A 57,671-nucleotide genomic window follows, 5' to 3' on the forward strand; every position below is an offset into this window, starting at 1 on the left:
TGGGCGGCACGGTCGTCTCCGTCGATGGCGGGGGACATCACGTCTACACGGTGCAGGAACCGGTCGGCCCGGTCGCGATCATCCTCCCGTGGAACTTCCCGATCATGACCGCGGCCTTCAAGCTCGCCCCGGCGCTCGCCGCGGGCTGCCCGGTGGTCGCCAAGCCCGCGGAGGACACCCCTCTCACGCTGCTGCGGCTCGGCGGCATCCTTCTCGAGGCCGGCGTTCCCGCCGGCACCGTGAGCATCCTCACCGGCGACGGCTCGGTCGGGGCGGCCCTGACCGCGCACCCGGGCATCGCGAAGATCACTTTCACCGGCTCCACCGAGGTCGGACGCCTGGTCGCGCACGCCGCCGCCGACGACTTCACGCGCGTCACGCTGGAGCTGGGCGGCAAGAGCCCGAACATCGTGTTCGAGGACGCCGACCTGGATGCCGCGGTCCTCACGGCCATGCGGGCGTCGTTCGGCCACTCGGGGCAGATGTGCACCGCGGGAAGCCGCCTGCTCGTGCAGCGTTCGATCCTCGCCGAGATGACCGAGCGGATGACGGCGGCGGTGGCCCGCGTGCCCGTGGGTGACGGCCTGGACGGCGGCATCACGGTGGGTCCCTTGGTGTCGGAGGAGCAGCGTGAGCGCGTGCTCGGCTACATCCGCGCCGGTGTCGACGAGGGCGCGACCCTCCTCGCGGGCGGCGGCGTGCGCGAGCCCGGCTTCTATGTCGAACCCACCCTCTTCGCCGGCGTGACCAACGACATGCGGATCGCGCGCGAGGAGATCTTCGGTCCGGTCGTCGGCATCATCCCGTTCGACGACGAGGCGGAGGCCATCCGCATTGCCAACGACACCGCGTACGGTCTCGCCGCCGGCGTGTGGACGCGCGACCTCGGGCGGGCGCACCGGATGGCGGCGGCGCTGGATGCCGGCACGGTGTGGGTGAACACCTACAACCTCTTCGATCCCGCTCTGTCGTTCGGGGGCACGGGGGAGTCCGGGCTCGGTCGCGACCTCGGCGAGGAGGGCCTGCGCGGCTTCCTCGAGTCCAAGAGCGTCGTCATCGCGATCCCGGAGGCGTAACCGCATGCTCACCGTGCACGGCGTCTCGGGGCCGATCGCCCCCGGGCAGCTCGGGGTCACGCTGCCGCACGAGCACGTCTACATCAACATGACGCGCACGACCCCACAGGACGGCTACCTCGCGGTCGAGGACGAGATGCTCGCCGAGCTCGCGCTGTTCCGCGCCGCGGGCGGTTCGACGATCATCGACCTGACAAATGGCGAGCTGAGCGACTATGCGGCACCCTTCGGCGAGAGCGACGACATGACGGAGCTGCAGCAGAACCGGCGGACCGGGTCGCGCTCGATCGCCAACGTGCGAGCCACCCGCCGGGCTGCCGAGACCAGCGGCGTGCAGGTCATCCTCGGGACCGGCCACTACTACGACACCTACCTCGACAAGGAATGGTTCGACCGCACCCCGACCAACACGCTCGCCGACTTCCTCGTCGCCGACCTCCTCGACGAGATCCCCGGCACCGGTGTACGCGCCGGGGTGATCGGCGAGATCGCGTCCGACCTGTCGCACATCACGGCGGCAGAGGAACGGTCGTTCCGCGCAGCCGCCCGTGCCGGACGCGAGACGGGTGCGCTCATCTCGACCCATGCGGCGTCGTTTCCCACGGGCCTGGCGCAGCTCGACATCCTCACCGAGGAGGGCGTCGACCCGTCTCGCGTCGTGATCGGCCACGCCGACACCGTGAAGAGCGTCGAGTACTCGCTCGAGCTGCTGCGCCGCGGAGCCTTCGTCGAGTTCGACTGCCTCATGACGTGCCGCGTCGGCGGTTCGCTCATCCGCCACCAGATCGACCGGCGCATCGATTACCTGCGCCGCCTCGTCGACGCCGGGTATGCCCACAGGGTCCTGCTGTCGCACGACGTCTGCCAGCGCTCGCACCTGCGCGCGTACGGTGGCCCGGGATACACCTTCCTCTTCGAGGAGTTCCGCCAGATCGCGGTCGAGTCCGGGATCGCCCCCGAGATCCTCGACGCCATCCACCGCGACAACCCGCGTCGCGCCGTCTTCGGAGAGTGACCGATGCCGATCCACACCGTTCTCGGACCCATCGACGCCGCCGACCTCGGCCGGACGTCGATGCACGAACACCTGCTCAGCGACCTGCGCATCTGGGCGAAGACGCCGACGGAGCTCCCGCCGGAGGGCGTGGAGATGGGCCCCGAGCTCATGGCCTACCTCCGGTGGAACTTCCTCTCGATCCCCGAGAACATCGTCCTCCACGATCCCGTCGTCGCCGCCGAGGAGCTGGCGCACGTCGTGACCGCCGGCGGGTCGGGGGTGCTGGAGCTCACCCTCGACGGCATGGGTCGACGCCTGCGCGAACTGCCCGAGATCTCGCGTCGCTCCGGAGTCCACGTCATGGTGGGCGCCGGCTTCTACGTCGAGCCGACGATGCCCGACGACGTCCGGACCGCCGACGTCGACACCCTCACCGACGTTCTGTTGACGCAGCTGCGCGAGGGCATCGACGACACCGGCATCCGTCCCGCCCTCCTCGGCGAGATCGGCACGAGCTATCCGGTGACGGATGCCGAGTGGCGTTCGCTCCGCGCGGCCGCCCGTGCCGGCAGCGAGACCGGCGCCGCCGTCTACACCCACCAGTCCTTCCGCGGCATGGCCGGGACGAAGGTGCTCGAGGTGCTCGTCGACGAGGGCATGTCGCCCGACCGCGTGATCATCGGCCACCTCGACGAATACTGGGACAAGGCGTACCACCGCGACGTCGCCCAGGCCGGTGCCGTGCTCGCCTACGACACCTTCGGGTCCGACTTCTACTACGGCAGCACGGACCTGCGGAACCCAACCGACGCCGAGCGACTCGAGATGGTCGAGTGGCTGCTGTCCGAGGGGTACGGCGGCCAGCTCGTCATCGCGCAGGACGTGTGGGCGCAGGCCAACCTCCGTCGCAACGGCGGCCGCGGCTACGACCACCTCTTCGCCCGCATCGGCCCCGCCATCGCCAAGATCGCGGGTGACCCCGCGGTCGCCGACCAGATCCTCATCCACACTCCCCGGCGGTTGCTGGACCGCCCCACGCTCTCGGAGGACTCATGACCGACACCGCACTCGAAACCGGCATCGGCCCTGCCCACCTGGTCGGCCGCACCGTCCTGATCGTCGTCGACATCCAGGGCGGCGCCGGCACCACCCCGCCCGAAGAGGGCGGCATCCCGGTGCTCATGGGCGGCCGCGCCGAGCGCCGCGTCCGCGTCCGTTCGCTCGTGGACCGCGCCCGCGAGGCGGATGTGCCCGTGGTGTGGATCCAGGAGGTGCACAAGCGTTCCCTCGTCGACATCGGGCGCGAACTCGACGGCGCGGAGGGGCCGCACTGCATCGAGGGCGACCCCGACACGGAGATCGCCGCCTGGCTCGACCCGCAGCCCGAGGAGTTCGTCATCCGCAAGCGCCGGTACTCGGCTTTCTTCGGCACCGAGCTCGAGATCGTGCTGAAGGCGTACAAGGCCGAGACGGTCGTGCTCGTGGGCGGCCTCACCGATGTCTGCATTCACTACACCGCGGTGGACGCGCATCAGCACGACTACCGCGTGCGCGTGGTCACCGACGCCGTCGCCGGGTCGACGCAGCGGGCGCACGACAACGCGCTCGAGGCCGTGCAGTACCTCCAGCGTGACGCCCTGGTGTCGGCGGCCGACGTCGAGGCCTCGTTCGAGCGGGTGCCCGCGTGACGAGCGCCCTCCCGCGGGAGGCGGCGTACGTCGTCGTCGGCGGCGGGACGGCGGGAAGCGTCGTGGCGGCACGCCTCGCCGAGGCGGGGCGCGAGGTGCTCGTGCTGGAGGCCGGACCGGACTTCGGGCCGGAGGGCGATCCGGCGTGGCCGGCGGACCTGCTCGACGCGACGCGGCTCGGCCGCTCGCACGACTGGGGGTACGACTCCGGCGACACGTACCCGTGGCGCGTCGGCTTCGAGCGCGCCCGCGCGATCGGCGGCTCGAGCGACGTCAACGGGTGCACGCAGACCTGGGGCCACCGCCGCGACTACGACGCGTGGGCCGAGGCCGGCCTCGTGGGATGGGCGGCGGACGACCTGCGCCCGCTCTTCGAGGAGGGCATGCGGCGCCTGCGCGTGCACCGTTTCACCGCGGACGAACTCACCCCGTGGCAGCACGCCTGGTACGACGCGGCGCCGGCGGTCGGGATGCCGCGCGTCGAGACGCTCAACGACCTCGACGAGGCCGCCGGCTTCGCGCCCGAAGACATGAACATCCAGGACGGCGTCCGCATCAATGCGGCGTTCGGCTATCTCGACCCGGTCCGGGCCCTTCCGAACCTGACGATCGTCGGCGAAGCGCTCGTCGACCGGGTGATCGTCGAGCACGGCCGCGCGACCGGCGTCGTGGTGCACCACCGCGGCGAGGTGGTCGAGGTGCGCGCGGGAACCGTCGTCCTCGCCGGCGGCGCGTACAACTCGCCGACCGTGCTCCTGCGTTCGGGTATCGGACCGTCCGCGCAGCTCGCCCCCCTCGGCATCCCGCTCGTCGCGCACCTCCCCGGCGTCGGCGAGAACCTCCACGACCAGCCGTTCCTCCTGATGAGCTGGGAGGGGTCGGATCGCATGCGCGTGGAGATGGATGCCGCCCGCGCGGGCGGCTGGGCCCCCGACGAGCAGGCGATGGGCAAGGCCGCCTCGAGCGTCGAGACCGAGGCATTCGACCTGCACTTCCTCCCGTACAGCCCCACCCACCGCGGCGACGAGAAGCGATGGAGCATCGGCACTTCGGCGCTCCTGCCGCGGTCGCGCGGATTCGTGCGGCTGCGCAGCACCGATCCCGAGGCGAAGCCGATCATCGACCACCGGTTCCTCACCGACCCCGAGGGGCTCGACGTCGCGATGCTGATGGACGGCGCGGAGATCCTGCGCGACCTCGCGGCCACGCCCGCACTCGCGCCCCTCGTGGGACGGGAGATCCACCCCGGCCCCGACACCTTCACGCGGGAGGCGCTCGCGGCCCACCTCTACGCGAACCCCGACAACTACTGGCATCCGGTCGGCACGTGCCGGATGGGCGTGGAGGGCGACCCGCTCGCGGTCGTCGACGCGCGCGGCCGGGTCCACGGCGTGGAGGGACTCCGCGTCGCCGACTGCGCGATCATGCCGCGCGTGCCGCGCGCGACCACCGCCATGCCCGCCATCGTGGTGGGCGAGAACATCGCCCGGATGCTGATCGAGGACGCCGCATGAGCCTGTCGCACCTGACCCGCCGCTCCGCATCCTCCCTCGCGGAGGCGATCAGACGGCGGGAGGTGTCGTCGGAGGAGGTCGTGCGTGCGCATCTCGAGCGGATCGACGAGATCAACCCCGCGGTCAACGCGGTGGTGTCCTATCGGCCCGAGGAGGCCATCGACCGCGCGCGCGAGCTCGACGCGCTCAGCGCCCGCGGCCTCTCGACGGGTCCCCTGCACGGGTTGCCGTTCGCGGTGAAGGACCTGATGGATGTCGCGGGCCTCCCGACCACGTCGGGCTCGCGCATCCACGTCGGGACTGTCGCGAAGTCGGACAGCGTCATCTCGGGTCGTATCCGCGACGCGGGGGGCGTGTTCGTCGGGAAGACGAACACCCCCGAGTTCGGGGTCGGTTCGCACACGTTCAACGACGTGTTCGGTATCACCCGCAATCCGTACGACCTCGCTCGCTCCGCCGGCGGCAGCAGCGGTGGTGCGGCCGCGGCCGTCAGCAGCGGCATGCTGCCGATGGCCGACGGGTCCGACCTCGGTGGCAGCATCCGCAACCCCGCGTCGTTCGGCAACCTCGTCGGGCTCCGGCCCACCGCGGGCCGCGTCGCCTCGGCCCGCCCCGGTAACGCGTGGGACCCCGGGTCGGTGCTGGGGCCGCTCGCGCGCAACGTCCGCGACGCCGCCCTGCTGATGTCGGTGATCTCGGCGCCGGAGCGTCGAGCGCCGCTGTCCATCGACGAGGATCCCGCGCTGTTCCTGTCGCTGCAGCCGCGACCGTTCGCCGGCGCGCGCGTGGCCTACAGTGCCGACCTCGGCGGGCTTCCGCTCGATCCGCAGGTGCGCGCGGCGACCGAGGCGGCCGCACGGCTCGCCGCCGACCTCGGCGCCGAGGTGATCCCGGTCGACCTCGACCTGTCCGAGGCCGACCTCGTGTTCGAGACGTTCCGCTCGCTGGAGTTCCTCGATGCCCACGGTGAGGAAGCGGCGGAGCACCCCGACCTGGTCAAGCAGACGCTGAAGGACGACATCGCGTGGGCCGGGGGGTTCACCGCCGAGACGCTCGTTCGCGCCGCCGGTGCCCGCACCCGACTGTTCCGCCGGTTCCAGGCGCTGTTCGAGGACGTCGACCTGCTGCTCGCCCCGTGCGTCCAGGTGCTGCCCTTCCCCGTCGAGTGGGAGTACCCGACCGAGATCGACGGCGTCGCGATGGACCGCTACTACTCGTGGCAGCGGTCCTGCAGCCGCATCACCGCCACGGCGATGCCGGCGCTGTCGCTGCCCTTCTCGTTCTCGACCGAGGGGCTGCCGATCGGCGTGCAGTTCGTCGGTCCCTACCGTGCCGACCGCACCCTCCTGGAGTTCGGTCTGACCTGGGAGGGCGCCGTCGCCGACACGATGGCCCGCCGCCCGCCTCTCTGACCCGACGTCCCCGCTGAGGAGCCCCGCATGACCCCGTCCCCCCGGAACGACACCACCACGCTGGTGATCGCGCCCGTACGCACGATGGACCCCGACCGCCCGCACGCGGAAGCGTTCGCGGTGCGGGCGGGGCGGATCGTCGCGGTCGGAGGCGTCGACGAGGTCAGCGCCGTCCTCCCCGCCGACCACGAGGTCGAGGAGCTCGACGGCGTCGTGCTCCCGGGTCTCATCGACGCTCACCTGCACATGCAGCGCGGCGGCCTCAAGGGAAGCGAACACGTCGACCCGGACGTCGACGTCGACGGGTACATCGAGACGATGGCGCGCACGTTCGACGATGAGGACTGGACCGGTGCCGAGCCTCCCACGCTCGATCAGCGGGTCGCGGGGCTCGACCTCGTCCAGCCGCTGTTCCACGCCCTCGGTTTCACCGGCATCGTCGACCCCGCCGTCACCCCGGACGAGATGCGCGGCTACCAGGAGGCGCACCGCCGCGGGCGGCTCACCATGCGCACCGTCGCGATGCCCTACCTCGAGATCGGGTCGCCGGACACCCCCGACGTCGACGCGGTCATCGCCCACCTCTCGGGCACCGGGGTCTCCACGGGCTTCGGCGACGACGTCCTCCGCCTCGGGCCGATCAAGGTGTACGCCGACGGTGAGGCGCTGAAGGGGCAGGCGCTGCTCGACGAGCCGTGGGATGCCAGCGGATACCGCGGCGAGCAGCGGATCCCGGATGCCGAGTACGCCCGTCTCGTCGCGTTCTGCGCCGCGAACGGCTGGGGCGTCGGCACGCACGCCGTCGGGGGCGCGGCGATCGGACTCGTCGCGCGGGAGTATGCCCGCGCCGGCGCCGCCGTACGGCAGAACCGGTACCAGGTGATCCACGGGTATCTCGAGCCGAGCGTCGAGACCATGCGTCTGGCGGGCGGCGTGGGGACCGTGGCATCCCTTCAGCCCTCGATCATCTGGCACAACGGCGTCGGTTTGCGGGAGAAGCTGGGGGAGCGCGCCGAGCGTGCGAACCCGATGCGCTCGTGGATCGACGCGGGCGCGGTGCTCGCCCTCGGGTCGGACGGGCCGTACTTCGCGTTCGATCCCCGCCACCTGATGTGGCAGGCGGTCACGCGGTTCGTCGCGAACTCTTCCGAGCCGCTCGACCCGTCGGAGGCCATCACGCTCGAGGAGGCGCTCGCCGGGTACACGACCGGTGCCGCGTACGCGAGTCTCGACGAGACCGAGCGGGGGATGATCCGCCCGGGCATGCTCGCGGACTGGGCGCTGTGGTCGGCGGACCCGGTGGATGCCGGTGTCGACGCGCTGCGCGGACTCCACGTCCGCCGGACGGTGGTGGGTGGCCGCACCGTGTACCGGGGCCACTCGTGATCGAGACGGTCCTCGGCCCCGTGCCCGCGGAGGGGTGGGGGCCGACCTCGACGAACGAACACCTCCTCACCGACTCGCGGGGCCTCGCGCGCCCGCTCCCGGACGGCACGTTCCTCGATGGCCCGCCTCGTCTGGAGGTCTGGGGCGACCTCCGGTGGAACTGGATGTCGATGCCCGACAACCTCACGCTCGACGACCCCGTCACGGCCGCCGAGGAGCTGGCATCCGCCGCCGCCGTCGGACTGGGTGCCGTGGTGGAGGCGACATCGTGGGGCATGGGCCCGCGTCACGCCGAGCTGCCCGAGATCTCGCGCCGCAGCGGGGTGCAGATCGTGGCCGCGTACGGCTCCTACATCGACAAGACGCTTCCGGCGTGGTGGCGGGAGCTGAGCGAGAGCGAGATGTTCGCGCTGTTCCGCACGGCACTGACGGATGCCGTGCCCGGGACGGCGTATCGCGCCGGGCTGCTGGGGCTTCTCGGCACCAGCGCCGAGATCACGGGGCCCGAGGCCCGGGCGCTGCGCGCGGCGGGTCGAGCCGCCGCCGAGGCCGGGGCGTCGGTGAGCATTCGTCTGGATGCCGCTGCCCGCCGCGGCCCGGAGGTCGCCGGCATCCTCACCGGGATGGGACTGGCGCCCGAGCGGATCCTCTTCTGCAACATCGACAAGGTGCTCGACCTCGCCTACGTGTCCGACATCGTCGACACCGGCGCCGTGGTGGAGTTCGCCTTCGGGAGCGACCATTCCTTCGGCGGCGGGATCCGCGATCACACCGACCGCGAGCGCCTCGACTTCCTCGGCGCCCTCGTCGCCGTGCGCCCCGACGCCGCGATCACACTCAGCACCTCGGTCTGGACCAAGGGACAGCTGACCCGCTACGGCGGCATGGGCTACGGTCACGTGCTCACGCGCATCGCCCCCCTTCTCGCGAGCGTGGGCGTCGACGACGCCCGTCTCGCCGACATGCTCGTCGCGCGCCCCGTCGCGCTCCTGGACAGGACGGAGACTCCTTCATGACCCCCACCGACCAGCCCCTGCACCGACGGAGCGCGCGCGAGCTCGCCGCCGGCATCCGGACCCGCGAATTCTCGGCCGAGGAGGTGATGCGTGCGCACCTCGCACGGATCGAGGAGCACAACGACGCGGTCGCCGCGATCGTCACGATGATCCCCGAGTCCGAGGCCATCGAGGCGGCGCGCGAGGCGGACCGGGCCGTCGCCCGCGGTGACGAGGTGGGGCTGCTCCACGGCCTGCCGACCGCGGTGAAGGACCTGCTCGACGTCGAGGGGCTGCCCACTCGCCACGGCTCGCGGATCCACGCCGATGCGGCACCCGCCCGTGCGGACGCGATGGTCGTGGGACGGATGCGTCGCGCGGGAGCGCTCATCATCGGCAAGACGAACACCCCCGAGGCGGGGTTGGGCACGCTGACCTTCAGCGCCATCGCCGACACGTGCCGCAACCCCTACGACCTCTCCCGGCACGCCGGAGGGTCGAGCGGCGGAGCCGCGGCCGCGGTTGCGACGGGGATGCTTCCGTTCGCGGACGGCTCCGACAGCGGCGGCAGCCTGCGCTACCCGGCGGCGTTCTGCAACGTCGTGGGCCTGCGCCCGACTCCCGGCCGCGTTGCGAGCGGACGGCTCGACAACGGCTGGACCGCGCACGGCGTCCTGGGCCCGATGGCGCGAACGAGCGACGACGTCGCGTACGCTCTCGCGGCCATGGCGGGTCCCGACCCGATGGCACCGCTCTCGATCGCGGAGGACCCCGCCGTCTTCGCGTCGCTGACGCCGCGGAGTCCGGCATCGGTCCGGATCGGCTGGAGCAGCGACGCGGGCGGCGTGCCGATCTCGCCCGAGGTCGCCGCCGTGCACGCGGCGACGCGGGCCGCGCTCGTGGCCGCGGGGTACGACATCGTCGACCTCGACCTCGACCTGGCGGATGCCGAGGCCGCGTGGGAGACCGTAGAGATGTACAACTTCTTCGCCTCGTACCGCGGCGAGGCGGCCGCACACCCGGACCGGATGCGGCCGGATCTGCTGCGCAACGTCCGACAGGGCGAGCGGATCACCGCGACCGAGCTCGCGGATGCGCTTCGCACCCGGACCGAGGTCTTCCGCAGGACCGAGCGGCTCTTCGCCGATGTCGACGTCCTGATCGCCCCGGCAACCCCCGTGGTCGCCCCGCCCGCCGAGGCCGAGTGGGTCGAGCGGGTCGGCGACACCGTCTACGATCGCTACTTCCGGTGGCAGATGTTGGCGAACCGCTTCACCGTGACCGCGCACCCCGTGGTCGTCACGCCCGCGGGTTTCCACGGGCACCTGCCGGTCGGGATGCAGGTCGTCGGTCGCCACCGCGGCGAGGCTGATCTACTCGCGATCAGCGCGGGGCTCGAGGCCGTCCTCGGCCTGACGGCCCGCACACCCGGGGAGTGAGCCACGTTTTACAACGTCGAAACATTCCCGGCACAAAACGAGGGATCCAATCCTGCAAAATTGGATCCAGTTACACCCGAGATATATCCATGATTCTCCACCCGGCCGCCGCGTCCCGAACGCAACCCGAATGCGTCGAGTCCGGCCCACCCTTTCGCACAGCACGAGGAGTAGTCCAGTCATGAAGATCCCGAACCGTTCCCGACGGCTCGCCGTCACCCTCGCGGGACTCGCCACGGTGAGCATCCTGGCCGCCGGTTGCGCCGGCTCGTCCGGCAGCGAGCCCGCCGCCTCGGACGGCACTGCCGCGCTGAGCGGGCAGGTCGTCTGGGCCGACTACGGTGGGCCGACGAACGAGAGCCGCCAGGTCGCGTACTTCGACAGCTTCATCGACGAGACCGGCGTCGACGTCGTCTCGACGAGCATCGAAGACGCCGTCTACAAGAGCGAGCTCAAGGGTGAGGACGGTGACTACGACATCTTCCAGGCCGGCATCTCCGACATTCTGCCCAGCCTCGACAACCTCGCCGAGGTCCCCGCGGACGCCCAGGGGAGCCTGCTGCCCGAGAATGTGCGGCCGTACTACATCGGCGGCTTCGTCTTCGGTGTCGCCCAGGGCTGGCTGACCTCGACGTACCCCGACGGTGGGCCGCAGGACTGGGCGGACTTCTTCGACACCACGAAGTTCCCCGGCAAGCGCGCATGGCCCGGTGACCCGGGTTCGTACGACTCGTCGTACGAGATCGCGCTGATCGCCGACGGTGTCAAGCCGGCCGACCTCTACCCGCTCGACCTGCCGCGCGCCGAGAAGAAGCTCGACACGATTCGCGACAGCCTGGTCTTCTACCAGTCCTACCCCGAGACCCAGCAGCTGCTGAGTAGCGGCAGCGTGGCCATCGCGGTCACCGTCACGGGACAGTTCCGTGCCCTGCAGAACGCGGGCCAGGATGTGACCGTGCAGTGGAACCAGGCGTTCGCTGTGCCTTCGGGCTTCGTTTCGCCGAAGTCCTCGAAGAACCCGGATGCCGTCGCGGCTCTCGCTTCGTGGATGAACGACCCGGCCCGTCAGGCCGTCTTCACCGAACGCACCGGCTACGGTCCCGTGAACCCGGCGGTGTTCGACGAGCTGTCGGACGACGTGAAGTCGCAGGTCGTGAACGCCCCCTCGCACACCAACCTCCTGGCCTACGGCGAGGAGTGGCGTGCCGAGAACGCGGACCTGCTGCTGAACTCCTACACGGCGTGGCTCGCGGGCTGAATTCCCGAGTCCTCATCCAGGGCGTCTCCCCTCTCGGGGAGGCGCCCTGCGTCGTTTCCGGGTCCGTTGTTACTCGCCCGAAACACAGCGCGTTTACAATCGGATCCACAAGAGCTAACTTTGGATCCAAGTCGACGGTCGTCCCGTCGACGGGGATCCTGCGGGGGAAACTCCCCCGCAATCTCGACCGAGGAGCATGAGCCCGTGAGTAGTGCGACCTTAGCCACGAGGATGCCGCGGGTGCGGCCCGCCGGCGGACTGCGCGGCGGGATCAGCCGGGCCGAGGTCCGCTGGCTCGTCTGGCCCCCGCTGGCCTTCTTCGCCATCGCCCTCGGCGTTCCGATGATCGCCCTGATCGCGATGTCGCTCGAGGGCGGCGGAGCCGCCTACCCCGGCGCCTTCGCGGTGCCGGCGTTCCTCGGCTCCCTCGGGCGCACCGTCGTGATCGCGGTGGTCACCATGGTGCTGACCATGATCCTCGGCGCCGCCTACGCGCTCGCGATCGTGACGTCGCCGACGTGGCTGCGCGTGGGCCTCCTGGCGGCCCTCATGCTCTCGCTCTGGACCTCGGTGATGGTGCGCTCGTTCGGCTGGGTCCTGCTGGAACTCCCCAAGGGCGCGATCCACTGGTTCCTCGGGATCATCGGTCTCGGCGACCAGCCGGTCGAGATCTACCAGACGGTGGCCGGGATGTACCCCGCCATGATCGCCGTCATGCTCCCCTTCGCGGTCCTTCCCGTCATGAGCGCCCTGCAGTCGATCGACAAGGAGCAGCTCAACGCGGCGACGATCTTCGGCGCGGGTCCGCTCCTGACCTTTCGAACGGTGACCTGGCCGCACATCGTGCCCTCGATCATCAGCGGTGGCGTCCTGGTCTTCGTCATGTCGCTCGGCTTCTACGTCACGCCGCTGCTGCTCGGCGGCCCCGCCAACATGACGGTCTCGGGCGTCATCAACGCGCAGATGAGCAAGGCCGACCGTCCCGATCTGGCGGCGGCCATGAGCATCCTGCTGGTCGGAGGAACGATGCTCATCTACCTCGTCGCGGACCGCCTGTTCAAGGTGAGCGAGAAGTGGGGCTGACATGACGACCACCGTTGCCCGGAGCCTCGGCGCGTGGCGGATCCCCGTGATCTTCGTCGCCCTGCTGGCCAGCTTGCTCCTGATCGTGCCGTTCCTCATCCTGGTGTCCACGTCGTGGACGCAGGGCGGCTTCATCCTGTTCCCACCCGATGGGTTCTCGCTGCAGTGGTACGCGAAGGTCCTCGGCGACCGCCGGTGGATGAACGCCTTCACGTTCTCGCTGTGGGAGAGCGCAGCGGCCACCCTCATCGCGACCGTTCTCGGTGCGGTGGGAGCCATCGGCCTGACCCGTGTGCGCCGTCGTGCCGCCCAGCGATGGATCCGCACCCTCTTCATCGTCCCGATCGCGCTCCCGCCGATCGCCTACGCGGTGGGCCTCTACGGTGCCGGATCCGAGCTGTCGTTCCTGCGCGGCTCGATCCTCACGCTCGTCCTCGGACACGCCCTGCTCGCGTTGCCGTACGTGTTCGTCATCGTCTCCGGTGGCGTCGCGCGCATCGACCCGGCGCTGCGGCCCGCGGCGTGGACCCTCGGGGCGCGCTGGCCCCTCGTGCTGTGGAAGATCGAGCTGCCGGCGTTGCTGCCGTACATCCTGTCGGGCGCCCTCTTCGCCTTCGTCGTCGTGTTCGACGAGGTCGTGCTGGCCGTCTTCCTGTTGCCCCCCGGCGTGCAGACGCTTCCGCTGAAGATGCTGAACGCCGCCTCGGAGGCGTTCTCACCGGAGCTCACGGCGGCGTCCACGCTCGTCTCCGTCCTCGCGATCGTGCTCCTCGCGGTCGTCCCCCTCGTCATCGGACGCGCATCGCGCCGGTCCGGAGCGCGCCGTGGGCGCGCCCGCACCGCGGCGATCCGCCCGGAAGGAGTCATCGAATGACCGTCGCCCTCTCCGTCACCGACGTCGAGGTCACCCTCGGCGCCAACCACGTGCTCAAAGGCGTCTCGCTCGACGTCCAGCCGGGCGAGTTCGTCACGCTCCTCGGCGCCAGCGGCAGTGGCAAGTCGACGCTGCTGAACGTCATCGCCGGCCTCCAGGCCGTCGATGCCGGTCACGTCGCGTTCGATGGACAGAACGTCGAACGCCTCGCGCCGCAGAAGCGGAACGTCGGCGTCGTCTTCCAGTCCTACGCGCTGTTCCCGCACCTGAGCATCGGCGACAACGTCGCGTTCCCGCTGCTGGCCGCCCGACGCCCCGCCAAGGAGCGGCGCGCCGTCGCCGAGGAGATGCTCGCGCTCGTGCAGCTCCCCGGCATGGCCGACCGCTCGCCCGCCTCCCTCTCGGGCGGACAGCGCCAGCGTGTCGCGTTGGCCCGCGCGCTCGCCGCGAACCCCGGCATCCTGCTTCTGGACGAGCCGATGGCCGCCCTCGACAAGCAGCTGCGCGAGCAGATGCAGGTGGAGATCACGCGAATCCAGCGCAAGGTCGGGATCACGACCGTCTCGGTCACGCACGACCAGACCGAGGCGCTGACGATGTCCGACCGTGTCGCGATCATGCACGAGGGGCGACTCGTGCAGGTCGCGACCCCCGAAGATCTGTACCGGCGCCCCGTGAACGCCTACGTCGCGAGCTTCCTGGGCGAGGCCAACCTCCTGCCGGTGTCGGACGGCGCGCTCGTCGACGACACGACGGGCCTGATCGTGGATGCCACGGCGGTCCTGCGCCCCGAAGACATGAGTGTCGTCGCGCCCGGCGAGAGCACTCCCGCCTGGTCTGTCGAGGGGACGGTGCGGCTCGTGAGCTTCCAGGGTTCGCGCTACCGCCTGGAGCTCGCGACACCGTACGGCCGCAAGGTCGTCGCCTCGCTCTCGCCCGCGACCGATCTGTCGGGTCTCGCGGCGGGGTCGCGCGTGCGCCTCGCGTGCCGCACCCCTGAGCGGGTCCACCTGATCGAGGCGGTCGCGACGGCAGCCATCCCGGTCCCGGTCTGAACCCGGATCCCGTTTCTTCCCGAGCCGCCGCGGCTCGCCCTTCCCCCTGCGAGGAGTGCCCATGATCATCGACGCCTACAACACGACGCAAGACGTCCGCGGCCGATCCGACTACCTCACCGGCGCCCGACCCGGTGAGGAACCGCCGGCGTACGTGCCCTTCGACCCGCAGCGCATCCTCTCGCGCATGGACGCCGCCGGCGTCGACATGGCGATGGTGTGCTCGCTCGCCCAGCGCATCGAGAACGACTTCATCATCGGGCTGCAGGACGCCCACCCCGACCGCTTCATCGGTTTCGGTCAGGTGATGCCGCAAGCGGACGACGCCGTCGAGGAGATCCAGCGACTGGCGGATGCCGGCATCCGAGGTCTCAAACTGCACCCCAGCATGCATGGCTATCACGTCGCCGACCACGGTCTGCTCGACCCGGTGTTCCGCGCGTGCGCCGCGAACGGCATGGCCGTCATCATCAACGCGCTCGATGACGCCTTCTGCGCGCCCTTCTCGATCGAGGAGATCGCGAAGGACCACCCCGACGTGCCGACGATCATCGCTCACATGGGTGCGGTCTGGAACGTCCCGGAGGCGATCATCGTCGCCGAGCGCCGCGAGAACGTCTACCTCGAGACCTCCGCCACCCTCATGGCCGACGTCAAGCGCGCCTACGCGCGGCTCGGACCGGAGAAGATCCTCATGGGCTCGGAATGGCCGGGCTCGGACTTCGACCTCGAGCGCATGAAGATCGCGAAGGCGATCCCGGATGCCGCCGACCGCGCGCTCGTCGAGGGCGGGAACTACGCGCGCATCATGCGCATTGCGGTGCCGGTGTGACCCATCGGCCGCCGCTCGGGCGTCCCGCGGAGATGTCCGATGCGGATGCCGAGCTGCTCGACGCTGCGCGGGCTCAGCTCGACGCCGTCTACCGCGAGGGGCGGCACGAGGTGGTCGCCGCGTTCCGGCTCGCCGACGGCCGGATCGTCACGGGCGTGCACGTCGACGGGTCTGCCCGGCGCTCGTCGGTGTGCGCCGAGGGGGTCGCTGCGGGGAACGTCATCGCGGCCGGCGGGACGGTGGTGGCCGGGGTGAGCGTGCTGCGCCGCCCGGGCGGCAGCGAGCACGTGATCGAACCGTGCGGCGTGTGCGCCGAACTGCTCACCGACTACTGGCCGGACGCACGCGTGTGGATCACCCGCGGCGACGACACGGTTGCGGTGGCGATGAGGGATCTGCTCCCCGCCAAGCGCTCCCGCCTCTGGTGATGGGCGCCGCCGCGGTCAGGCGGCGGGGTCCCGGGGCTCGACGGCATCCGGACGGGTCCGAGGGGACTCGTCGCGCGTGAAGATCGTCAGCACGGCGAGGGCGACGAGCTGCAGGCCCGCGACGAGCAGGAACGCCCACATCGATGAGGCCACGGCGATCACGGCACCGCCGATCACGGCGCCGCCGCCGTAGCCGATGCTGGTGAAGCTCGAGAAGAGGCCGACGCCGAGGGCCCGGTTCTCGGGGTGCAGGGCTCGCGTGGCGAGCATCGTGAGCGACGGATACAGCGGGGAGAACCCGACGCCGATGAGCGCCGCGCCCGCCGCGGCGACCCAGAAGTCCGCCGCTAGGGCGAGCGTCACCAGACCCGCCGTGAGCGCGACGAGCGAGATCGCCGTGGCCCGGAGCGGGCCGATCCGATCGGGGAGGTTCGCCAGGAACAGCCGCGCGACGATGACCGACACGGCGAACACGGCGAACACCGACGCAGCGCCGAGGAGACCGGTCGCCGGCACCCCGGCGCCGGAGAGATGGACGATGAGGAATCCGAGCATGAGGCCCTCGCCGCACCACGCCGCCGCCGCGACGACGCCGGGGGTCCACACGGCCTGGAAGGCCCGCCACAGCGCACGCAGACCGCGCGGGCGTGGCGACGCGTCCGGGGACGGGGCGGCCGGCGTCACCCGGGGGAGGAGAAGGATCAGCGCTCCCGTCGTCAGCTCGAGAGCGGCGCACAGCAGGAACACCGCGCGCGGGTCGGCCAGCGCGTCGACGGCCGTCCCGACCGGCGGACCCAGGGCGAGACCGATCCACACGCTGAGCCCGTAGATGCTCAGCGCCTTGCCCCGCTGCCCGGGGGGAGCGACCGTCACCAGCCAGGCCATCAGAAGGGTGACGGCCGCGGAGCTGCCGAATCCGAACAGGATGCGGCTCACGCTCGCACCCCACAGCGTCGGCACTGTGGCGAGCATCACGAGCGCCCCGGTGGCCACGACGCTGCCGATCACCGCGATGAGCCGATAACCGAGCCGGTCGCCGAGCACCCCCGCCACCGGCATCGACAGCATCGAGGCGACCGCGGCGAGCGAGATGATCGCGCCGGCGAGCCCGGTGCCGCCCCCGAGCACGTCGCCGACATAGACCGGGATGAGGGGAGTGCTCGCGGAGTTGGTGATGCCGCTCAGCGCCGAGGCGGTGAAGATCACCCAGAACGGCACGGTGCGGGTGATGTCCCGCGTGCCGTTCATGCGGTGGGGGCGTTCGGGGCGCACTCCAGGCTGAGCCACAATTCGAAGCAGTTGTTCCGCGACAGGCTCGTTGCGCCGATCGACGCGCGGCCGACGCTACCGGCATCCTCGCCGAAGACGTCGAGGAAGAGGTCGGTGGCTCCGTTGGAGACGAGGTGCAGGTCTTCGAAGCCGGGCGGGCACACGACGAAGCACAGCGCGCGGGACAGGCTCACCACGTTGTCGAGCGACCCGAGGGCGTAACGGATCATTCCGAGCGTGTGGACCGCGGTGAGGCGTGCGGCCGCATACCCCTCCTCGACCGTGACGTCGACTCCCACGACGCCGGGGTGGAGGCGGTCGCCCGCGCGGTTCTCGGGTGTGAGACCCGCCAGTTCGATTAGCGTGCCGATCCGGTGGAAGGGCTTCATCCGGCCATACCGGATGCCGAACGGCGGATCGCTGTAGTCGGGGATCTCGAGGCCGAGTTCGCGGACGCGTGCTTCCGGGGATGTCATGGCGCACCTCTCTTCGGTTGTATCCTATCTCACATAAAATGGATCCATTACGACGGGAGCTGTCATGGCGTGGTCCGCTGAGCAACGTGTCAAGGAACTGGGGCTGGTCATCCCGGACTACTCCGACCCGCCCTACGGCGAGCGCTACGCCACGATGAAGGCGTTCCACCACCTCGGTCGGACGCTCACGATCAGCGGCATCACTCCCGAGGACCGTCAGGGCAACAAGGTCTTCCCCGGCCGCGTCGGCGAGACGGTCACGCTCGAGCAGGGCTATGAGGCGGCGCGGTATGCGGCGATCAACGTGCTCGGTCTCATCCGCTTCGCCGTCGGCTCGCTCGACGAGGTGTCCGCCTTCATCCGGACGCTGACGTTCGTGTGCGTCGCGCCGGACTTCACCGACGTCAACCTCGTCACCAACGGCGCCGCTGACCTGTTCGTCGAGGTCTTCGGCGACCGCATCGGGCGCTCCACGTCCGCCGGCATCGGCGTCACCACCCTGTCCGGCAACAACGTGTTCGAGATGGTCACGGTCGTCGAGACCCGGCATCCGGCGCCGGAGGTCGACGATGAGGATTGACACCCACCTGCACCTGTACGCCGATGCGGCGCAGGGCCTGCACGACCTCACCGCCTACCCGATCGTCGAGTACGGCGAGAAGGATGACGTGGAGTTCGCCGGTATCGCGGGCACGGTCGCGGACGCCCTGGCGACGCTCGAGGCCGAGGGGTTCGACTACGCCGCCGTGCTCGGCAGCTTCGAGCTTCCTGACCTTCCCCACCCCCCTGGGGGAGCGGACTACTGGCCCGCCGTGCCGCCGCACGCCGACCTCCGTCATGAGCTCATCGCCTACAACCGGTGGCTCTGCGACGTGGGGGCGCAGCACCCGCGGCTGCTGCCGTTCCTCGCCGCCAACCCCGCCGTCATGACCTCCGCGGAGGTGTACGCGCACTTCGCCGAGCTGTTCGGCGACCACGGTGCGCGCGGCCTGAAGCTGCACCCGATCGCGATCCGCACGTTCCCCGACGACCCGGGTCTCGCCGGAGCGTACGACGCGTTGGAGGAGGCCGGTGCGCCTGTGGTCTTCCACGGCGGCCCCGACGTCCGCGGCTTCGGCTGGGCCGACCCGAAGCGCATCGCCGCGGTGGCAGGGGAGCGGCCGGGGCTCGCCGTCATCATGGCGCACCTGGGCGGGGCGGCCTGGCGCGACGTCGAGGCGCTCGCCGAGGCGCAGCCGACGCTGCGGTTCGACCTGTCCGAGATCGTGCACTGGATCGGGGCGCCGCTCGCACCCACGGCCGCGCAGGTCGTGGCGCTCGTCCGCGCCGTGGGTGTCGAGCGCGTCGTCCTCGGTTCGGACTTCCCCTGGTACACCCCGGGGGCGACGGCCGCCGTGGTCGAGGAATTGCCCGGGTTGTCGGAGGCCGAACGCGCCGCGATCATCGGCGAGAACGCCGCCCGGCTCCTGCGCCTGGGCTGAGCGGCGTTCGGACGCGGCTCAGGCGGCGGGCTTGTAGACCACGTAGAGCTTGCGCACCGGCTCGATCACGTTCCAGACACCGGTCCAGCCGATCGGGAAGTAGGCCGCGCTCCCCGCCGTGAGCTCCACGGGCTCCTCGCCGTCGCGCTGGACGGTCATCCGTCCGGCGAGGATGTGGACGATCTCTCCGCGCGTGAGGAACTCCCATCGCGATGTGCCCGGGTCGCTCTCCCACACGCCGGAGATGACCGTGCGGTCGTCGTTCACGAACTGCACCTTGCCGCGGACGATGATCTCGCCCGACAGCGGTTCGGCGTTCGGTGGGGCGAGGGGCTTCGCCTCGAGTTCGGTGGCATCCAGCTCAGCGGGTCTCGTCACGAAAGTCATGTTTGGATCCTAAATGCGTAAGAATGGATCCGCAATGAAAGGAGCCGGTGTGATCGAGACCGTCCTGGGAGCCCTCCCCGCCGCGGCGCTCGGGCCGACGTCGATGCACGATCACGTCCTCGCCGACTCGGCCCGCCTGCAGCGCCCGGGCGAGCAGCCTCCGCCGCCCGGGCCGCCCACCGTGCGCCCCGAGACGCGCGACTATCTGAGCCGCAACATGCTCGCGTTCGCCGACAATCTGCGGCTCGACGACCCGGATGCCGCGGTCGACGAGCTGCGGATCGCTGCCGACGCGGGCCAGCAGGCGCTGGTCGAGTCGACCTCGTGGGGCCTCGGACCCGACCACGCGCGGCTGCCCGAGATCGCGCGGCGCTCGGGCATGACGATCGTCGTGGCCTACGGCACGTACATCCGGTCCACGCTCCCGCCCGAGATCGCGGCGCTCGACGAGGATGGCCTGCACGCCCTGTTCGCCGCGGCGCTCGACGACGCGGTCCCGGGCACGGACTACCGCGCGGGGCTGCTCGGCATCCTGGGCACGACCGCGGGTCTTCCGGGCGTCGAACGCGGCATGCTGCGCGCGGCGGCCGACGCGGCGGCGCGCGGCGGCGCGAGTGTCACCGTGCGGCTCGACCCCGATGCGCGCGACGGGCTCGCGGTGCTCGACGAACTCGCCCGCGCGGGGCTGCCCGCGGACCGCGTCGTCTTCACCAACGCCGACGAATTCCTGGATGCCGCGTACTGGCGCGACCTGTCGGACGCGGGCGCGACGCTCGAGATGTGCTTCGGCACCGAGGACGTGCACGTCGGACGCGTGTTCAACCCCACCGACGCGGAGCGCCTGCGCTTCTTCGTCGACGCCGTGACCGCCCGCCCGGCGGCGCGGTACGTGCTCGGGCAGTCGGTATGGACGAAGGCGCAGCTGACGCGTCACGGGGGCTACGGCTACGGGCGTCTCCTCGGCGTGATCGTTCCGGAGCTGCGGTCGCGCCTGGGGAACGAGCGGGTCGCGGAGATGCTCGTCGACCAACCGCGTCGTCTGCTCGACCGTGGAGCGGGGCGTCCCGACGCCTGACGGCATCCGAACGCCCCGCGCGGAGATCAGACGACGTTCGCCGTCTCGGCCGGCAGCAGCAGCGCGGGAGCCGGTGCGGCCTCGCGTCCCTCGAAGGGCACCGGCTGGCACACGAGGTAGTAGTCACCGGCCTCGGTCTCGGCGAGGTTCGCGTTCTCGAGGATCACGACGCCGGCGTTGCAGAGGATGACGTGCGTGGGCCACTCGACGGTGTGGTCCGGAGCCTCCATGGTCATGTAGTCGTTCGCGGCGAAGACGACGCCGTGATCGACGAGCCACTGCGCCCCCGAGGGGCCGAGGCCGACCCACGTCGTGCTCTTCTCGTTGCGGGTGAGGGCGTCGGTGGAGTTGCGCGTCTTGAACAGCACGCGCGTCGCGCCTTCCGCTCCGGCGGCGATCAGGTCGTCGGCCGTGATCTCCTTCTCGACGTGGCGCAGGTCGAGCACCCGCGCCGGGCCGACGGTGTGGGTGAGGGGCAGGGAGTCCACGGTGGTCCCGCCGGGCACGAAGTGGCTCGGGGCGTCGACGTGGGTGCCGGTGTGGGCTCCGATGAGCCAGCGCGACACTTCGCTGGGGTTGGTGTCGGAGATCTCCTCCACCATCTCGTACGTCGGTCGGCGGCCCCAGTGCAGCATCTCGGGGTGGACGGGAATGCTCAGATCGATGATGGTCACGCGCAGCACCTTAGCGTCTGGGATCCGATAAATGCATCTTTGGATCCAATATCAGGCCGGTACCTCGACGCTCTCCTTCTCCGACGCCTCGCGCTCGGCCGTCAGGTCGGCGAGCACGGCCGCCTCGCGGTCGAGCTCGGGTGTCCGACGCGGGACCACGAAGGCGAGCGCGACGTACGTGCCGAACCCGACGACGGCCGAGACGAGCGTCGCCCATCCGTCGAAATCCGCGCCGATGAGGTCGTTGGGAATGTAAAGGATGTCGTTCGGCACGCCGTAGAGCGTCGGCGTGAGGGCGAGGAGCACCATTCGCACGACGAACCCGACGGCCATCGCGCCCAGGGCGGCCACGGCACCGGGACGCTTCCAGAACACCCCGATGACGAACGGCGCCGCGAGGCACGCGAGCATCAGGTCGAAGGCGAGGGTGAGCAGGATGCCGGTCTGGCTGACGCGGATCGCGAGGAAGGCGCCCGCGATCACGAACGGGACCATCGCCAGACGCGTCCAGCGCAGCAGCGGGTCGGGACCCGTGCCGGTGTGGCGGCGGACGGTGAAGACGTTGCGGACCGCGATCGCCGACGTCGCGAGCATCGCGCCCGAGGCCGTCGAGAAGGACGCCGCGACGATACCCGAGAGCACGAGGATCGCGATGATCGGCGGGGCATAGTCGCCGAGGAGCTGGTACAGCACCGGGCCGTTCTCGACCGAGAGTCCGAGCGTCGACGAGACGCTGAGGGCGACGATCGCGAAGACCGAGCCGATCGCGGCGGTGAGCCCGGCGGCGATGAAGCACGAGCGCTGCGCGACGGACGGGCTCTTCGCACCGAAGATGCGCTGCATGAAGTCGATCGCCACGATGTCGCCGATGGCGAGAGAAATGAGCGTCGCCCAGTTGATCGGCGCGCCGGCGGCGGGGTCGCTGAGCTGCTGGAGGTCGAACGGTCCCATGCCCTCGGGGATCACGATGCCGTACGACACCGCGACCCACACCAGCAGGACGATGGCGGCGATGACGGTGATCGTCGTCTGGATCGCCGCGGTGTAGGCATCCGAGAACAAGCCGCCGGCGACGGTGTACGCGAGGACGAGGACGACGGCGAGCACGACGCCCCAGGCGTACGGGATGTTCGCGAAGCGTTCGAGCAGGAAGCCGCACGCGACGAGGTTGCCCGCGAGCAGGAACGTGAACGACACGATCATGAGCACGGATGCCAAGAGCTCGACCGGGCGTCCGTAGCGCAGGCGGAAGAAGTCGCCAAGGGTGAACAGCTTCATGGCGTTCATGCGCTTGGCGAGGAACAGGCCGGTCAACAGCAGGCAGACGGCCAGGCCGATGGCGAGCGACGCCCCGGACCAGAAGCCGAACTGCGACGTGAGGTCGGTGTTGCCGACCGTCGCGTTGGCGTCGACGGCGGCAGCGGTGAGGCTGACGGCGACGAGCGGCACGCCGAGGCGCCGCCCGGCGACGAGGTAGTTCGCACTGTCGCCGTCGACCTTGCGCGCGACGACGATGCCGACGACGAGGATGAGGACGACACTGAGCGCGACTCCGAAGATGATCATGGTGGGCTCCCGGCGATGAGGGGCGGTTCGGGTTTCTGTTGCTTGACAGAAAGAATCCGCGCACCGCGGTCCCCCGTGGTTTCGCCCGTGTAAAAGGCGCGTGAAATCGCCCGCGGCGCCCCGCCTCCGGCATCCCGGTCGGCCGCTCCGCGGCGTCCCGAGTCCGCGCGGCCGGTCCGCGTAGTTCTGAATCCGCGAAACTTCATCGCGCCGACAACTCCCGTGCAGCCTGCAAGGGAGATGTCAGCGCGATGAAGTCTCGCGGGCAATCAGGGCCGCAACCGGAGCAGGGCCGGAACCGGAGTAGAAGCCGGACCCGGAACGGGATGCCGGGTCAGCCCAACGCCGCGAGCACCGCGGGGCCCAACGCGGCCGCGCGCTCGCGCGTGGCGGCATCCAGGTCGAGGACGCGCAGCGCGGCGGCGGCGATGGTCGTGGCATCCAGGGGTGTCGTCTGCCCGCCCTTGCGCTGCAGGATCACGCTCTCGACCAGCGCCAGCACGAGCGCCGCGCCCGCCGACGCCCGAGGAGCGTCGAGACCGCACGCGGCCACCAGCGTGCGGTAGGTCGTTTCGAGCTCGCTCCGGCGCTCGCGGAACGGCTGGAACGCCGCGTCCGACACCTCGGGCAGCAGGTACAGCCCGCCGGTGTTGTGCGGCGCCTCGGCGAGGAGCGTGACGTCCGAGACGCACAGCGCCCACAGGCGCGCGGCGGGCTCCTCGTCGCGCGCGAGCAGGTGAGCGGCGACGTCGAGCGAGGGCTGCACGGTGTCGAGGAGGAGCGCGAGCAGGATGTCCTGCTTGCGTGCGAAGTGGTGGTACAGCGTCGCCTGACGGATGCCGGCGGCTTCGGCGATCGCGTGCGTGCTGGCCGAGGCGTACCCGCGGGTGCCGAAGAGGGCGGCCGCGGCGGCGAGAACGTCCGCTCGCGTGCCGAGTCCGGTGGGGGAGGAGCCGGACGCCCGGGGTCGTCCCGTTCTCGTCGGCGCCATGCCCCCACCGTACCCGGGGTGGTGTGTAACGCCGTCGAAACGCACGCCTGTTCTAATACCTGTCAGCCGACAGAAAGGGATGCCCATGGAAGGTCGTGTCGACGCACTCGGAGACGTGCAGCGGGCCCGGGACGACGCGCGGGCGCGTGCTGCCCAGTCGGAATGGATGCCGTATCTGCCGCCCTCCATGGCGCCCTTCGCGCCCGACGGGGTTGCCGCGGAAGACCTGCGCTGGGCCGAGACGGTGGCCCCCGGCGGGTACACGCACCTGCGCGTGGCCCGGGGCACGCGCCTGCGGTTCACCGACCCGACGGGTGACGCGTGCGCCACCGTGCTCCTGTTCAACGCCGTCGAGCCCGGCGAGCGGCTCAATGTCGCTGACACGCAGAAGATCCCGTGGCAGGCGTACCTCGGCGAGGGGCACCCGCTGCTCTCCGGCGACGGCCGTGTCCTCGCCACGATCGCCGCCGACACATCGGGCCGCCACGATGCCTTCTGCGGCACGACGAGCGACGCGTTCGCGATCGAGCGCTACGGAGACGCCGCGCCCGAGGGCCCGTCGCCCTCGGGCCACGGCCTGCTGCGTCTCGCCGCGAGCAAGCACGGCCTGACCGTGCGCGACCTGCCCCCGTCCGTGTCGTTCTTCCAGGGTGTGCGCGCGAACCCCGAGGGCGACCTCGAGTGGCTCGGCTCCGCCGGTCCGGGGGCTTTCGTCGAACTGGTCGCGGAGCTGCCGTTGATCGTGCTGGTGGCCAACGTCCCGCACCCCCTCGACCCGCGCGAGGACTACGTCGTCGGGCCGCTCCAGGTCACCGCGTGGGCGTCTCGACCGACGGGCGAGGGAGATGCCGTGTTCTCCCTCACCCCGGAGCGCGAACGCGCGTACCGCAACACCATCACCTACGCCGCCCTGGCCGGGCTCTGAGGAGGAGACGCGATGATCACCACCGTTCCCGAACGTCCCGTCCACGCCGACGGTGTGCCCCTCGACTGGTCCGAGCCCTTTGTCGCCGGCGAGATCGTGCTCGACGAGCGGGTCGCGCCCCGCGCGCCGTGGTCGGGCATCGTCCGTGCCGGCGACGTCCTGACGATCGTCGACGTGGGCGGCAACCAGTCCGCCGACTTCCTCGTCTACGCGGCCGACGACACCGATGAGCGCTACAGCGCCGCCGACACGATCGCGTGGCAGCGCAACGTCTACGTCCGCACCGGCACGGTGCTGCGCAGCAACCTCGGTCGCCCACTCATGACGGTGGTCGGCAACGAGGTCGACCGGCAGGACACGATCGGCGGCGCCTGCTCCAAGGAGTCGAACACCCTCCGCTACGGCCACCACACCCTGTACCAGCACGGATGCCGCGAGAACTTCCTCGCCGAGGCGGCGCGCTACGGTCTCGGCGCCCGCGACCTCGTCTCGAACCTCAACTGGTTCATGAACGTGCCGGTCGAGGAGGACGGGTCGCTCGGCATCGTCGACGGCATGTCCGCGCCGGGCAAGCGCGTGGCCCTCCGTGCCGAACGCGACGTACTCGTGATCGTTTCGAACTGCCCACAGATGAACAACCCGTGCAACGACTTCAGCTGCACGCCGCTGCGCATGGTGGTGACGCGCCCGTGAGCTCGTTCGACACGCTCCTGGTCGCCAACCGCGGCGAGATCGCCCGCCGCATCCTTCGCTCGGCGCGCGAGCGGGGCCTGCGCACGGTCGCGGTGTTCTCCGACGCCGACCGCGCCGCCCCGCACGTCCGCGAGGCCGACGAGGCCGTGCGCCTCGGACCCGCCCCCGCCGCGGAGTCGTACTTGCGCATCGACGCGATCCTCGAAGCCGCCCGCGCGACGGGCGCCGGCGCGGTCCACCCGGGCTACGGCTTCCTCGCCGAGAACGCGGACGCGGCGCGCGCTGTCGAGGCGGCGGGGCTCGCGTGGGTCGGTCCCACGCCCGAGCAGCTCGAGGCCTTCGGTCTGAAGCACCGCGCGCGGGCACTCGCCGAGGCCGCGGGCGTGCCGCTTCTCCCCGGCACCGGCGTGCTCGAGTCCGTCGACGAGGCCGAGGCCGCGGCATCCGTCATCGGATACCCCGTGATGCTCAAGGCGACCGGTGGCGGCGGCGGAATCGGGATGCGGGTGTGTACGGATGCCACCGAGCTCCGCGCCGCGTACGACGCGGTGGTCCGCCAGGCCGAGGCGAGCTTCGGGACGCCCGGGGTGTTCCTGGAGAAGTTCGTGCGGCCCGCCCGCCACGTCGAGGTGCAGCTCTTCGGCGACGGCGCGGGGCGCGTCGCGGTCCTCGGCGACCGCGACTGCTCGCTGCAGCGGCGCAACCAGAAGGTCGTCGAGGAGGCTCCTGCGCCGGGGCTCCCCGACGCGGTCCGCGCGGAACTCCACCGCACCGCGGCCGCACTGGCATCCGGCATCCGGTACCGCTCCGCCGGGACCGCCGAGTTCGTCTATGACCCCGTCGCCGAGCGCGCCTACTTCCTCGAGGTGAACGCCCGCCTGCAGGTCGAACACCCGGTCACCGAGGCGGTGTTCGGCGTCGACCTGGTCGGCCTCATGCTCGACCTCGCCGGTGGCGGCCCCGCCGCGCTCCCGGACGAGCTGTTCGCCGAGGCCCGCGAACCCCGCGGGCACGCCGTCGAGGCGCGCATCTACGCCGAAGACCCCGATCGCGGCAACACGCCCTCCACGGGACTCGTCACCGCCGTGCGGCTGCCCGAGGGCGACGGCATCCGGGTCGACTCCTGGGTCGAGGCCGGCAGCGAGGTCTCGCCGTTCTACGATCCGCTGCTGGGCAAGGTCATCGCGCACGGCCCCGACCGCGACGCGGCCCTCGACCGGCTCTCCGCCGCGCTCGCCGACACGCGCATCGACGGCATCGTCACCGGCGCCGGGATGATCCGCGAGATCGTGAACGACCCGCGGGTCCGCGCCGTCGCGCACGACACCGGCACCCTCGACGACGCGCGCGACCCCGACCCGCGCATCGACGTCGTGGATGCCGGCATGCTCACGACCGTGCAGGACCTCCCCGGACGCGTCGGGTACTGGCAGGTCGGCGTCCCGCCGTCCGGGCCGATGGATGCCGTGTCCTTCCGCGAGGCGAACCTCGCGGTGGGCAACCCGGAGGGCGCCCCGGGCCTGGAGATCACGCTCACCGGTCCGACGCTGCGGTTCAGCGTGGCGTCGGTCGTCGCCGTGACGGGAGCCCCGGTCGAGGTCGAGCTCGACGGCGAGGCGGTGCCGCAGTGGGAGCCGATCGAGGTTCCCGCGGGCGGCGTGCTGCGGATCGGCACAGCCGAGGGCCCGGGCATGCGGGTGTTCCTCGCCGTCCGCGGCGGCATCGACGTGCCCGCATACCTCGGGAGCGCGTCGACCTTCACGCTCGGCGGCTTCGGCGGGCACGGCGGCCGCGCGCTCGTCACCGGCGACGTCCTGCGTCCGGGCGACGCCGCGGAGGCGGCCCCCGCTCCGACGCCGTCGGACCGCCGCCCCCACCTCGACTCGACGTGGGTGCTGGCCGTGACCGAGGGGCCGCACGGCGCCCCGGAGTTCTTCACGCGTGCCGACATCGACGCCCTGTACGCCGCGGAGTACCGCGTGCAGGTCAACTCCGCGCGCACCGGCGTGCGGCTCACCGGCCCGAAGCCGACGTGGGCGCGCACCGACGGGGGCGAGGCGGGCCTGCACCCCTCGAACATCCACGACACGCCCTATGCGGTCGGTGCGCTCGACTTCACCGGCGACACCCCCGTGCTCCTCGGCCCCGACGGGCCGAGCCTCGGCGGGTTCGTGTGCCCGGTGGTCGTGGCATCCGGGGATCTCTGGAAGCTCGGACAGCTGCGGCCAGGAGACGTCGTGCGGTTCGCGCCGGTGCGCGAGGCCGACGCGGCGACGCTCGACCCGGCGATCGCCGCCCCCGCACTCGTCGGGACCGGCGACGGCGACGACGGGGTGATCGCCGTCCGCGACGCCGAGGTCGACGGGGAGCGCATGCTGCGTCCCCGCGCCACCTACCGTCGCGACGGCGACGACAACGTCCTCGTCGAGTTCGGCGATCAGGTGCTCGACCTGGGCTTGCGGATGCGCGTGCACGCGCTGCAGACGCGGCTCGCGGAGGAGGCCCCGAGAGGCATCCTCGACGTCACCCCCGGCATCCGGTCTCTTCAGGTGCACACGGATGCCTCGGTGCTGCGCGCCTCGCAGCTCGTGGGGCTTCTCCGCGAGCTCGACGACGATCTGCCGCCCACGTCGGAGCTCGTCGTGCCCTCGCGCGAGGTGCGCCTGCCGCTGTCGTGGGACGACCCCGCGACGCGGCTCGCGATCGAGCGGTACATGGCGGGCGTCCGCGACGACGCGCCCTGGACGCCGTGGAACATCGAGTTCATCCGCCGCATCAACGGCCTCGACAGCGTCGACGACGTGTACCGCACGGTGTTCGACGCGCAATACCTCGTGATGGGGCTCGGCGACGTGTACCTCGGCGCACCCGTCGCGACGCCGCTGGACCCGCGCCACCGCCTCGTGACGACGAAGTACAACCCGGCGCGGACGTGGACGGCCGAGAACTCGGTCGGCATCGGTGGCGCCTACCTCTGCATCTACGGCATGGAGGGTCCCGGCGGGTACCAGTTCGTCGGGCGGACGGTGCAGATCTGGAACCGTTTCCGTCGCGGCGGGCTGTTCGCCGAGAACCCGTGGGCGCTGCGCTTCTTCGACCGCATCCGCTGGTACCCGGTCTCGGCCGAGGAACTGCTCGATCTCCGAGCGGACGTGGATGCCGGGCGGGGAGACTTCGAGACCGTCGAGGGCGAGTTCGCCCTGGCGGAGTACGAGCGGTTCCTCGCCGACGAGGCACCGGGGATCGAGGCGTTCCGTGAGCGCCAGCGCCGCGCCTTCGACGAGGAGCGCGAGCGGTGGCGGGCCAGCGGCGAGTTCGACCGGGTCGACGAGGCGCCCGCTGCGGCCCCGACGGCCGGCCGCGAGCTGCCGCCCGGCACGGTCGGAGTGACCGCGCCGTTCGCGGCCGCGGTGTGGAGAGTGGATGCCACCGAGGGAGCATCGGTGCAGAAGGAGCAGAAGATGATCGTGCTGGAGGCGATGAAGATGGAGACCCCGATCGGGTCGCCGGTGACGGGGACCGTCGCCGAGGTGTTCGTGCGACCGGGCGAGACGGTCGCCGCCGGTCAGCTGCTGGCCGCCGTGGCGGTGGCCCCGTGAGCGCCGTCGAGCGGGTCCGCGCCGCCTACGCCCGGATGCGCGAGGTCGACCGCCCCGAGGTCTGGATCACCGTGCGCGGCGAGGACGACGCCCTCGCCGACGCCGCCGAGGTCGACCTCGGCGTGGCGGCGGGGGAGCGACTCCCGCTGGCCGGGGTGGTCGTCGCCGTCAAGGACAACATCGACGTCGAGGGGATGCCGACCACCGCCGGGAGCCGCGCGTACGCCTACCGCCCCGAGCGCGACGCCACCTCCGTCGCACGACTGCGTGCCGCGGGGGCCGTGGTGATCGGCAAGACGAACCTCGACCAGTTCGCCACCGGTCTCGTGGGCACCCGCAGCCCCTTCGGGGCCGTGCGCAACGCGTGGGATCCGACGCGGATCTCGGGCGGGTCCAGCTCGGGCTCGGCGGTCGCCGTCGCGCTGGGGATCGTCGACCTCGCGCTCGGGACCGACACGGCCGGCTCCGGCCGCGTGCCCGCGGCGCTCAACGGGATCGTCGGCGTCAAGCCCACCGTGGGCCTGGTGCCCGCCACGGGCGTCGTGCCCGCGTGCCGCACCCTCGACTGCGTGACCGTGTTCGCCCGCGACCTGGGGGCCGCCCGCGCCGCCGCCGAGCTGATGGCCGGCCCGGACGGGATCGACCCGCTCGGCCGCGAGGATCGGCCCGCGCCGCCGCTCGACGCGCGCCCGCGGGTCGCCGTGCCGACCGCCGAGCACCTCGAGGGTCTTGCCGACGGCTGGGCGGAGGCGTTCGCGGGCGTCGTCGCCGCGCTCGCCGCGTCGGGCGTCGAGATCGTCGAGGTCGACATCGCCCCGCTCCTGGAGGCCGCGTCCCTCCTCTACGGCGGAGCGTTCGTCGCCGAGCGGACGGCAGCCGTGGGCGATTTCATCGCCGCGCACCCCGAGCTCGTCGGCACCGACCTCGACCCGACGGTGGCGTCGATCGTCCTCGGCGGTGCCGACGCCCGCGCGGCGGACTACTTCCGCGACCGCGAGCGCCTCGACCGCCTCGGAGCGGAGGGACTGCGCCGACTCGAAGGCACGGTCGCCCTGCTCACGCCCACGACCACGTGGCATCCGACCCTCGACGAGGTCGCGGCCGACCCGCTCGGAGCCAACAGCCGCATGGGTCGGTACACGAACTTCGCCAACCTGCTCGACCGCAGCGCTCTCGCCGTCCCGGCCGGGGTCGTCGGGGGCCGAGCGTTCGGGGTCATGCTGACGGGTGCGCCCTTCGCCGACCGGACGCTCGCGCAGCTCGCGGAGCGCATTCAGGCACCCGCCGTCGACCTCCTCGTCGTGGGCGCGCACCTGCGCGGGCAGCCGCTCAACCACCAGCTCGTCGCCGCGGGCGGCACGTTCGTGGCGGAGGTCGAGACCTCCGCGGACTATCGGCTCTTCGCGCTCGACACCGTTCCACCCAAGCCCGGCCTGGCCCGTACGACCGAGGGCGGCGCGGCGATCGCGGGAGAGGTGTGGCGTCTGCCGGCCGCGGGCTTCGGCCGTTTCGTCGCCGACCTTCCCGCCCCCATGGGGATCGGGTCGGCGGTGCTCGCCGACGGGTCGAACGTCGCGGGCTTCCTGTGCGAGGCCGTCGCGCTCGAGGGCGCGACCGACATCACCGGCTACGGCGGGTGGCGCGCATACCGGGCGTCCGTGTCGTGAGCGCGACCTCGACGGTCGTCGACCACGCGACGCTTCCGCCGCTGCGGCTGAGCGGTCGTCCGCGGCGCCTGGTGCCGATGGTGGTCGGCTTCGAGGCGATCCCGGAGGCGGTGTCGCTGCACGGCGGCAGCACCTTCCGGCACCTCATGGAGCCGGTGACGGCGGTGGCGGTCGTGTTCGACGAGGGATGGGTGCTCGTGGACGGGGGTTTCGACCCCGCGCGGATCCGCGACCGCGCCGTGCGGACGGCATCCTTCGACTACGAGAACTACACGCCGATCGTCCCGCCCGGAGACCCGCTCGTGGACCAGATCGCCGAGGCGCGGCTCGACCTCGCCGACCTGGCCGCGGCGCTGCTCACCCACGCGCACTTCGACCACACCGGGGCCGCGCGCTTGCTCGCCGCCGACCAGCCCCTTCTCCTGCAGCGACGGGAGTGGCAGCACGTCCGCGAGACCACCGACCCGCGGGGGAACTTCCTGTTCCGCGCCGACCTCGACCGGGACGGCCTCACCCTCGGCCTGCTCGACGGCGATACGCCGCTCGCGGAGGGTCTCACCGCGATCGACACCTCCGGCCACACGCCCGGACACCAGTCGTTCGTCGTGGAGCTGCCCGAGCGCACCGTGGTCCTCGCTGGCGACGCCGCCGACCTGCTCGACAACGTCGAGCGCGAAGTGCGGTGCGGTTCGACGGTCGGGACCGACGGCCCCGCCGCCGCTGACCGCGCGATCTCCCGCCTCGCGGCCCTGCATCGCCGCCCGTCCTCCGAGGTCTGGCCCGCCCACGACCCCGACTTCCCCACCTGGTCCGCCGTGGTCCGCTCCCGCTGACCCGGCGATCTGGCCGTGTGAGGGGTCAAAAAGTGTCGCCTGAGAGTGCCGGAAGCGACACATCTTGACCCCTCACGCGCGAGTACCGTGAGGGACGTGGACCTCAACGCCGACCTGGGAGAGACCCGGGACGGGATGCCGACCGCCGACGACGAGGCGATGTTCGCCGTGATCTCCAGCGCCTCCGTCGCGTGCGGCGGACACGCGGGCGACGACGAATCCATGCGCGCCTCGGTCGAACGGGCCGCGCGGTACGGCGTCGCGATCGGTGCCCACCCGTCGTACGACGATCGCGCGAACTTCGGACGCCTCCGCCGCGACCCCTCCCCGGCCGATCTGCGCGCGAGCGTCACCCGGCAGCTCGACGCGCTCGCGGCCGCCGGGGCCGACCTCCGCTACGTCAAGCCGCACGGAGCGCTCTACCACGCGGTGTCGGCCGACGCCGGACAGGCCGCCGCGGTCGTCGCCGCGATCGCCGACCACTCCGCCCGCCTCGGCCGGCCCCTCCCGGTGCTCGGTCTCCCCGGCGCGATCGTCGAGGCCGCGGCATCCGCGGGGCTGCCGTTCGTGCACGAGGCGTTCCTCGACCGCGGCTACACCGCGAACGGCGGACTCGTCCCACGGGATCGGCCGGGCGCCCTCGTCGACGACCCGGCACGCGTGGCGGAACGGGCCCTACGGCTCGTCGCCGACGGAACCGTGGACACCGTCGACGGCACCCGCATCGCGGTGGACGCCGCCTCCCTGTGCGTGCACGGCGACAGCCCCGCGGCGGTGGCGATGGCGCGGGCCGTCCGTGCCGCGCTGGACGGCGCCGGCGTCGAGGTGCGCGCCCCGTGGTGACGCCGCGGCTGCGGCCGATGGGGGAGCGGGCGCTGCTGGCCGAGGTCGACGACCTCGCCCAGGTCCTGGGGCTCCAGGCCGCGCTCGCCGCGGACCGACCGGCGGGCGTCGACGACCTCGTCCCCGCCGCCCGCACCGTGCTCGTCGCCTTCGACCCGGCTCGCATCACCCCGGCCGCGGTGCGCACGTGGGTGCGCTCCGCCGCCGATGCGGCCCCGGATGCCGTGACGCCCGGGCCCCTCGTGGAGATTCCGACGCGGTACGACGGCGCCGATCTGGAGGACACGGCCGCCGTGCTGGGCATCCCCGTCGCGGAGCTCATCGCTCGGCATACCGCTGCACGCTGGCGCGTGGCGTTCACGGGCTTCGCTCCCGGCTTCGCCTACCTCGTGAGCGACGACTGGCTCTGGGACGTCCCTCGGCTTCCGCAGCCGCGGACCCGCGTCCCCGCCGGGTCGGTCGGGCTCGCGGGCGAGTTCACCGGGGCGTATCCGCGCGAGACCCCCGGCGGCTGGCGCCTCATCGGGACGACCGACGCCCCGCTCTTCGTCCCGGATGCCACCGACCCCGTGCTCCTCACCCCCGGCGCCCGCGTACGGTTCGTGCCGCAGCGCTCCCGCATATCGGCGGCTCCGGGAGGAGATTCGGCCGGCGGAGGATCGGATGCCGCTGCCGAGTCCTCCCGTCCCGAACTCTCCTCCCGTCCGCGCACGTCACCCCCGCCCGGCGTCGCCGCGCTCGAGGTCCTCGCCCCCGGCGCCCTCGCGACGGTGCAGGATCTCGGACGCCCCGGTCGCGCCGCCCTCGGCATCGCCCGGTCCGGCGCGCTCGACCGCGCAGCCCTGCGCATCGCCAACCGCCTCGTCGGCAACGCCGAGGCGGCCGCGGGAGTCGAGATCGTGCTCGGCGGCTTCCGCGCCCGCGCCGTCACCGACACCTGGGTTGCGGTGACCGGGACGCTCGCCGACGTCCGCGTCGACGGACGAGCGGTGGATGCCTACGCCCCCGTGCTCCTCCCCGCCGGTGCCGAGCTGAGTATCGGGGTGGCCCGCGCCGGGGCGCGGCTCGTGCTGGGGATCCGCGGCGGGGTCGCGGCATCCGTCTCGCTGGGGTCGCGGTCGACCGACGTCCTGGCCTCGCTGGGACCGGCACCGCTGCGGGCGGGGGACGTGCTCGGTGTGGCGGAGGCGCCGGATCCGGTTCCCGTCGTTGATGTCTTCCCGTGGTCGGTGCCGGGGTCGGTGGTCGAGGTCTCGCTCGCCCCCGGGCCGCGCGCCGACTGGTTCACGCCGGCCGCTCAGCGGGCGTTGCGCGAGACGGCGTGGACCGTCTCCAGCGACGCCGATCGGGTCGGCATCCGCCTCGATGGCCCCGTGCTCGAGCGGGTGCGGCACGACGAACTGCCGAGCGAGGGCATGCGCCCCGGCGCGCTGCAGGTGCCGCCGCACGGTCGCCCCGTCATCCTGCTCGCCGACGGGCCCGTGACCGGCGGGTACCCCGTGATCGCGGTGGTGACGGATGCCACGCTCGACCGTCTCGCCCAGGCTCGGCCCGGTGATCTCGTGCGATTCCGGGGCGTCTGAGGGGCCTGACGCGGGGAATTCCGCGGATGTGCTCGCGGTTATACCGCAGGTACGCAAAGTCGTCAAGAATCCGACTGGACACGGCGCGTCCTCCCGCGTATGCTTGGACTTTGCGCTCCTCGATTCCCCCTGCCCTCATATGGTGGTCGGCTGAGCCTGCCCGTCCCCGCTTCACCGCGGTGTGCGACCTGCAGGTTATCGGGGCAGGAACGCACTCCACCTGACGACAAGGAATCACGAGCCCCTCGCCCGGGCTTCTGGAGGTTATTCCCTTGGCTGCTGCGAGCAACGCATCCACCACCACCCCGAAGAGCGGACGCGGAGCATCCCGCCTCTCGTTCGCGAAGATCTCCGACAAGCTGACCGTTCCCGATCTGCTCGCGCTGCAGACCGAGTCGTTCGACTGGCTGGTCGGTAACGAAGCCTGGAAGGCCCGGGTCGCCGAGGCTCAGGCCGTCGGTCGCACCGACGTGCCCGAGATCAGCGGACTCGAGGAGATCTTCGAGGAGATCTCGCCGATCGAAGACCTGAGCGAGACGATGCAGCTCTCGTTCACGAACCCGTACCTCGAGCCCGAGAAGTACTCGATCGAGGAGTGCAAGGAGCGCGGCAAGACCTACGCCGCCCCGCTGTACGTCGAGGCCGAGTTCATGAACCACCAGACCGGTGAGATCAAGACCCAGACGGTCTTCATGGGCGACTTCCCGCTCCAGACCGACAAGGGCACGTTCATCATCAACGGCACCGAGCGTGTCGTCGTGTCGCAGCTCGTTCGCTCGCCGGGTGTCTACTTCGACAAGACGCCCGACAAGACCTCCGACAAGGACATCGTCTCGGCGCGCGTCATCCCCTCGCGCGGTGCGTGGCTCGAGTTCGAGATCGACAAGCGCGACCAGGTCGGCGTGCGCATCGACCGCAAGCGCAAGCAGTCGGTCACCGTCTTCCTCAAGGCCCTGGGCCTCACGAGCGAGGACATCCTCGCCGAGTTCGCCGGCTTCGACTCGATCGAGGAGACGCTGTCGAAGGACACGATCCTCACGAAGGAAGATGCGCTCCGCGACATCTACCGCAAGCTCCGTCCGGGCGAGCAGGTCGCCGCCGAGGCCGCCCGCGCGCTGCTGGACAACTTCTACTTCAACCCGAAGCGCTACGACCTCGCCAAGGTGGGTCGCTACAAGATCAACCAGAAGCTCGGTCTCGACAAGCCGCTGTCCGACTCGGTGCTGACCGTCGACGACATCGTCGCCACGATCAAGTACCTCGTGCGTCTGCACCGCGGCGACACCGCGTTCGACGGCGTCCGCCACGGCCAGCCCGCCGAGATCCGTCTCGACGTGGATGACATCGACAACTTCGGCAACCGTCGCATCCGCGCGGTCGGCGAGCTCATCCAGAACCAGGTCCGCACCGGTCTGTCGCGCATGGAGCGCGTCGTCCGCGAGCGCATGACCACGCAGGACATCGAGGCGATCACGCCGCAGACCCTGATCAACGTGCGCCCCGTCGTGGCCGCGATCAAGGAGTTCTTCGGCACGTCGCAGCTGTCGCAGTTCATGGACCAGAACAACCCGCTCGCGGGTCTGACCCACAAGCGCCGCCTGTCGGCGCTGGGCCCCGGCGGTCTGTCCCGTGAGCGTGCCGGCGTCGAGGTCCGTGACGTCCACCCGTCGCACTACGGCCGCATGTGCCCGATCGAGACCCCGGAAGGCCCGAACATCGGCCTGATCGGTTCGCTCGCCTCGTTCGCGCGCATCAACGCGTTCGGCTTCATCGAGACGCCGTACCGCCGCGTCGTCGACGGTCGCGTGACCGACCAGATCGACTACCTCACCGCGAGCGAAGAGAGCGACCACATCGTCGCTCAGGCCGGTGTGGCTCTCAAGGCCGACGGTCACTTCGTCGAGGACCGCATCCTCGCCCGTCGCGGCCAGGGTGGCGAGGTCGACCTGTTCCCGGTCGACGAGATCGGCTACATGGACGTCTCGCCGCGCCAGATGGTGTCGGTGGCGACCTCGCTCATCCCGTTCCTCGAGCACGACGACGCCAACCGCGCCCTCATGGGTGCGAACATGCAGCGCCAGGCCGTTCCGCTCGTGCGCAGCGAGTCGCCCGTCGTGGGTACCGGTATGGAGGGCTTCGCCGCGATCGACGCCGGTGACGTCGTCACCGCCGACAAGCCGGGCGTCGTCCTGGAGGTCTCGGCCGACGTCGTGACGATCCAGCTCGACGAGGGCGGCACGCAGGACTACTTCCTGCGGAAGTTCGACCGCTCCAACCAGGGCACGTCGTACAACCAGCGCGTCGTCGTCTCCGCCGGTGAGCGCATCGAGGCCGGCGAGGTCATCGCCGACGGTCCTGCGACCGAGAACGGCGAGCTCGCCCTCGGCAAGAACCTCCTCGTGGCGTTCATGACGTGGGAGGGTCACAACTTCGAGGACGCGATCATCCTCAGCCAGGACCTCGTGAAGGACGACACGCTGTCGTCGATCCACATCGAGGAGTACGAGGTCGACGCGCGTGACACCAAGCTCGGCAAGGAGGAGATCACCCGTGACCTCCCCAACGTCAGCCCCGACCTGCTGAAGGACCTCGACGAGCGCGGCATCGTCCGCATCGGCGCCGAGGTCCGTCCCGGTGACATCCTCGTCGGCAAGGTCACGCCCAAGGGCGAGACCGAGCTCTCCGCCGAGGAGCGCCTGCTCCGCGCGATCTTCAACGAGAAGAGCCGCGAAGTCCGTGACACCTCGCTGAAGGTGCCCCACGGCGAGCAGGGCACGATCATCGCCGTCAAGGAGTTCAACGCCGAGGACGGCGATGACGAGCTCGGCTCGGGCGTCAACCGTCGCGTCGTGGTCTACATCGCCCAGAAGCGCAAGATCACCGAGGGCGACAAGCTCGCCGGTCGCCACGGCAACAAGGGTGTCATCGCCAAGATCCTTCCGATCGAGGACATGCCCTTCCTCGCCGACGGCACCCCCGTCGACGTCGTGCTCAACCCGCTCGGCATCCCGGGTCGAATGAACTTCGGCCAGGTCCTCGAGCTCCACCTCGGCTGGATCGCCCAGCAGGGTTGGAAGGTCGAGGGGACGCCGGAGTGGGCGGCTCACCTGCCCGAGGTGGCCCGCGAGGCCGCTCCCGGCACCAAGGTCGCGACCCCCGTGTTCGACGGCGCCTTCGAGGATGAGATCGCGGGTCTGCTCGACTCGACGATCCCCAACCGCGACGGCGAGCGGCTGATCGACTCCACCGGAAAGACCATCCTGTTCGACGGTCGTCACGGAGAGCCCTTCCCCGCGCCCATCTCGGTCGGCTACATGTACATCCTGAAGCTGCACCACCTCGTCGACGACAAGATCCACGCTCGCTCGACGGGCCCCTACTCGATGATCACCCAGCAGCCGCTCGGCGGTAAGGCCCAGTTCGGTGGCCAGCGCTTCGGTGAGATGGAGGTGTGGGCGCTCGAGGCCTACGGCGCCGCGTACGCGCTGCAGGAGCTCCTCACGATCAAGTCCGACGACATCCTCGGCCGCGTCAAGGTGTACGAAGCGATCGTCAAGGGCGAGAACATCCAGGAGCCCGGCATCCCCGAGTCCTTCAAGGTGCTCATGAAGGAGATGCAGTCGCTCTGCCTGAACGTCGAGGTCCTCTCGGCCGACGGCACGGCGGTCAACCTCCGTGACACCGACGACGACGCCTTCCGCGCCGCCGAAGAGCTCGGCATCAACATCTCCAGCCGCTTCGAGTCCTCGTCCATCGACGAGATCTGACCCGGCCAGGCAACGAACAGAATTCCGACACAGGAGAACCAGTGCTCGAATCAACCACTTTCGATCAGCTTCGTATTGGCCTGGCCACCGCCGACGACATCCGTCGTTGGTCGTTCGGTGAGGTCAAGAAGCCCGAAACCATCAACTACCGCACCCTGAAGCCCGAGAAGGACGGTCTGTTCGGCGAGCAGATCTTCGGACCCTCCCGCGACTGGGAGTGCGCGTGCGGCAAGTACAAGCGCGTCCGCTTCAAGGGCATCGTCTGCGAGCGCTGCGGCGTCGAGGTCACCAAGTCCTCGGTCCGTCGCGAGCGCATGGGCCACATCGAGCTCGCCGCTCCCGTGACCCACATCTGGTACTTCAAGGGCGTGCCCTCGCGCCTCGGCTACCTGCTGGACATGGCGCCGAAGGACCTCGAGAAGGTCATCTACTTCGCCGCCTACATGGTCATCTCGGTCGACGAGGATGCTCGTCACCGAGACCTGGCGACGCAGGAGAACAACATCCGTCTCGAGCTGAAGACGCTCGGCGACCGCCGCGACTCGCGCATCGCCGCCCGTCTGGCGAAGCTGGAGGAGGAGCTCGCGGCCCTCGAGGCCGAAGGCGCGAAGGCCGACCAGAAGAAGAAGGTCAAGGACGCCGCCGAGAAGGACATGACCTCGATCCGCAAGAACGCGGACGAGCAGATCGCCAAGCTCGAGCGCGTGTGGGAAGACTTCCGCACGCTCGAGGTCGGCGCCCTGAAGCCCGAGGACGACGTGTTCCACGAGCTCCAGGACCGCTTCGGTCAGTACTTCGAGGCCCACATGGGCGCCGAGTCGATCAAGCGTCGTCTGGAGATCTTCGACCTGCAGGCCGAGGCCGACAGCCTCCACCTGCAGATCTCGGAGGGCAAGGGCCAGCGCAAGATCCGCGCGATCAAGCGTCTGAAGGTCGTCAACTCGTTCCTGCAGACCGGCATGTCGCCGGCCTCGATGGTGCTCGACGTCGTTCCGGTGATCCCGCCGGAGCTGCGCCCGATGGTCCAGCTCGACGGTGGCCGTTTCGCCACCTCCGACCTGAACGACCTCTACCGTCGCGTGATCAACCGCAACAACCGCCTCCGTCGTCTGATCGACCTCGGTGCCCCCGAGATCATCGTGAACAACGAGAAGCGCATGCTGCAGGAGGCCGTCGACGCACTGTTCGACAACGGTCGCCGCGGTCGCCCCGTCACCGGTACCGGCAACCGCGCCCTGAAGTCCCTGAGCGACATGCTCAAGGGAAAGCAGGGTCGCTTCCGCCAGAACCTGCTCGGCAAGCGCGTGGACTACTCGGGTCGTTCCGTCATCATCGTCGGACCCCAGCTGAAGCTGCACCAGTGCGGTCTGCCCAAGCAGATGGCGCTCGAGCTGTTCAAGCCGTTCGTGATCAAGCGTCTGATCGACCTCGGTCACTCGCAGAACATCAAGGCCGCCAAGCGCGCCGTCGAGCGCTACCGTCCCGAGGTCTGGGACGTGCTGGAAGAGATCATCCGCGAGCGTCCCGTGCTGCTGAACCGTGCACCCACCCTGCACCGTCTCGGCATCCAGGCGTTCGAGCCCCAGCTCGTCGAGGGCAAGGCGATCCAGCTGCACCCGCTCGTCTGCGCGGCGTTCAACGCCGACTTCGACGGTGACCAGATGGCCGTCCACCTGCCGCTCTCGGTCGAGGCGCAGGCCGAGGCCCGCGTGCTCATGCTCGCGTCGAACAACATCCTGAAGCCCTCGGACGGTCGTCCGGTGACCCTGCCCTCGCAGGACATGATCATCGGCCTCCACCACCTCACCACCCTCAAGGAGGGTGCGAAGGGCGAGGGCCGTGCGTTCGGTTCGGTCGGCGAGGCGATCCTGGCGAAGGACGAGGGAACCCTCGACCTGCAGGCCAAGGCGCGCATCCGCATCCCGGGTCTGACCTTCCTCGAGGGTCAGGCGCCCGAGGGCTACGAGCGTCACGGTCTCGTGGATGCCTCGCTCGGTCAGGCGATCTTCAACGACACGCTGCCCAAGGGCTACCCGTTCGTCCGCGAGCAGGCCGACAAGGGCAAGCTGTCGCAGATCGTCAACAAGCTGGCCGAGGAGTACCCGAAGGTCGAGGTCGCGGCATCGCTCGACCGCATCAAGGACGCCGGCTTCTACTGGGCCACGCGTTCGGGTGTGACGGTCGCGCTGAGCGACATCCTCACCCCGCCGAACAAGGCGGAGATCGTCGCGGGCTACGAGAAGCAGGCCGCGAAGGTCCAGGCGCAGTACGAGAAGGGTCTGACCACCGACGCCGAGCGTCGTCAGGAGCTCATCAAGATCTGGACCGAGGCGACCGACGACGTCCAGAAGGCGATGCGCGACAACTTCCCGGCCGACAACACCATCAACCGCATGGTCTCGTCGGGTGCCCGTGGTAACTGGCTGCAGATCCGCAACATCGCGGGTATGCGAGGGCTCGTGAACAACCCCAAGGGTGAGATCATCCCGCGTCCGATCATCTCCTCGTACCGCGAGGGTCTGTCGGTCGCCGAGTACTTCATCGCCACGCACGGTGCCCGTAAGGGTCTGGCCGACACGGCCCTCCGTACGGCCGACTCGGGGTACCTGACGCGTCGTCTCGTCGACGTCTCGCAGGACGTCATCATCCGCGAAGAGGACTGCGGCACGTCGAAGGGCCTCGAGCTCCCGATCGCCGCGCTCGACGCGAACGGCACCCTGGTCAAGGATGCCAACGTCGAGAACTCGGTCTTCGCTCGCACGCTCGCCACGGCGGTCGTCGACGCGCAGGGCACGGTTCTGGCCGAGGCCGGCGACGACGTGGGCGACGTGCTCATCAACAAGCTGGTCGAGGGGGGCGTGGAGTCGATCAAGGTCCGCTCCGTGCTGACCTGCGACTCGGCCGTCGGTGTCTGCGCGAAGTGCTACGGCCGTTCGCTCGCGACCGGAAAGATCGTCGACATCGGCGAGGCCGTCGGCATCATCGCGGCCCAGTCGATCGGTGAGCCCGGTACCCAGCTGACGATGCGTACCTTCCACACCGGTGGTTCGGCGTCGGCCGACGACATCACGCAGGGTCTTCCCCGCGTGCAGGAGCTGTTCGAGGCGCGTACCCCCAAGGGTGCCTCGCCGATCGCCGAGGCCGACGGCCGCATCACGATCGACGAGACCGAGAAGGCCAAGAAGGTCATCCTCACGCCCGACAACGGCGACGAGCCGGTCGTCTACCCGGTCCTGAAGCGTGCGACCCTCCTCGTCGAGGACGGCCAGCACGTCAAGGTCGGCGAGCCCCTCCAGGTCGGAACGCTCGACCCCAAGGAGGTCATGCGCGTGCAGGGTGCCCGCGAGGTGCAGAAGTACCTCGTCAACGGCGTCCAGGGCGTGTACCGCTCGCAGGGTGTGCCGATCCACGACAAGCACATCGAGGTCATCGTGCGCCAGATGCTGCGCAAGGTCACCGTCGTCGACCACGGCGACACCGATCTGCTGCCCGGTGAGCTGGTGGACTTCAAGCGCTACCAGACCATCAACCGCGAGACGGTCGGCGAGGGCAAGCGCCCCGCGTCGGGTCGTCCCGAGCTGATGGGTATCACCAAGGCGTCGCTGGCGACCGAGTCGTGGCTGTCGGCCGCGTCCTTCCAGGAGACCACCCGCGTCCTGACGCAGGCGGCCATGGAGGGCAAGAGCGACCCGCTGGTCGGCCTCAAGGAGAACGTCATCATCGGAAAGCTCATCCCCGCCGGAACGGGTCTTGCGAAGTACCGCAACGTCACCGTCGAGGCGACGGAAGAGGCCAAGAGCGAGCGGTACCCCAACCGCATCTTCGCCTCGGACGGCGCGTACAGCGACGCCGACCTGAGCTACGTCGATTTCGACAGCTTCTCCACGGACGACTTCACGCCCGGCACCTACAACTGAGTGAGACGGATGCCGCACCCCGGTGCGGCATCCGGATCCCGAAGGCCCTCGGCTCACGCCGGGGGCCTTCGTCGTGCCCGACGCGTTTCGGGCGCGTGACATGTCGCGGGCGCGGCGTGTCGCCATTCGGGCGCGCGGGGGTGGGTCACCTACCGTTGTGGGGGAGGAACGGATGGCTCGAGTCGCGGGGCGCAGTGTCTGGATCGCGTGGCCGGTCGGCGTGCTGTGCGCCGCGGTCGTCGCGGCTCTGGCCGTCCTCGCCGCCCCGGGGCTGCCCGGGGCCGTGACGTTCGTCGGCGAGACGCTGAGGGCAGGGTCGACCACCCCACCCTGGACCGATGCACCGCGCGTGCCCGGGCCGGCGACGACGTGCCGCGATCTCTACACCCAGCCGATGTGGTCGGAGCTCGTGTGGTCGCCGGAGGCTCTGCTGACGCAGCGGCACACCGGACCGCTCTCGACGCCCGAGGCGGTCGCTGCGGCCGCTCCCACCCCGGTGATCACGTGTCACTGGCGCGGAGAGTCCGGGCGGTGGCTCGAGACGAGCGTCGCGACCGTCTCCGCCGCCGGTGCCGCGGCGGTGTCGACCACCTTAAGCGGCCAGGGTTTCGCGTGCGACCCCCACGGTGACGGCGTGCACTGCGAACGCACGGTGGGCGACGTCACCGAGGTGCACGACCTGCGCGGCGACCGGTGGGTGTCGTCGACCTTCTCGGGATGGATGCCGGACGGGTACGCCGTGGTCGTGGCATCCCGCGCCTTCGGGGAGTGAGCGGGCGTCAGCCGAAGATCGCGGCGATGATGCTCGCGGTGTAGCCCGTCGGTGCGAGGTTGGAGTACTGGGTGTCGATGAGGACGTCGTTGCGCCAGAAGAGTGTGCGACCGTCGTTCACCGGGTACGTGGGGTTGATCCACGTCTTCTCGCAGCGGGTGCCCTCGTCGGGGGTGTAGCAACTGAAGCCCTGGGTGTTGACCAGGTCGTTCAGCATGTCGAGCGCGGGTCCGCGGTCCATGCGCGTGATGCGGGTCACCAGGCCCGTCGTGTCGGCGGCGGGATCGCGCCAGATGCACACGAGCGAGCCGTCGGACTGCACACCCGAGGGGCCCAGGGCCGGATCGTTCAGCGGAGTGGAGCCCAGTTGCGACTGCACGTCGGGGGTCAGGATCGCACGGCAATCGGTCGGGATCGCCGCGGGCGCGACCGTGGGGGTGAGGGTCGGAATGGGCGTTCCGCCGGGCGTCGCGGAGTCGGCGGGCGAGGCGGCGGTGGGCGCGGGCTCGGCACTCTGCTCGGGAGCGCACGCGCTGAGCGCGAAGACGGCGGCGGTCGCGAGCACCGCGGCGAGAGCCGCTGCTGTCGGTCGACCGGTCATGCCGCCCACCCTAGGCGGACCCGCCGACACCGTCGAGACCGACACACGACGGCACGCCTCCCCGACGCGGGGCGCCGCGCGGGTTAGCCTTGCGCCGCACCATATCTGCGCGCGTGAGGAGATCCCGATGAGCGACCCCCAGTCGTACGGCGACCCCGTCGACGAGCCCAAGGAAGAGGCGCACGACGTCGTCGGACGTGCCCACGAGGGTCTCGCCGACGCTGAGGCGGCCCGACGCGACGCGGTCGACCCGGAGGTGGCCGCTGCCGCGTGGAACGAGCGCGAGTCCGGTGGCGACTCCCCGTCGCCTGCCGCGACGACCACCGTGCACGACGCGTCGCCGGTCGAGCCGAAGAGCGAGACCCCCGTCTCCGCTCCGGGCACGCACCGCTCGGTCGACCTCGATGACGAGGACGCGCGGTGGGCGGCCTACGCGGCGTCCGCCGAGCCCGAGGCTGCGTCCACCCCCGCGGCCGACACGAACCCCGCGCCCGCGGGCGAGGAGCGACGCTCCGACGTCTCCGCACCCGCTGCCGCGGCCGCGGCCGGTGCCGCTGCGGCGACCGCCGCGTCACCCGCCTACGGCGCTTCGCCCGCCTACGGGGACGAGACCCGTCCGGTGGGTGCCGCGCAGCCGATCTTCGTGCAGGCCCCCGAGGCTCCCCGCCCCCGCGGCAACCGCGGCGCGGCCGGAGCGATCGGGTTGCTCGCCGCCCTGGTCTTCGCCGTTCTGTACCTCGCCGCGACCTTGGGTCTCGACCTGCTCACGGGGTCGGTCCAGGTGGCCGGCCTCGCGGACGCCGCGCTCTCGGCCCTGGCCACGTGGACCCTGTGGGTGCCGGTGGTGGCGTTCTTCGTGGGCTTCTGGTTCCTGGGCGCGATCATCAACCGCGGGCGTTGGGGCCACTGGGTCGTCTGGGGCCTCCTGGTCGGGGTGATCTCCTGGGGCGGTTACCTTCTCGGGGCGCTCTTCGCCGCACCGTTCTGGATGCTGACGGCACGCCAGGGCGTGGACGTGGTCCAGGAGAGCGTGCTCGCGCCGCTGGCCATCGTCGCCTTCGTGCTCGGCCGCGAGCTGACCATCTGGTTCGGAGCGTGGGTCGCCAAGCGCGGACGCCGCGTCACCGAGATCAACGACGAGGCGCAGCGCGAGTACGAGCGCACCCTCGAAGCCGGGCCCGTCCTGTCTCACTGAGACCGGATGCCATGACAGACGCGCCGCGACCGGCGGGGGTGACCCCGCCGGTCGCCGTCGTTTTCGCGACGGCGACGTTCCTCGCCCTGGCCATCGGCGGCTTGGGCGTGGCGAGCCTCGTCTTCGACGCCGATGTCATCCCGGTGGGCGGCCTCGGACCGCTGCCGGGGGTGGCGGGTATGCTCCTCGCACTCCTCGTCTTCGCCGGCGTGCTGCTGTGGGGCCTTCGCGCTGTCCCGCCGGGATACCTCACCGCCGTCCCGTGCGCGGTCGGCGTCTACGTCGGGGAGACGCTCGGCATCGCGATCGGCGCGGCCGTGACCGGGGGAGACGCGGCCCGGGGCTTGGCGGCCGCCGGTGCGGTCGCGCTGGGATGGCCCGGGGTCGTCATCGCGTGTTCGGGACTCCTCGCCGGTGCTTTCGGCGTGCTCCTCGTCCGCAGTCGAAGCGACCGTCCGCGTTGGCGATGGGAGCGCGAGGACGATGACGATCAGTGATCGGGGACCGTGGCATCCCCCCGCTCGGGCTTCGGTCGGGCTAGCGTAGGGGCGTGGAGCGGTCGCTCGAGACCCAGGTCGGCCAGGCGGTGGACGCCTGGCTCGCGTGGCTGCCCCGATGGGAGCCGGCGCACCATCGCGGGCGCATCGCGCCGTGCCGCCGATGCTTCGGTTCGCCGGTGCTCTCGGCCGCGGGTCTCGGCTCCGACGTGCCGCACGGAGTGCAGCACGGGCTGTCGACGCGCGTGAAGACGATCGTCGACCACGCCGTCGCCGAGTACACCTCCCGTAACCTTCCGATGCTGCAGACCGAGCTCGACCAGCAGGCCGCGCGCAACCGCCGCCGCTCGTATCGTCCCACCGAGGGACTGGAGCCGGAGTTCGAGGGGATGCCGCTGGATCCCGAGCCCGAGCCGGGTGCGCCGTTCCTCTTCACGCTCACCGGTCTCGCGGCCGAAGAGGAAGCCGAGCTCCCCGCCCTGCCGCCGTTGTCGGACGCCGCGAAGGCGGCACTGCGGCAGGAGGTCGGGCTCGCCGACGACTACGCCAACATGATCGGGCGCGAGGTGTGCGCCATGCTGCTGCACCACCGGCTGCGTATCCAGGCGGCCGTCGCCGAATACGTCGAGCCGCAGGTCGCGGCGTTGCTCGACGACCTGTCCCGCTCCCTCGACGCGCCGTTCGATCCGCGCGACCCCGGGCCTTTGGCATCCTGAGCGCCTCCACAAGCCCCGAATGCCCACTCGGGGGGCTTTGTTAGAGTTGCCGGGTTGTCCGCGCGAGGTGCAGCGGATTCCGGTTCCGGGGAGGGGGCACGATGCCGCAGCGCCTGCCCTCCTCACCCCCGATCCTTCCCGGTCTGGCATACATCAGACCGCTCGGGTCGGGCGGTTTCGCCGACGTGTTCCTCTACGGGCAGGACATGCCCCGCCGCGACGTCGCGGTGAAGGTGCTCCCCAGCGACGTGCGCGACCCCGATCTGCTGCGCATGTTCAACGCCGAGGCCGACGTGCTCGCGCACCTGTCCGCGCACCCGTCGATCGTCACCGTGTACCAGGCGGGGATCTCCGCCGACGGCCGACCCTACATCGTGATGGAGTACTGCCCCGGGTCGCTCGCGCAGCGTTACCGGGTGGAGCGGATGCCGGTGGCCGAGGTGCTCTCCATCGGCGTTCGCATGGCGGGTGCCCTGGAGTCGGCGCATCACGCCGGCCTCGTGCACCGCGACGTCAAGCCCAGCAACATCCTCGTGACGACCTTCGGCGCCCCCGTGCTGGCGGACTTCGGTATCTCGTCGTCGCTCGTGCGCCAGAGCGCCGATGAGATGCTCGCGATGAGCGTGCCGTGGAGCGCGCCCGAGGTCGTCGCCGAGCAGACCGCCGGCACGGTTTCCAGCGAGGTGTGGAGCCTGGGGGCGACGGTCTACTCGCTGCTGGCCGGGCACAGCCCCTTCGAACGGCGCGAGCGCGGACAGAACTCGCGGGAGCAGCTGCGCCGCCGGATCGCGCGTGCGTCGTACACCGAGATCGCGCGCACCGATGTGCCGCCGTCGCTCCAGGCGGTGCTCGCGCGAACGATGGCACGCAACCCCGCCGACCGTTACGCCACGGCCCGCGAGGTGGGCGAGGCGCTGCAGGGCGTGCAGTCCGAGCTCGGACTCCCCGCCACCCCGCTCGAGGTGCCCGCGGCCGAGTGGGCGCCGACCGCCCGTGCGGTCGACTTCGCCGATGGCACGCTGCGCGGCCCCGCGCGCTCCCACATCGAGCGCGAAGGCGTGCGCAAGCTCCGCGGTCCGTCCGGCGTCGCCGGCCTCGCCCGCGACGAAGACACCGACATCTCGGCTCCCACGCGCTCTTCGCACCGCTTCCTGCCGTGGGCGCTCGCCGCGGCGACTCTGGTCGCCGCCGCCGCGGTCGTGGTCGCGGCTCTGCTGGCCACCGGGGTCGTCCGGTGAGGCGCAGGACCGTCGCGGGGCTGGCGTCCACGGTCGTCGCCGCGGCGCTCGTCGTCACGGCGAGCATCGTCTGGCCGGGCCTCGACGCGCAGCAGACGCCCGAGGTCGACACGTCGGTGTGGGCGCTGCAGACGGGGGAGGGGCAGCGGTACGCGCGCGTGAACACGACCGTCGGCGAGCTCGACACCGTGCGCACCGCGGGCAACCCGAGTCAGGTCGCTCAGGGTCCCGACGGCGCCTACCTCTTCACCGACAGCTACAGCAAGCTGACGCGCATCGACGAGGCTCAGCCGATCGACCTGCAGGACGAGCAACTCGAGTCCGCCCCGGACACTCCCCCCGGCACGACCTCGGTCGTCACGGCCGGCGACTACGTCGTCTACCGCACGGACACCGGCGCGCTTTTCGCGAGTCGCCTGAGCCGGGCGGGGCAGGCCGTCACCGAGCTCGACCCGTTCGGGACCGCCGGCGACGAGAACGCGCGCACCTATACGGCGGATGCCGTGGCGGTCGATGAGCGCGGCATGCTGTTCGCCTACTCGTCGGCCGACGGTTCGGTCATCCGCTACGACATCGAGGCGGACGAGCTGCGAGGACGCGACGCCCTGCAGGTCGACGTCGGGACGCCCGTGCTCAGCGCCGCCGGCGACCAGTGGGTGCTCGTCGACGCCGAAGCGGGGCGCGTGTGGGTGCGCGGCCACGACCCCGTCGACCTCGGCACGGCGGAGCAGCTCGTCGTCGGCGACCCCGATCCCCGCGGTGACGCCGTCTATCTCGCCGACGAGCAGTCGCTGTGGAGCATCCCCGTCGACGGAGGCGAACCGCGGCGAGAGGTGGGCGCGGGCGGAAACGTCCTGGGTCAGCCGGCCAAGCCGCTCGAATACGGCGGCGTCGCCTATGCGGCGTGGCTCCTGCCCGGGGAGGCGCGCGGAACCCTCTGGCGCTCGGATGCCGGCGAGACCGGCCTCGACTACGGCGGGGCGACGATGCCCGATCAGCGACGCCCGGTGTTCGTCGCGACCGACCATGCCGTCATCCTGAACGAGACGCGCACCGGCTGGGTGTGGACGGTCCCGGACGGCCGGCTCGTGGCCTCGAGTCAGAGCTGGACGCTCGATGACCGCACGCAGGAGGCCGCTGTCCAGAGCGACGAGCAGGTGAGCGTCGTCCTCGACCCGAAGCCCCCGATCGCGGAGCCCGACGGCTTCGGGGTGCGCGCGGGACGCCTGGTCACCTTGCCGGTCCTCCTGAACGACCACGACCCCAATGAAGACGTGCTCAGCATCGTGGGGGAGAGCGTCACCGGACTCGACCCCGGCTTCGGCAGCCTTTCGGTCACGGACGAGGGGCAGCGGCTCGCGGTCCGCGTCGCGCCGGGTGCCACGGGTTCGGCGACCTTCTCGTATGCGGTGACCGACGGCACCACCGCCGACGGCCTCACCTCCTCTCCGACCACCGTCACCCTCACCGTGTCGCCGGATGATTCCAACGCGGCCCCGGTCTGGTGCGGCGTCGAGAAGTGTCTCCAGCCCTGGCCGACGCCGGAGGTCGCCCGCGGCGGCACCATCACGGTCCCCGTCCTTCCGGGCTGGGTCGATCCGGACGGCGACCCCCTCCTCCTGTTGTCGGTCGAGAACCCGAGCGGGGTCGGAAGCGTCGCCGCGACCCCCGCCGGTGAGGTCGTCTATCAGCACTCCGACGATGGCTCCGGAGGAGAGCAGACGGTCCAGCTCGACGTGACGGTGGCCGATACCGCCGGCGCCCAGACCACGAAGCCGTTGCTCATCCGCGTCGCGCCCGACCCGGCGCTCGCCGTGCAGTCCTTCGCGGTCGTCGACACGGCCGGTTCCGCGCTGACGGTCGATGTCGGTCCGCACGTCACCGGCACCGCGGGTGACGTGTCGATCGGGTCGGTGCGCGTCCTCGACGACGCGCAGGCATCGGCGACCGTCGTCGGCGGGACGACGACGTTCGACTTCACCGCCGCGCAGCCCGGGGTCTACCGCGTCGACTTCACCGTCACCGGTGCCGGACGCGACGCCACCGGTACGGCGCGCATCACGCTGCTGCCGAGAGACGCCCCGGCGCAGCTGTCGACCGCACCCGTCGTCGCCTTCGTCCGGCCGCAGGAGGACGCGACGCTCGACGTGTTCGCCGCTGTCTCCAACCCCACCGGGCGCGTCCTGCTGCTCAGCGACGTCGTCGCAACCGCCGAGGAGGGGGCGTCGCTCACCGTCGACACGGTCGGTCAGAACGACCTCCGCGTCTCGGGCAGTACGTCGGGGGGCGGACCGGGTCTGCTCGGCACCGTCGCGTACACCGTCAGCGACGGGACGGACGACGAGGGCTCCAGCGTCGGCGGCGAGGCCACCGTGTACCTGCTTCCGCCCGCGCCCGAGATCGCTCCGATCGCCGTCGACGACAATGTCACGGTGCGCGCGGGAGCACAGGCCGACATCCCCGTGCTCGACAACGACGTGTCCCCGGCCGGAGGGCGCCCCACCCTCGACCCGGCATCCGTGCAGTCCAGTCCGTCGCCAGACGGCCTCGCCTTCGCCTCCGGCGGTGTCCTGCGCTACCTCGCCCCGACGACCCCCGGTTCCTACGAGGTGACCTACCGCGTCTACACGACGGGGACGCCGTCGCTGTGGGACGAGGCGACCGTGCGCGTCACCGTCCTCGGGCCCGAGGCCAACCGTGCGCCGCTCCCCGAGACGTTGCAGGGACGCGTCCTGAGCGGCGGCTCGACGACGATTCCGTTCCGCAGCTTCGGTGCCGATCCCGACGGTGACGCCGTCGTGCTCGACCGCATCGTGAACCAGCCCGACCGGGGGACCGCCTCGATCTCGGCCGACGGTTCGGCGATCGTCTACTCCTCGGTTCCCGGCGACCGCGGACAGGTGTCCTTCCGGTACCGGGTGGTCGATCCGTCCGGCGCCACGGGCGAGGGCACGATCCGCATCGGAGTCCTGGATGCCGAGGCCAACCCCAGCCCCATCACCTTCACGGATTACGTCCAGGTGCAGGCCGGTGCCGACAGTCGCATCCGCGTGAGCCCGCTCGCCAACGACATCGACCCGACGCAGGGGCGTCTGAAGCTCACCGGTGTCCGTCCGGATCTACCGAAGACCCTCGTCGACGGCAGCGAGAACCCGGAGTTCACCCGTCTCGAGACGCTCGTGGAGAACGTCTCGGATACGGGCGTCGTCGTCCGCGCGGGTGAGGCCCCGACGACGATGTCGTTCCTGTATGACGTCGAGTCCGACTCCGGCAACACCGGTCGGGGTCTGATCGTCGTCAAGGTCGTCCGGGAGAGCGTTCCCGACTACCCGGTGGTCTCCGACACCGTCCTCACCGTCGAGGACCGCGACCAGTTCGTCTCCGGCGTCGACGTGCTCGACGGTCACACGACCTGGTCGGGCGGCGAGGTGAGTGACCTGCGGGTGTCGCTATGGGGCGACCCGAGCGACGTTCGCGTCGACGGTCGTCGCATCTCGGGCGACCTGCCCGCGACGCGTCGCGTCATCCCCTTCGCCGTCACCGGCACGGTGGGCGATCAGGAGGTCACGACGTACGGATTCGTCCGCGTGCCGGGCGATGACGATCTCACGCTGGCGCTGCGTCCAGGGTCGGCCCAGCGCGTCGACGAGCTGGCGTCGGTCCAGTTCGACATGGCATCCCTCGTCGCCGTCCCACGCCGGTCGACGCTCGAGGTGGGCCCCGACGTCTCGACCACGGGCGTACGCGCCGAGGGACGCTGCAGCGTGACCGGAACAGTCGTGCGGTACGACGCGGGCACCGGGTCGCCGTGGACGGACGCGTGCCAGATCCCCGTCCGCATCGCCGGTACCCAGGACTGGACCGTGCTGGCGGTGCCGATCGGCGTGGTGGCCCGCGAACCGCAGCCCGAGCTGCGGCCGGCGTCGTTGACCGTCGGCCCCGGCGAGACCGCCACTTTCGACCTGCGGAACATGACCAGCTGGCAGCTCGGCCGTGAGGACTGGGCGGGCATCCGCTACGCCCTCGAGTACTCCGGGTCGGCGTTCTCCTCCGTCGCGCTCGACGGCTCGATCGTGACGGTCACGGGCGCGGACCGCGCCGTACCGGGCACCGAGAACGCCGCGATCGTCTCGGTGACCAGCCACAACGCGGTGGCGCCCGCACGTCTTCTCCTCCGCGTGGGCGCTGCGCCCTCGACCCTTCCGCAGGGCGGCACGACCACGTTGCAGTGCTCGCAGGCCTCCGGGTCGAGTTGCACGATCGACGCGGTGGGTCTGCCGGGCGAGGTCAATCCGCTCCCGCGGACGCCCCTCGAGGTCGTGAGCGTCAGCCCGACGAGCGCGTGCGCCGGGGTGAGCTTCGAGGTCGCGTCCGCGTCCGGTGTCCGGGCGTCGTGGACGGCCGACGCCCCCGGTGCGACATGCGCGGCGAGCGTCACGCTCCGCGACGCGCAGGGTCGGTCGACCGCCGGTACGCGCGACGCCCGCGTCGTCCTCGACCTCCAGGGCTTCCCCCGTACTCCCGCGAGCGTGCGGCAGACGGCGTACGCCGACGGCTCCCTGACCCTCCGCATCGATCCGGGCGAGGCGCGTCGGGCCTACCCGTCGCTCACCGGGTTCGCCGTGCGTTTCGGCGGTGAGGTCGTGGCGCAGTGCGGTCCGGACGGGTCGTGTCCGGCCATCGCCGCGCCCAACGGCGAGCAGCGCGAGTACGTCGCCACCGCGGTCAACTCCGTCGGTGAGTCCCGCGGATCGGTGCGCACGACGGCCTGGGCGTACGACCCGCCCGCGCGACCCCAGTCCGCCGACTTCACGCCCGTCGCCACGGGCGACGGCGAGGGCGACGTCGCCGACCTCGTCATCCGGGGCGTCGAATCCGCCGAGACGGGAAAGCTCGAGATCCGCAGCGCCGCCGGCGAGACGCGCACCATCAGCGTCGGCCGCAACCAGCAGGACGTCCGCATCGACGGGTTCCGGGTCGGCAGCAATGCGCGCACCGAGATCACCGTCACGCCGTCCTCGCGATTCGAGATCCCGGCCGGTCTCGGCGGCTCTGCGGAGGGCGGGGCGCTGGTGTTCTCGGCGCACGGTGTCGGCGCCCCCCTCGACCCGAACATGACCGTCACCTCGCGGTCGTCCGGCGACGGCGTGTCCACGGTCACCGTCGAGGGCACGGCACGGCAGAACGGCACCGACTCGGAGCTGCGGTACGGGATCGTCGAGGGCACGAACTGCCGCGTCGGCGACGGCGGGCCGCGCCGCGAGTTCCCGGGCAAGGAGGACGGCGTCGCGTACACGTTCACCTTCTGCGTGGAGTCGAGCTACGACGGCCGCTCGTACGGGACGAAGAGCACCACGCAGGAGTATCGCGTCGCGCAGGACACCGCGGCACCGCGGGGGTACACGTTCCGTGTCGGCGCCAAGCCGGGCCAGGCCACCGAGGACGGTCGTCCGGTCGCACGCTGGCGGATCGCCGAGATCATCGAGGGCAACGATCCGCCCCGCTTCAACGACGTGAAGTACACCAACTTCGACGACGAACGGTCGTCCGTCTTCGGCTCCGACCCCAACATCGGCGTCTATTTCCAGCACCGGTTCTGGGGCACGACGTCCGAGACCGGCCGTGTCGCTCCGGCCTCGGGCAGTGCGCCGTATCAGGTGCAGGCCAGCGCGCGGGTGGCATCCTGCGTCGGTGGCGAGAACCTGGACATCTCCCGCAGCTCCACCAACGACCAGGCCGACCTCACCGTCGACTGGGATGCCGTGCGCTACTACGACCGGAACGGCGCGGCGCTGTCGACCACCGACGGGTCTCGGCTGGTGCCGATCGGGGCGACGTCGGTCAAGAACGTTCGCGTGACGGTCGACTGGTCGGCGCGCGGATGGGGGCTGGACTCGGCCGTGCTCGAGACGGAGGGTTCCTGCCGGCCGGGCACACCCGACCCGACGCCCACGTCCACCTCCACTTCCCGGCCCTGACCCCGACTTCCGATCCCCCTGACAGAGAGACCCACCGCCATGACGATCACCCAGGAACAGGCGACCTGGTACGCCCAGACCTTCGCGCAGATCGCCGACAACGTCGAGCGCGCCGTGCTCGGCAAACGGCACGTCGTGGAGCTCGTGCTCACGGCCATGCTGAGCGACGGTCACGTGCTGCTGGAGGACGTGCCGGGCACGGGCAAGACCTCCTTGGCCCGGGCGATCGCCCAATCGGTCCAGGGCACGAACACCCGCATCCAATTCACCCCCGACCTTCTCCCCGGTGACATCACGGGCATCACCGTCTACGACCAGAAGGTCGGCACCTTCGAGTTCCACGCCGGACCGATCTTCGCCAACATCGTCCTCGCGGACGAGATCAACCGCGCGAGCCCGAAGACCCAGTCCGCTCTGCTGGAGGTCATGGAGGAAGGTCGCGTCACCATCGACGGTGTCTCGCGCGAGGTGGGCGTTCCGTTCCTCGTGCTGGCGACGCAGAACCCCGTCGAGCAGGCGGGTACGTACCGGCTTCCCGAGGCGCAGCTCGACCGCTTCCTCCTGCGCACCTCGCTCGGCTACCCCGACCACGCGGCGACGGTCCGCATCCTCGACGGCGCCGCGATCTCCACCGCGGACCTGCGTCCGATCATCACGCCGCAGGCCCTGGTGGGCATGGCCGACCTCGCGGCGAGCGTGTACGTCGACGCGCTGGTCCTGGACTACATCGCCCGGATCGTGGATGCCACCCGCTCAGCCGACGAGGTCCGCCTCGGCGTCAGTATCCGTGGCGCGCTGGCGCTGACGCGGGCGACTCGTGCCCGGGCCGCGGCCCAGGGGCGCACGTACGCGACGCCCGACGACGTGAAGGCGCTCGCGGTCCCCGTGCTGTCGCACCGGCTGATCCTGCACCCCGACGTGGAGTACGACGGCGTGACGCAGGAGGCCGTCGTGGGGCAGGTGCTCCTGGACACCGTCCCGCCCACGCAGCGCGAGAGCGCCTGATCCGTGCCCATCCCCCCGATCTCTCCGCGGAAGGCGTGACGTCGTGCCCGACGTGAACCTCACCGAGTCGCGGCTCACGCGCACCTCCGCCGGCACCCTGGCGACGGGTTCGCGGACGTCGATCACCTCGACGTCGACGCGGCGTACGCGGCGACTGGTGCGCGCCGCGGTGCGCGCGGCCGAGGTGTGGCGGACCATCGTGGATGCCGCGGAAGCGTCGGTGCGGTGGGCGGGTCGGACGGTGCGGCCTGCCGGCGCGGTCGTCACGATGGCGGCGACGGTGGGGCTGGTCCTCGGCCTCGTCTTCGGGTGGGTCGAATGGATGGTCGGCGGCGCCGTCGCGCTGCTGCTGCTTCTGATGAGCGTTCCGTTCCTGTTCGGCGCCCGCGCCTATGAGGTCGACCTGAGCCTGACGCACGAGCGCGTCGTCGCCGGCCACGGCGTCACCGGCGCGATCGCCGTCCGCAACGACAGCAGACGACCGGCCCTGCCCGGGCGCCTGGACATTCCGGTGGGCCGCGGCCTCGTCGAGTTCGCGGTTCCATTGCTGCGGCCGGGGCACGGCATCACCGAGCCCCTGGAGATCCCCCCGTTGCCGCGGGGCGTCGTGCGGGTCGGGCCGGTGACGACGGTGCGTAGCGATCCGGTGGGTCTGCTGCGGCGCGAGCACGCGTTCGACGACGTGCACGACCTCTACGTCCACCCGCGGACCGTCGGCCTCCCCTCGACGAGTGCCGGTCTCGTGCGCGACCTCGAGGGCAACGCGACCCGCCGCCTCGTCGACGCCGACATGTCCTTCCACGCGATCCGCGAGTACGTTCCCGGCGACTCCCGCCGTCAGGTGCACTGGAAGTCCACCGCGAAGACCGGCCGCCTCATGGTGCGCCAGTACGAGGAGTCCCGTCGGTCGCGGATGGCCGTGGTGCTCGCGGCTGCGACCCAGGAGTACGCGGATGCCGACGAGTACGAACTCGCCGTCTCGGCCGCCGCCTCGCTCGGGGTGCGGGCCGTCCGCGATGCGCGCGACGTCGACGTCGTGACCGGAACGGAGATCCCGCGCGTGGTGAGGGGCCGTCTGCGGGCGATCCGACACATCCCGGCGGTGACGCCCCGCACGATGCTCGACGGGTTCAGTGCGCTCTCGAGCCACGAGAACACCATGCCCGTCGAGGACGTGTGCCGGCTGGCATCCGAGGCCAATGACAGGCTGTCGATCGCGTTCGTGGTCGTCGGCTCGGTCGTGCCCATCGGGCGGCTGCGGCGGGCTGCTCTCGCCTTCCCGGCCGACACCGCGGTCGCCGCGGTCGTCTGCGACGAACGAGCCCACCCGCGGATGCAGACCGTGGCAGGACTCACCGTCCTCACGATCGGCACGCTCGACGATCTCGCCGGGCTCCTCGTGCGCGGAGCGACGTCGTGAGCGCCGCGGCCCGGTCGCGGGACGACGGGCGCCGGTCCCGGATCATCGCGGGCGGCCTCTACACCGCCGCGTGCGTGCTGTTGGCGGCTGTGGCGGCGTGGCCGGTGTACGCGTCGGTGTCGTTCGTCGTGCTCGTGGCCGTCGCGGTGCCGGTGGCTGCCGGCCTCGTGGCCGTGAGCATGTGGCGCCGCTGGGGCGGCTGGATCACCGCGGCCCTGGTCGCGGGGGCTTTCGTGGTCCTCGCCGTTCCGCTGGCGATCCCCTCGCGGCTGACGAGCCCGTTCGAGGTCCTCCGCGGTCTCGGCGAGGCGTTGTCCGGTGTCGTGCTCGCGTGGAAAGACCTGGTCACCGTCGACCTTCCCGTGGGGTCCTACCGGAACCTCCTGGTGCCGGCGCTCGTGGTCTTCCTCGTCGGGACGGCGGTGACGCTCGCGCTCGCGTGCCGCGCCGATCGGCGGGCACCGACCGCGGTCGTCAGCGGTCTGGCGATGAGCGGTTTCGGCCTGTTCTTCGGGCGGACATCGACGAGTGCTCCGTTGGTGGTGGGCCCGCTGTCGCTCGCGACCCCCGTCGAGACCGTGATCGGCGTCTCGGCGGTGCTGTCGGCGGTGCTGTGGTTGGCGTGGCGAACGCGCGATGAGCGCACCCGCGCGCTCCGGCGGGCCAGCGAGAGCGGGGCGGTCGCCATTCCGCGCCGCCGCACACGCACCGATCGTCGACGGGGCGCCCTGGGCGCTGCGATGGTGTTCGTGGCGGTGGTCGCCGCGGTGGCGATCGTGCCCGCGACGGCGAGGGATGCCGATCGGCGCGTGCTGCGTTCGGCGGCGGGGCCCGAGCGGCAGATCGCGGAGGCGGTGAGCCCCCTGTCCGAGTACCGCGCGATGTTCTCCGACGCCCGCGCCGAGGACGTGTTGTTCCGCGTCGACACCGCGGGAACGGCGCCCGAGCGCATCCGGGTGGCGACGCTCGACACGTACGACGGCGAAGTCTTCCGCTCATCCGGGGCGCGACAGGGGGCGTTCGTCCGAGTGCCCTCGCGTCTCCCGCAGAGCGACGGCCGCGAGGTCGAGGCCGACATCCGGATCGGCGATCTCGGTGGCATCTGGATGCCGACGGCGGGCCGTCTCGTTTCGGCGACGTTCGAGGGCGATCGGCAGAACGTCCTCGCCGACCGCTTCTACTACAGCGTGGATGCCGAGGCCGGTGTGCAGATCGCCGATGGTGGCCTGGTCGCCGGCGACGAGTACACGATCGCGGCGACGGAGCCGACCGACGACGACCCCGCCACCCTCAGCGCGCCCGGTGTCGATGGCGGCGTGACCGGCGGGGAGAATCTGCGCCGTTGGGTGGACGAGCATGCCACGGGCAGCTCGGGCGCCGACCTGGTGGCCCTCGTCCGACTCCTGCGCGAGCGCGGGTATCTCAGCCACGGGCTGGTCCCGGCCGCGGGTGCTCCTGCCCCCGAGTGGACGACGGATCTGCCCGGCTATCAGCTGCAGCCCAGCGCGTCGGGTCACTCACTGGCGCGCATCGAGACGATGTTCCAGCGTCTCCTCGATCGCGAGGACGACCCGCGCGCGCAGACGTCGGGGAACTATGTGGCCGCCGTCGGCGACGACGAGCAGTTCGCCGTCGCAGCCGCGCTCATCGCCCGTGAGCTCGGCTTCCCGTCTCGCGTGGTGGTCGGCACGCGGGTGAGTTCGAGCGATCCCGGCGTCGCCACGTGCGAGGCCGGTGAGTGCCGTGCCCGCGACCTGAGCGCGTGGACGGAGGTTCAGGGCGCCGACGGTCGATGGGCGCCGATCGACGTGACACCGCAGTGGGAGGTTTCCCCCAGCCTCGAGGTGACCCAGCAACGCGACCCCGAGAACGTGACCGAGGTCCGTCCCGACACCGTCGACGAGGTCGTCCCGCCCGACCCCGTGCAGGAGGACAACGCCTCCGACGACGACGAGAAGAGCGACGACGGGCTCGACCTGGCCTGGCTGTGGCCGATCCTGCGGGTCTCCGGTATCGCGCTGCTCGCCGTCCTGATCCTGTTCGGTCCGTTCCTGGCCGTCGTGGTGGCGAAGGCGGTGCGGCGCCGCGGGCGTCGCCGTGACCCCGACCCGCGCGTCGCGATCGCCGGAGGGTGGGACGAGTACGTGGATGCCGGCGTGGATTCCGGTCGTGAGGTGCGCACGTCGTCGACCCGTCGGGAGCTGGCCGAGGCCTTCGACACGCCGGCCGGGCTGCGGCTCGCCGACGACGCCGACCGCGCGGTCTTCTCGTCGCGCACGGTCACCGCCGACGAGGCATCCGAGTTCTGGCGCATCGTGGACGACGAACGACGCGTGCTGTCGCGGCAGCGCGGGTGGTGGCGCCGCGTGCGCGCGGCCGTATCGTTGAGATCGTTCCTGCGGTTCTTCGCCCCGCGCCCCACGCGCCGACGGCCGCCGCACCGCGACGAGAGGGGGAAGCGCCCGC

At 71.2% G+C, this 57,671-nt stretch carries 43 protein-coding genes (2 of these 43 only partly in view); 36 read left to right on the plus strand and 7 right to left on the minus strand.

What is annotated here, in order from left to right; all coding sequences use genetic code 11:
* From AC3WLZ_RS02185 to AC3WLZ_RS02255, 15 genes are all read left to right on the plus strand, one after another.
* Positions 1 to 1,076, plus strand: partial view of an aldehyde dehydrogenase family protein gene (locus tag AC3WLZ_RS02185; protein WP_492468884.1) — the 3' portion only. The gene continues 391 nt to the left of window position 1, outside the view; only the last 1,076 of its 1,467 coding nucleotides appear in the window; its start codon lies beyond the left edge, outside the window; its stop codon occupies positions 1,074 to 1,076.
* Positions 1,077 to 1,080: 4 nt separating this feature from the next.
* A complete protein-coding gene (locus AC3WLZ_RS02190; RefSeq protein ID WP_492468885.1) occupies positions 1,081 to 2,091 on the plus strand; it encodes a phosphotriesterase family protein in 1,011 nt (336 codons plus the stop codon).
* Between the two features lie 3 nt (positions 2,092 to 2,094).
* On the plus strand, positions 2,095 to 3,129 hold the full coding sequence (locus AC3WLZ_RS02195; RefSeq protein ID WP_492468886.1) for a phosphotriesterase family protein: 1,035 nt from the start codon (positions 2,095 to 2,097) through the stop codon (positions 3,127 to 3,129).
* Positions 3,126 to 3,761 carry a cysteine hydrolase family protein gene (locus tag AC3WLZ_RS02200; RefSeq protein ID WP_492468888.1) on the plus strand — a complete coding sequence of 212 codons (636 nt, stop codon included), beginning with the start codon at positions 3,126 to 3,128 and terminating at the stop codon, positions 3,759 to 3,761. The genes AC3WLZ_RS02195 and AC3WLZ_RS02200 overlap by 4 nt, the downstream gene beginning before the upstream one ends.
* On the plus strand, positions 3,758 to 5,275 hold the full coding sequence (locus tag AC3WLZ_RS02205) for a GMC family oxidoreductase (protein WP_492468889.1): 1,518 nt from the start codon (positions 3,758 to 3,760) through the stop codon (positions 5,273 to 5,275). The genes AC3WLZ_RS02200 and AC3WLZ_RS02205 overlap by 4 nt, the downstream gene beginning before the upstream one ends.
* Positions 5,272 to 6,687: an amidase family protein gene (locus AC3WLZ_RS02210; protein ID WP_492468890.1), complete on the plus strand. Its 1,416-nt coding sequence runs from the start codon at positions 5,272 to 5,274 to the stop codon at positions 6,685 to 6,687. The genes AC3WLZ_RS02205 and AC3WLZ_RS02210 overlap by 4 nt, the downstream gene beginning before the upstream one ends.
* A gap of 27 nt (positions 6,688 to 6,714) precedes the next feature.
* Positions 6,715 to 8,073 carry an amidohydrolase gene (locus AC3WLZ_RS02215; RefSeq protein WP_492468891.1) on the plus strand — a complete coding sequence of 453 codons (1,359 nt, stop codon included), beginning with the start codon at positions 6,715 to 6,717 and terminating at the stop codon, positions 8,071 to 8,073.
* Positions 8,070 to 9,089 carry a phosphotriesterase family protein gene (locus AC3WLZ_RS02220; protein WP_492468892.1) on the plus strand — a complete coding sequence of 340 codons (1,020 nt, stop codon included), beginning with the start codon at positions 8,070 to 8,072 and terminating at the stop codon, positions 9,087 to 9,089. Before AC3WLZ_RS02215 ends, AC3WLZ_RS02220 begins: the two co-directional genes overlap by 4 nt.
* Positions 9,086 to 10,507: an amidase gene (locus AC3WLZ_RS02225; RefSeq protein ID WP_492468893.1), complete on the plus strand. Its 1,422-nt coding sequence runs from the start codon at positions 9,086 to 9,088 to the stop codon at positions 10,505 to 10,507. The genes AC3WLZ_RS02220 and AC3WLZ_RS02225 overlap by 4 nt, the downstream gene beginning before the upstream one ends.
* A gap of 181 nt (positions 10,508 to 10,688) precedes the next feature.
* Positions 10,689 to 11,765: an extracellular solute-binding protein gene (locus tag AC3WLZ_RS02230; protein ID WP_492468894.1), complete on the plus strand. Its 1,077-nt coding sequence runs from the start codon at positions 10,689 to 10,691 to the stop codon at positions 11,763 to 11,765.
* Positions 11,766 to 11,969: 204 nt separating this feature from the next.
* Entirely contained in the window at positions 11,970 to 12,848 is an 879-nt protein-coding gene (locus AC3WLZ_RS02235) for an ABC transporter permease (RefSeq protein WP_492468895.1), read from the plus strand.
* Position 12,849: 1 nt separating this feature from the next.
* The gene (locus AC3WLZ_RS02240) at positions 12,850 to 13,722 is read left to right on the plus strand and encodes an ABC transporter permease (RefSeq protein WP_412923473.1); all 873 of its coding nucleotides are present in this window, start codon (positions 12,850 to 12,852) and stop codon (positions 13,720 to 13,722) included.
* On the plus strand, positions 13,719 to 14,777 hold the full coding sequence (locus AC3WLZ_RS02245) for an ABC transporter ATP-binding protein (protein WP_492468896.1): 1,059 nt from the start codon (positions 13,719 to 13,721) through the stop codon (positions 14,775 to 14,777). Before AC3WLZ_RS02240 ends, AC3WLZ_RS02245 begins: the two co-directional genes overlap by 4 nt.
* A gap of 61 nt (positions 14,778 to 14,838) precedes the next feature.
* Positions 14,839 to 15,609, plus strand: a complete 771-nt coding sequence (locus AC3WLZ_RS02250) for an amidohydrolase family protein (RefSeq protein WP_022879890.1) — start codon at positions 14,839 to 14,841, stop codon at positions 15,607 to 15,609.
* Positions 15,606 to 16,037: a cytidine/deoxycytidylate deaminase family protein gene (locus AC3WLZ_RS02255; protein ID WP_492468897.1), complete on the plus strand. Its 432-nt coding sequence runs from the start codon at positions 15,606 to 15,608 to the stop codon at positions 16,035 to 16,037. Before AC3WLZ_RS02250 ends, AC3WLZ_RS02255 begins: the two co-directional genes overlap by 4 nt.
* A gap of 15 nt (positions 16,038 to 16,052) precedes the next feature.
* On the opposite strand, the gene AC3WLZ_RS02260 is transcribed toward AC3WLZ_RS02255, so the two are convergent.
* On the minus strand, positions 16,053 to 17,285 hold the full coding sequence (locus AC3WLZ_RS02260; protein ID WP_492468898.1) for an MFS transporter: 1,233 nt from the start codon (positions 17,283 to 17,285) through the stop codon (positions 16,053 to 16,055).
* Positions 17,282 to 17,782, minus strand: a complete 501-nt coding sequence (locus AC3WLZ_RS02265; RefSeq protein WP_412923477.1) for a RidA family protein — start codon at positions 17,780 to 17,782, stop codon at positions 17,282 to 17,284. The genes AC3WLZ_RS02260 and AC3WLZ_RS02265 overlap by 4 nt, the downstream gene beginning before the upstream one ends.
* Before the next feature lie 64 nt (positions 17,783 to 17,846).
* Here AC3WLZ_RS02265 and AC3WLZ_RS02270 point away from each other — a divergent pair, with 64 nt between their 5' ends.
* Entirely contained in the window at positions 17,847 to 18,362 is a 516-nt protein-coding gene (locus AC3WLZ_RS02270; RefSeq protein ID WP_412923478.1) for a RidA family protein, read from the plus strand.
* Positions 18,352 to 19,263: an amidohydrolase family protein gene (locus AC3WLZ_RS02275; protein WP_492468899.1), complete on the plus strand. Its 912-nt coding sequence runs from the start codon at positions 18,352 to 18,354 to the stop codon at positions 19,261 to 19,263. Before AC3WLZ_RS02270 ends, AC3WLZ_RS02275 begins: the two co-directional genes overlap by 11 nt.
* Positions 19,264 to 19,281: 18 nt before the next feature.
* Here the strand turns inward: AC3WLZ_RS02275 and AC3WLZ_RS02280 are convergent, their stop codons facing one another.
* Positions 19,282 to 19,650, minus strand: a complete 369-nt coding sequence (locus tag AC3WLZ_RS02280) for a cupin domain-containing protein (protein WP_492468900.1) — start codon at positions 19,648 to 19,650, stop codon at positions 19,282 to 19,284.
* A gap of 49 nt (positions 19,651 to 19,699) precedes the next feature.
* Between AC3WLZ_RS02280 and AC3WLZ_RS02285 the strand changes: the two genes are divergently transcribed.
* Positions 19,700 to 20,725, plus strand: a complete 1,026-nt coding sequence (locus AC3WLZ_RS02285; protein WP_492468901.1) for a phosphotriesterase family protein — start codon at positions 19,700 to 19,702, stop codon at positions 20,723 to 20,725.
* Between the two features lie 26 nt (positions 20,726 to 20,751).
* On the opposite strand, the gene AC3WLZ_RS02290 is transcribed toward AC3WLZ_RS02285, so the two are convergent.
* The 3 genes from AC3WLZ_RS02290 to AC3WLZ_RS02300 form a co-directional block, all read right to left on the minus strand.
* A complete protein-coding gene (locus AC3WLZ_RS02290; RefSeq protein ID WP_492468903.1) occupies positions 20,752 to 21,399 on the minus strand; it encodes a cyclase family protein in 648 nt (215 codons plus the stop codon).
* A gap of 51 nt (positions 21,400 to 21,450) precedes the next feature.
* Entirely contained in the window at positions 21,451 to 22,965 is a 1,515-nt protein-coding gene (locus AC3WLZ_RS02295) for a high affinity choline transporter 1 (RefSeq protein ID WP_492468904.1), read from the minus strand.
* Positions 22,966 to 23,299: 334 nt separating this feature from the next.
* A complete protein-coding gene (locus AC3WLZ_RS02300) occupies positions 23,300 to 23,956 on the minus strand; it encodes a TetR/AcrR family transcriptional regulator (RefSeq protein WP_492468905.1) in 657 nt (218 codons plus the stop codon).
* An 85-nt stretch (positions 23,957 to 24,041) separates the two neighbouring features.
* Between AC3WLZ_RS02300 and AC3WLZ_RS02305 the strand changes: the two genes are divergently transcribed.
* From AC3WLZ_RS02305 to AC3WLZ_RS02350, 10 genes are all read left to right on the plus strand, one after another.
* The gene (locus AC3WLZ_RS02305) at positions 24,042 to 24,881 is read left to right on the plus strand and encodes an urea amidolyase associated protein UAAP1 (protein ID WP_492468906.1); all 840 of its coding nucleotides are present in this window, start codon (positions 24,042 to 24,044) and stop codon (positions 24,879 to 24,881) included.
* 12 nt (positions 24,882 to 24,893) lie between these two features.
* Positions 24,894 to 25,574: an urea amidolyase associated protein UAAP2 gene (locus AC3WLZ_RS02310; protein WP_412923486.1), complete on the plus strand. Its 681-nt coding sequence runs from the start codon at positions 24,894 to 24,896 to the stop codon at positions 25,572 to 25,574.
* Positions 25,571 to 29,173, plus strand: a complete 3,603-nt coding sequence (gene uca, locus AC3WLZ_RS02315; protein ID WP_492470935.1) for an urea carboxylase — start codon at positions 25,571 to 25,573, stop codon at positions 29,171 to 29,173. Before AC3WLZ_RS02310 ends, uca begins: the two co-directional genes overlap by 4 nt.
* Positions 29,170 to 30,840 (plus strand): allophanate hydrolase, encoded by a 1,671-nt coding sequence (locus AC3WLZ_RS02320; protein ID WP_492468908.1) that lies wholly within the window; start codon positions 29,170 to 29,172, stop codon positions 30,838 to 30,840. Before uca ends, AC3WLZ_RS02320 begins: the two co-directional genes overlap by 4 nt.
* Complete coding sequence (locus tag AC3WLZ_RS02325; RefSeq protein ID WP_492468909.1) at positions 30,837 to 31,673, plus strand: MBL fold metallo-hydrolase; 837 nt, start codon at positions 30,837 to 30,839, stop codon at positions 31,671 to 31,673. Before AC3WLZ_RS02320 ends, AC3WLZ_RS02325 begins: the two co-directional genes overlap by 4 nt.
* Before the next feature lie 87 nt (positions 31,674 to 31,760).
* Entirely contained in the window at positions 31,761 to 32,516 is a 756-nt protein-coding gene (locus tag AC3WLZ_RS02330; RefSeq protein WP_492468910.1) for a 5-oxoprolinase subunit PxpA, read from the plus strand.
* Positions 32,510 to 34,099, plus strand: coding sequence for a 5-oxoprolinase subunit B/C family protein (locus tag AC3WLZ_RS02335; protein WP_492468911.1), 1,590 nt, complete (start codon positions 32,510 to 32,512; stop codon positions 34,097 to 34,099). The genes AC3WLZ_RS02330 and AC3WLZ_RS02335 overlap by 7 nt, the downstream gene beginning before the upstream one ends.
* A gap of 272 nt (positions 34,100 to 34,371) precedes the next feature.
* Positions 34,372 to 37,866, plus strand: coding sequence for a DNA-directed RNA polymerase subunit beta (rpoB, locus tag AC3WLZ_RS02340; protein ID WP_412923491.1), 3,495 nt, complete (start codon positions 34,372 to 34,374; stop codon positions 37,864 to 37,866).
* 41 nt (positions 37,867 to 37,907) lie between these two features.
* Positions 37,908 to 41,783 carry a DNA-directed RNA polymerase subunit beta' gene (rpoC, locus tag AC3WLZ_RS02345; protein ID WP_412923492.1) on the plus strand — a complete coding sequence of 1,292 codons (3,876 nt, stop codon included), beginning with the start codon at positions 37,908 to 37,910 and terminating at the stop codon, positions 41,781 to 41,783.
* A 172-nt stretch (positions 41,784 to 41,955) separates the two neighbouring features.
* Positions 41,956 to 42,555 (plus strand): hypothetical protein, encoded by a 600-nt coding sequence (locus tag AC3WLZ_RS02350; protein ID WP_492468913.1) that lies wholly within the window; start codon positions 41,956 to 41,958, stop codon positions 42,553 to 42,555.
* A gap of 7 nt (positions 42,556 to 42,562) precedes the next feature.
* Here AC3WLZ_RS02350 and AC3WLZ_RS02355 read toward each other — a convergent pair whose 3' ends face one another.
* Entirely contained in the window at positions 42,563 to 43,156 is a 594-nt protein-coding gene (locus AC3WLZ_RS02355) for a hypothetical protein (protein WP_412923495.1), read from the minus strand.
* A gap of 127 nt (positions 43,157 to 43,283) precedes the next feature.
* On the opposite strand from AC3WLZ_RS02355, the gene AC3WLZ_RS02360 reads away from it, so the two are divergent.
* The 8 genes from AC3WLZ_RS02360 to AC3WLZ_RS02395 form a co-directional block, all read left to right on the plus strand.
* Positions 43,284 to 44,351: an ABC transporter gene (locus AC3WLZ_RS02360; protein ID WP_492468914.1), complete on the plus strand. Its 1,068-nt coding sequence runs from the start codon at positions 43,284 to 43,286 to the stop codon at positions 44,349 to 44,351.
* 11 nt (positions 44,352 to 44,362) lie between these two features.
* On the plus strand, positions 44,363 to 44,848 hold the full coding sequence (locus tag AC3WLZ_RS02365; RefSeq protein WP_492468916.1) for a DUF6121 family protein: 486 nt from the start codon (positions 44,363 to 44,365) through the stop codon (positions 44,846 to 44,848).
* 53 nt (positions 44,849 to 44,901) lie between these two features.
* Positions 44,902 to 45,564 (plus strand): spermidine/putrescine ABC transporter substrate-binding protein, encoded by a 663-nt coding sequence (locus AC3WLZ_RS02370; RefSeq protein WP_492468917.1) that lies wholly within the window; start codon positions 44,902 to 44,904, stop codon positions 45,562 to 45,564.
* Positions 45,565 to 45,665: 101 nt separating this feature from the next.
* Positions 45,666 to 46,802 carry a serine/threonine-protein kinase gene (locus tag AC3WLZ_RS02375; protein ID WP_492468918.1) on the plus strand — a complete coding sequence of 379 codons (1,137 nt, stop codon included), beginning with the start codon at positions 45,666 to 45,668 and terminating at the stop codon, positions 46,800 to 46,802.
* Entirely contained in the window at positions 46,799 to 52,780 is a 5,982-nt protein-coding gene (locus tag AC3WLZ_RS02380) for an Ig-like domain-containing protein (protein ID WP_492468919.1), read from the plus strand. The genes AC3WLZ_RS02375 and AC3WLZ_RS02380 overlap by 4 nt, the downstream gene beginning before the upstream one ends.
* 39 nt (positions 52,781 to 52,819) lie before the next feature.
* Positions 52,820 to 53,785 carry an AAA family ATPase gene (locus AC3WLZ_RS02385; protein ID WP_412923502.1) on the plus strand — a complete coding sequence of 322 codons (966 nt, stop codon included), beginning with the start codon at positions 52,820 to 52,822 and terminating at the stop codon, positions 53,783 to 53,785.
* Between the two features lie 43 nt (positions 53,786 to 53,828).
* A complete protein-coding gene (locus AC3WLZ_RS02390) occupies positions 53,829 to 55,205 on the plus strand; it encodes a DUF58 domain-containing protein (RefSeq protein ID WP_492468920.1) in 1,377 nt (458 codons plus the stop codon).
* Positions 55,202 to 57,671, plus strand: the 5' portion of a protein-coding gene (locus tag AC3WLZ_RS02395; RefSeq protein ID WP_492468921.1) for a transglutaminase TgpA family protein. It continues 26 nt past the right edge of the window; the window shows 2,470 of its 2,496 coding nt (coding positions 1-2,470); it begins with the start codon at positions 55,202 to 55,204; the stop codon falls past the right edge of the window. Before AC3WLZ_RS02390 ends, AC3WLZ_RS02395 begins: the two co-directional genes overlap by 4 nt.

The sequence above is a fragment of the Microbacterium sp. FW305-3-2-15-F-LB2 genome (assembly GCF_058787255.1).

What these genes read in the sequence shown, in the direction of transcription:
- AC3WLZ_RS02190 (WP_492468885.1), top strand. Translation starts at nt 1,081, where the DNA reads ATGCTCACCGTGCACGGCGTCTCGGGGCCGATCGCCCCCGGGCAGCTC.
- AC3WLZ_RS02270 (WP_412923478.1), top strand. Translation starts at nt 17,847, where the DNA reads ATGGCGTGGTCCGCTGAGCAACGTGTCAAGGAACTGGGGCTGGTCATC.
- AC3WLZ_RS02350 (WP_492468913.1), top strand. Translation starts at nt 41,956, where the DNA reads ATGGCTCGAGTCGCGGGGCGCAGTGTCTGGATCGCGTGGCCGGTCGGC.
- AC3WLZ_RS02365 (WP_492468916.1), top strand. Translation starts at nt 44,363, where the DNA reads ATGACAGACGCGCCGCGACCGGCGGGGGTGACCCCGCCGGTCGCCGTC.
- AC3WLZ_RS02305 (WP_492468906.1), top strand. Translation starts at nt 24,042, where the DNA reads ATGGAAGGTCGTGTCGACGCACTCGGAGACGTGCAGCGGGCCCGGGAC.
- AC3WLZ_RS02245 (WP_492468896.1), top strand. Translation starts at nt 13,719, where the DNA reads ATGACCGTCGCCCTCTCCGTCACCGACGTCGAGGTCACCCTCGGCGCC.
- AC3WLZ_RS02295 (WP_492468904.1), bottom strand. Translation starts at nt 22,965, where the DNA reads ATGATCATCTTCGGAGTCGCGCTCAGTGTCGTCCTCATCCTCGTCGTC.
- AC3WLZ_RS02230 (WP_492468894.1), top strand. Translation starts at nt 10,689, where the DNA reads ATGAAGATCCCGAACCGTTCCCGACGGCTCGCCGTCACCCTCGCGGGA.
- AC3WLZ_RS02250 (WP_022879890.1), top strand. Translation starts at nt 14,839, where the DNA reads ATGATCATCGACGCCTACAACACGACGCAAGACGTCCGCGGCCGATCC.
- AC3WLZ_RS02360 (WP_492468914.1), top strand. Translation starts at nt 43,284, where the DNA reads ATGAGCGACCCCCAGTCGTACGGCGACCCCGTCGACGAGCCCAAGGAA.
- AC3WLZ_RS02375 (WP_492468918.1), top strand. Translation starts at nt 45,666, where the DNA reads ATGCCGCAGCGCCTGCCCTCCTCACCCCCGATCCTTCCCGGTCTGGCA.
- AC3WLZ_RS02240 (WP_412923473.1), top strand. Translation starts at nt 12,850, where the DNA reads ATGACGACCACCGTTGCCCGGAGCCTCGGCGCGTGGCGGATCCCCGTG.
- AC3WLZ_RS02385 (WP_412923502.1), top strand. Translation starts at nt 52,820, where the DNA reads ATGACGATCACCCAGGAACAGGCGACCTGGTACGCCCAGACCTTCGCG.
- AC3WLZ_RS02355 (WP_412923495.1), bottom strand. Translation starts at nt 43,156, where the DNA reads ATGACCGGTCGACCGACAGCAGCGGCTCTCGCCGCGGTGCTCGCGACC.
- AC3WLZ_RS02275 (WP_492468899.1), top strand. Translation starts at nt 18,352, where the DNA reads ATGAGGATTGACACCCACCTGCACCTGTACGCCGATGCGGCGCAGGGC.
- AC3WLZ_RS02260 (WP_492468898.1), bottom strand. Translation starts at nt 17,285, where the DNA reads ATGAACGGCACGCGGGACATCACCCGCACCGTGCCGTTCTGGGTGATC.
- AC3WLZ_RS02265 (WP_412923477.1), bottom strand. Translation starts at nt 17,782, where the DNA reads ATGACATCCCCGGAAGCACGCGTCCGCGAACTCGGCCTCGAGATCCCC.
- AC3WLZ_RS02195 (WP_492468886.1), top strand. Translation starts at nt 2,095, where the DNA reads ATGCCGATCCACACCGTTCTCGGACCCATCGACGCCGCCGACCTCGGC.
- AC3WLZ_RS02310 (WP_412923486.1), top strand. Translation starts at nt 24,894, where the DNA reads ATGATCACCACCGTTCCCGAACGTCCCGTCCACGCCGACGGTGTGCCC.
- AC3WLZ_RS02280 (WP_492468900.1), bottom strand. Translation starts at nt 19,650, where the DNA reads ATGACTTTCGTGACGAGACCCGCTGAGCTGGATGCCACCGAACTCGAG.
- AC3WLZ_RS02200 (WP_492468888.1), top strand. Translation starts at nt 3,126, where the DNA reads ATGACCGACACCGCACTCGAAACCGGCATCGGCCCTGCCCACCTGGTC.
- AC3WLZ_RS02300 (WP_492468905.1), bottom strand. Translation starts at nt 23,956, where the DNA reads ATGGCGCCGACGAGAACGGGACGACCCCGGGCGTCCGGCTCCTCCCCC.
- AC3WLZ_RS02225 (WP_492468893.1), top strand. Translation starts at nt 9,086, where the DNA reads ATGACCCCCACCGACCAGCCCCTGCACCGACGGAGCGCGCGCGAGCTC.
- AC3WLZ_RS02210 (WP_492468890.1), top strand. Translation starts at nt 5,272, where the DNA reads ATGAGCCTGTCGCACCTGACCCGCCGCTCCGCATCCTCCCTCGCGGAG.
- AC3WLZ_RS02215 (WP_492468891.1), top strand. Translation starts at nt 6,715, where the DNA reads ATGACCCCGTCCCCCCGGAACGACACCACCACGCTGGTGATCGCGCCC.